This window comes from uncultured Alsobacter sp., from assembly GCF_945952055.1.
In the GTDB taxonomy this organism is placed as follows: domain Bacteria; phylum Pseudomonadota; class Alphaproteobacteria; order Rhizobiales; family Beijerinckiaceae; genus Alsobacter.
On sequence record NZ_CAMFHB010000009.1, the window covers coordinates 56,615 to 114,050 of the forward strand.

The 57,436-nt window shown below is 69.6% G+C and carries 46 protein-coding genes and 1 pseudogene (2 of these 47 cut by a window edge); 27 read left to right on the forward strand and 20 right to left on the reverse strand.

Annotated elements, in window-relative coordinates; genetic code table 11:
- From Q0Q47_RS09235 to Q0Q47_RS09255, 5 genes are all read right to left on the reverse strand, one after another.
- Positions 1–278: the beginning of a lactonase family protein gene (locus Q0Q47_RS09235; RefSeq protein WP_293857802.1), read on the reverse strand. It extends 829 nt beyond the left edge of the window; 278 of the gene's 1,107 nt are visible here — the first part of the coding sequence; its start codon is at positions 276–278; its stop codon lies off the left edge, out of view.
- A gap of 64 nt (positions 279–342) precedes the next feature.
- Positions 343–1,296, reverse strand: coding sequence for a sugar phosphate isomerase/epimerase (locus tag Q0Q47_RS09240; protein ID WP_293857805.1), 954 nt, complete (start codon positions 1,294–1,296; stop codon positions 343–345).
- Positions 1,297–1,358: 62 nt separating this feature from the next.
- Positions 1,359–2,222 (reverse strand): carbohydrate ABC transporter permease, encoded by an 864-nt coding sequence (locus Q0Q47_RS09245; protein WP_293857808.1) that lies wholly within the window; start codon positions 2,220–2,222, stop codon positions 1,359–1,361.
- An 11-nt stretch (positions 2,223–2,233) separates the two neighbouring features.
- A complete protein-coding gene (locus Q0Q47_RS09250; RefSeq protein ID WP_293857811.1) occupies positions 2,234–3,127 on the reverse strand; it encodes a carbohydrate ABC transporter permease in 894 nt (297 codons plus the stop codon).
- Positions 3,128–3,239: 112 nt separating this feature from the next.
- A complete protein-coding gene (locus Q0Q47_RS09255; RefSeq protein ID WP_293857814.1) occupies positions 3,240–4,568 on the reverse strand; it encodes an ABC transporter substrate-binding protein in 1,329 nt (442 codons plus the stop codon).
- Positions 4,569–4,852: 284 nt separating this feature from the next.
- On the opposite strand from Q0Q47_RS09255, the gene Q0Q47_RS09260 reads away from it, so the two are divergent.
- The 8 genes from Q0Q47_RS09260 (at position 4,853) to trxA (ending at position 20,251) form a co-directional block, all read left to right on the forward strand.
- Positions 4,853–6,040: an MFS transporter gene (locus tag Q0Q47_RS09260; protein WP_293857817.1), complete on the forward strand. Its 1,188-nt coding sequence runs from the start codon at positions 4,853–4,855 to the stop codon at positions 6,038–6,040.
- The gene (locus tag Q0Q47_RS09265) at positions 6,037–8,094 is read left to right on the forward strand and encodes a GMC family oxidoreductase (protein ID WP_293857820.1); all 2,058 of its coding nucleotides are present in this window, start codon (positions 6,037–6,039) and stop codon (positions 8,092–8,094) included. The genes Q0Q47_RS09260 and Q0Q47_RS09265 overlap by 4 nt, the downstream gene beginning before the upstream one ends.
- 278 nt (positions 8,095–8,372) lie before the next feature.
- A complete protein-coding gene (locus Q0Q47_RS09270; RefSeq protein WP_293857823.1) occupies positions 8,373–10,862 on the forward strand; it encodes a PAS domain-containing sensor histidine kinase in 2,490 nt (829 codons plus the stop codon).
- A 14-nt stretch (positions 10,863–10,876) separates the two neighbouring features.
- Positions 10,877–12,433, forward strand: a complete 1,557-nt coding sequence (tsaE, locus tag Q0Q47_RS09275; protein ID WP_293857826.1) for a tRNA (adenosine(37)-N6)-threonylcarbamoyltransferase complex ATPase subunit type 1 TsaE — start codon at positions 10,877–10,879, stop codon at positions 12,431–12,433.
- 42 nt (positions 12,434–12,475) lie between these two features.
- Entirely contained in the window at positions 12,476–13,228 is a 753-nt protein-coding gene (locus Q0Q47_RS09280; RefSeq protein WP_293857829.1) for a nucleotidyltransferase family protein, read from the forward strand.
- Positions 13,218–16,397, forward strand: coding sequence for a double-strand break repair protein AddB (addB, locus tag Q0Q47_RS09285; protein WP_293857832.1), 3,180 nt, complete (start codon positions 13,218–13,220; stop codon positions 16,395–16,397). The genes Q0Q47_RS09280 and addB overlap by 11 nt, the downstream gene beginning before the upstream one ends.
- Positions 16,394–19,849 (forward strand): double-strand break repair helicase AddA, encoded by a 3,456-nt coding sequence (gene addA / locus Q0Q47_RS09290; RefSeq protein WP_293857835.1) that lies wholly within the window; start codon positions 16,394–16,396, stop codon positions 19,847–19,849. Before addB ends, addA begins: the two co-directional genes overlap by 4 nt.
- An 84-nt stretch (positions 19,850–19,933) precedes the next feature.
- A complete protein-coding gene (trxA, locus tag Q0Q47_RS09295) occupies positions 19,934–20,251 on the forward strand; it encodes a thioredoxin (protein ID WP_293857838.1) in 318 nt (105 codons plus the stop codon).
- Between the two features lie 164 nt (positions 20,252–20,415).
- Here trxA and Q0Q47_RS09300 read toward each other — a convergent pair whose 3' ends face one another.
- Positions 20,416–21,738 (reverse strand): folylpolyglutamate synthase/dihydrofolate synthase family protein, encoded by a 1,323-nt coding sequence (locus Q0Q47_RS09300; protein WP_293857841.1) that lies wholly within the window; start codon positions 21,736–21,738, stop codon positions 20,416–20,418.
- 209 nt (positions 21,739–21,947) lie between these two features.
- Here Q0Q47_RS09300 and sppA point away from each other — a divergent pair, with 209 nt between their 5' ends.
- The 6 genes from sppA (at position 21,948) to trpB (ending at position 26,673) form a co-directional block, all read left to right on the forward strand.
- Complete coding sequence (sppA, locus tag Q0Q47_RS09305; protein WP_293857844.1) at positions 21,948–22,898, forward strand: signal peptide peptidase SppA; 951 nt, start codon at positions 21,948–21,950, stop codon at positions 22,896–22,898.
- Positions 22,899–22,953: 55 nt separating this feature from the next.
- Positions 22,954–23,250, forward strand: coding sequence for an integration host factor subunit beta (locus Q0Q47_RS09310; RefSeq protein WP_293857847.1), 297 nt, complete (start codon positions 22,954–22,956; stop codon positions 23,248–23,250).
- A 21-nt stretch (positions 23,251–23,271) separates the two neighbouring features.
- The gene (locus Q0Q47_RS09315) at positions 23,272–23,625 is read left to right on the forward strand and encodes a lipopolysaccharide assembly protein LapA domain-containing protein (RefSeq protein ID WP_293857850.1); all 354 of its coding nucleotides are present in this window, start codon (positions 23,272–23,274) and stop codon (positions 23,623–23,625) included.
- 22 nt (positions 23,626–23,647) lie between these two features.
- Positions 23,648–24,607 carry an ornithine cyclodeaminase family protein gene (locus Q0Q47_RS09320; RefSeq protein ID WP_293857853.1) on the forward strand — a complete coding sequence of 320 codons (960 nt, stop codon included), beginning with the start codon at positions 23,648–23,650 and terminating at the stop codon, positions 24,605–24,607.
- A 92-nt stretch (positions 24,608–24,699) separates the two neighbouring features.
- Positions 24,700–25,401, forward strand: coding sequence for a phosphoribosylanthranilate isomerase (locus Q0Q47_RS09325; RefSeq protein ID WP_293857856.1), 702 nt, complete (start codon positions 24,700–24,702; stop codon positions 25,399–25,401).
- A 24-nt stretch (positions 25,402–25,425) separates the two neighbouring features.
- Positions 25,426–26,673: a tryptophan synthase subunit beta gene (trpB, locus tag Q0Q47_RS09330; protein WP_293857859.1), complete on the forward strand. Its 1,248-nt coding sequence runs from the start codon at positions 25,426–25,428 to the stop codon at positions 26,671–26,673.
- 141 nt (positions 26,674–26,814) lie between these two features.
- On the opposite strand, the gene Q0Q47_RS09335 is transcribed toward trpB, so the two are convergent.
- Positions 26,815–27,135, reverse strand: a complete 321-nt coding sequence (locus Q0Q47_RS09335) for a HigA family addiction module antitoxin (RefSeq protein WP_293857862.1) — start codon at positions 27,133–27,135, stop codon at positions 26,815–26,817.
- An 11-nt stretch (positions 27,136–27,146) separates the two neighbouring features.
- Positions 27,147–27,425, reverse strand: coding sequence for a type II toxin-antitoxin system RelE/ParE family toxin (locus Q0Q47_RS09340; protein ID WP_293857865.1), 279 nt, complete (start codon positions 27,423–27,425; stop codon positions 27,147–27,149).
- A 101-nt stretch (positions 27,426–27,526) separates the two neighbouring features.
- Here Q0Q47_RS09340 and trpA point away from each other — a divergent pair, with 101 nt between their 5' ends.
- The 3 genes and pseudogenes from trpA (at position 27,527) to Q0Q47_RS09355 (ending at position 31,901) form a co-directional block, all read left to right on the forward strand.
- Positions 27,527–28,363 carry a tryptophan synthase subunit alpha gene (gene trpA / locus Q0Q47_RS09345; RefSeq protein WP_293857868.1) on the forward strand — a complete coding sequence of 279 codons (837 nt, stop codon included), beginning with the start codon at positions 27,527–27,529 and terminating at the stop codon, positions 28,361–28,363.
- A gap of 35 nt (positions 28,364–28,398) precedes the next feature.
- Positions 28,399–29,238 (forward strand): annotated as a pseudogene (gene accD, locus Q0Q47_RS09350) (acetyl-CoA carboxylase, carboxyltransferase subunit beta); the annotation flags it as partial.
- A 431-nt stretch (positions 29,239–29,669) separates the two neighbouring features.
- A complete protein-coding gene (locus tag Q0Q47_RS09355) occupies positions 29,670–31,901 on the forward strand; it encodes a transglycosylase domain-containing protein (protein WP_293858113.1) in 2,232 nt (743 codons plus the stop codon).
- 4 nt (positions 31,902–31,905) lie between these two features.
- On the opposite strand, the gene Q0Q47_RS09360 is transcribed toward Q0Q47_RS09355, so the two are convergent.
- The 5 genes from Q0Q47_RS09360 to Q0Q47_RS09380 form a co-directional block, all read right to left on the reverse strand.
- Positions 31,906–32,373 (reverse strand): YbhB/YbcL family Raf kinase inhibitor-like protein, encoded by a 468-nt coding sequence (locus tag Q0Q47_RS09360; RefSeq protein ID WP_293857871.1) that lies wholly within the window; start codon positions 32,371–32,373, stop codon positions 31,906–31,908.
- A 69-nt stretch (positions 32,374–32,442) separates the two neighbouring features.
- Positions 32,443–32,832, reverse strand: coding sequence for a hypothetical protein (locus tag Q0Q47_RS09365; protein WP_293857874.1), 390 nt, complete (start codon positions 32,830–32,832; stop codon positions 32,443–32,445).
- 138 nt (positions 32,833–32,970) lie between these two features.
- Positions 32,971–33,315, reverse strand: a complete 345-nt coding sequence (locus tag Q0Q47_RS09370) for a hypothetical protein (protein ID WP_293857876.1) — start codon at positions 33,313–33,315, stop codon at positions 32,971–32,973.
- 132 nt (positions 33,316–33,447) lie between these two features.
- Positions 33,448–34,896: an aldehyde dehydrogenase family protein gene (locus Q0Q47_RS09375; protein WP_293857879.1), complete on the reverse strand. Its 1,449-nt coding sequence runs from the start codon at positions 34,894–34,896 to the stop codon at positions 33,448–33,450.
- Between the two features lie 38 nt (positions 34,897–34,934).
- Positions 34,935–36,125, reverse strand: coding sequence for a fumarylacetoacetate hydrolase family protein (locus Q0Q47_RS09380; RefSeq protein ID WP_293857882.1), 1,191 nt, complete (start codon positions 36,123–36,125; stop codon positions 34,935–34,937).
- Positions 36,126–36,406: 281 nt separating this feature from the next.
- Between Q0Q47_RS09380 and Q0Q47_RS09385 the strand changes: the two genes are divergently transcribed.
- The 4 genes from Q0Q47_RS09385 to Q0Q47_RS09400 all read left to right on the forward strand — a co-directional run bounded on the left by Q0Q47_RS09385 (position 36,407) and on the right by Q0Q47_RS09400 (position 41,882).
- The gene (locus tag Q0Q47_RS09385) at positions 36,407–37,369 is read left to right on the forward strand and encodes an ABC transporter substrate-binding protein (protein WP_293857885.1); all 963 of its coding nucleotides are present in this window, start codon (positions 36,407–36,409) and stop codon (positions 37,367–37,369) included.
- Between the two features lie 105 nt (positions 37,370–37,474).
- Complete coding sequence (locus tag Q0Q47_RS09390) at positions 37,475–38,998, forward strand: sugar ABC transporter ATP-binding protein (RefSeq protein ID WP_293857888.1); 1,524 nt, start codon at positions 37,475–37,477, stop codon at positions 38,996–38,998.
- 40 nt (positions 38,999–39,038) lie between these two features.
- Positions 39,039–40,073, forward strand: coding sequence for an ABC transporter permease (locus Q0Q47_RS09395; RefSeq protein WP_293857891.1), 1,035 nt, complete (start codon positions 39,039–39,041; stop codon positions 40,071–40,073).
- A gap of 276 nt (positions 40,074–40,349) precedes the next feature.
- Positions 40,350–41,882, forward strand: coding sequence for a UxaA family hydrolase (locus Q0Q47_RS09400; RefSeq protein WP_293857894.1), 1,533 nt, complete (start codon positions 40,350–40,352; stop codon positions 41,880–41,882).
- A gap of 176 nt (positions 41,883–42,058) precedes the next feature.
- On the opposite strand, the gene Q0Q47_RS09405 is transcribed toward Q0Q47_RS09400, so the two are convergent.
- On the reverse strand, positions 42,059–43,897 hold the full coding sequence (locus Q0Q47_RS09405; protein WP_293857897.1) for an ABC transporter ATP-binding protein: 1,839 nt from the start codon (positions 43,895–43,897) through the stop codon (positions 42,059–42,061).
- Between the two features lie 176 nt (positions 43,898–44,073).
- Between Q0Q47_RS09405 and Q0Q47_RS09410 the strand changes: the two genes are divergently transcribed.
- A complete protein-coding gene (locus Q0Q47_RS09410) occupies positions 44,074–44,298 on the forward strand; it encodes a hypothetical protein (protein ID WP_293857900.1) in 225 nt (74 codons plus the stop codon).
- A gap of 190 nt (positions 44,299–44,488) precedes the next feature.
- On the opposite strand, the gene Q0Q47_RS09415 is transcribed toward Q0Q47_RS09410, so the two are convergent.
- Genes Q0Q47_RS09415 through Q0Q47_RS09440 form a run of 6 tightly spaced genes read right to left on the reverse strand, consistent with a single transcriptional unit; the run spans position 44,489 to position 51,756 of the window.
- A complete protein-coding gene (locus tag Q0Q47_RS09415; protein WP_293857903.1) occupies positions 44,489–44,926 on the reverse strand; it encodes a RidA family protein in 438 nt (145 codons plus the stop codon).
- The gene (locus Q0Q47_RS09420; protein WP_293857906.1) at positions 44,923–46,113 is read right to left on the reverse strand and encodes an acyl-CoA dehydrogenase family protein; all 1,191 of its coding nucleotides are present in this window, start codon (positions 46,111–46,113) and stop codon (positions 44,923–44,925) included. The genes Q0Q47_RS09415 and Q0Q47_RS09420 overlap by 4 nt, the downstream gene beginning before the upstream one ends.
- Positions 46,114–46,131: 18 nt before the next feature.
- The gene (locus Q0Q47_RS09425; RefSeq protein ID WP_293857909.1) at positions 46,132–46,971 is read right to left on the reverse strand and encodes an enoyl-CoA hydratase family protein; all 840 of its coding nucleotides are present in this window, start codon (positions 46,969–46,971) and stop codon (positions 46,132–46,134) included.
- A 38-nt stretch (positions 46,972–47,009) separates the two neighbouring features.
- Positions 47,010–47,798, reverse strand: a complete 789-nt coding sequence (locus Q0Q47_RS09430) for an SDR family NAD(P)-dependent oxidoreductase (RefSeq protein ID WP_293857912.1) — start codon at positions 47,796–47,798, stop codon at positions 47,010–47,012.
- Positions 47,795–50,110, reverse strand: a complete 2,316-nt coding sequence (locus Q0Q47_RS09435; protein ID WP_293857915.1) for a bifunctional salicylyl-CoA 5-hydroxylase/oxidoreductase — start codon at positions 50,108–50,110, stop codon at positions 47,795–47,797. The genes Q0Q47_RS09430 and Q0Q47_RS09435 overlap by 4 nt, the downstream gene beginning before the upstream one ends.
- A gap of 11 nt (positions 50,111–50,121) precedes the next feature.
- The gene (locus Q0Q47_RS09440) at positions 50,122–51,756 is read right to left on the reverse strand and encodes an AMP-binding protein (RefSeq protein WP_293857918.1); all 1,635 of its coding nucleotides are present in this window, start codon (positions 51,754–51,756) and stop codon (positions 50,122–50,124) included.
- 258 nt (positions 51,757–52,014) lie between these two features.
- Here Q0Q47_RS09440 and Q0Q47_RS09445 point away from each other — a divergent pair, with 258 nt between their 5' ends.
- The 5 genes from Q0Q47_RS09445 to Q0Q47_RS09465 form a co-directional block, all read left to right on the forward strand.
- Positions 52,015–53,208 carry a pyridoxal phosphate-dependent aminotransferase gene (locus tag Q0Q47_RS09445; RefSeq protein WP_367278228.1) on the forward strand — a complete coding sequence of 398 codons (1,194 nt, stop codon included), beginning with the start codon at positions 52,015–52,017 and terminating at the stop codon, positions 53,206–53,208.
- Positions 53,209–53,272: 64 nt separating this feature from the next.
- Positions 53,273–54,073, forward strand: coding sequence for an ABC transporter substrate-binding protein (locus tag Q0Q47_RS09450; protein WP_293857924.1), 801 nt, complete (start codon positions 53,273–53,275; stop codon positions 54,071–54,073).
- Positions 54,074–54,308: 235 nt separating this feature from the next.
- The gene (locus tag Q0Q47_RS09455; protein WP_293857927.1) at positions 54,309–54,983 is read left to right on the forward strand and encodes an amino acid ABC transporter permease; all 675 of its coding nucleotides are present in this window, start codon (positions 54,309–54,311) and stop codon (positions 54,981–54,983) included.
- A 201-nt stretch (positions 54,984–55,184) separates the two neighbouring features.
- Complete coding sequence (locus Q0Q47_RS09460) at positions 55,185–55,640, forward strand: (2Fe-2S)-binding protein (RefSeq protein WP_293857930.1); 456 nt, start codon at positions 55,185–55,187, stop codon at positions 55,638–55,640.
- A gap of 3 nt (positions 55,641–55,643) precedes the next feature.
- Positions 55,644–57,436, forward strand: partial view of a molybdopterin cofactor-binding domain-containing protein gene (locus Q0Q47_RS09465; RefSeq protein WP_293857933.1) — the 5' portion only. Its footprint extends 454 nt past the window's final position; only the first 1,793 of its 2,247 coding nucleotides appear in the window; its start codon is at positions 55,644–55,646; the stop codon falls past the right edge of the window.

Sequence of the window (57,436 nt, forward strand, 5' to 3'; positions counted from 1 at the left end):
CCGCTCTCGCGGTCGATCCGGAACGCGCTCACGGCGCCGCTCGCCTGGCCCTCGTATTCCTTGAACTCGTTGACGCAGTAGAGATGCGTCCGCGCCGGATTGAAGGCGAGGTAGGACGAGTTGCGGACGCCTTCCGTGATGCCGACGGGCTTCAGGTCGCCCGTGCCGGGATTCTGCTCGAAGCAGTAGATGCCCTTGCCCTGCCCCTGCAGGATCTGGCCGGTGCCGAAGAGGATCGGCTCGCTGTAGGTGCCGACATAGACGAGTTGGCGCTGCATGGTGTCCTTCCGGGCGCGTGCGTGATGGAATGAGGGGGCGGCCGAGCCGCCCCCGCCGGTGCCGTCAGTCGACGGGGATGCCGAGGTCCTTGCAGATGCCCTTGAGGTAGTTCATGCCCGCCACGGTCTCGGCCACGAACTCGTCCGTCGCGGTGGGGTGGCGATAGACGCCAGGCGCCGTCGAGTTGGGCCCGCGCGACACGCCGGGTACGTCCTCGAGCTCGATGGAGATGACGCCGTCGTAGCCGACGTCCTTCAGCGCCTGGAACATTGCCGTCCAGTCGATCTTGCCCATGCCCGGGCGCCAGTGGACGTTGGTGACGCCGTCGTTGTCGGACACGTGGCAGTGGATGATCTTCTTGCCGAGGCGGTACACCGAGATGTTCGGGAAGTCGCCCACCGGGAAGGTGTGGCTCGGGTCGAAGTTGATGCCGACGGCCTTGGAGTCGATGTGCTCCAGCAGGCGCAGCGCGCCGTCGGTGTTGGCGACGTAGCGGGCCGGGTGGGGCTCGATCGACATCATGACGCCGGCGCTCTCGCAGGCGGCGGCGCACTGCTTCAGGGCATCGACGTAGTCGCGGAAGTTCTGGTCCCAGTCCACGCCGCGCGGCACCTTGGCGGCATAGACCTGGACGAGCGGCTTGGTCGTGATGCGCGGGATTTCCTGCGCGTCGCGCATCGCGAAGGCGTGCGAGCTCACCATGTTGATGATGGGCGAGCCGAGCTGGGCGCCGACCTCCACCGTTCTTTTCCAGTGCTCCACCGCGGCGGCGCGCTTGGCCGGATCGGCGCTCGACAGGTCGTGCGGCGTCGAGACGAACTGCGACAGCTTCATCCCCTCGCCCGCCAGCGTCGCCTTGAGGTTCGCGATGGTCGCGGGGGTGTAGTAGTCCGTCAGGTAGTCCTTGTTCCAGGCGATGAGCTCGATGGCCTTGAAGCCGAGGCTCGCGACCCGCTTGATGCAGGTCTCGTAGGGCGGGTCCCACTGGAAGGGCCAGGACGAGGCGCCGAATCGCATGTGCGTGCTCCTTGTGTACGACGTGATGTGTGGAGGGGAGCCGCGACCGGCCCCCCGTTCGCTCAGCCCTTGACCGCGCCTCCCAGGAGCCCCTGGACGATGAAGCGCTGCATGACGAGGAAGAAGAACAGGACGGGCAGCGTGATGATGCTGGCCCCCGCCAGGATCAGGTCCCAGCGGAAGGTGTATTCCTCCTGGAAGCTCGCGAGCCCGATCGGCAGCGTGAACAGGTCATGGTTCTGCAGCAGCACCAGCGCGAAGAGGAACTCGTTCCAGCCGCGGATGAAGCCGAACATGGTCACCGCCGCGATACCGGGTCCCGCCAGGGGCAGGATGATGCGGTGGAAGGTGCCCATCATCGAGGCTCCGTCGATCACGGCGGCCTCCTCCAGCTCCGCCGGGATCGCCTCGAAGAAGCCGCGCAGCATCCACACCGTGAAGGGGATCGAGAACGACGTGTAGGCGATCACCAGCGCCGTGTGCGTGTTGAACAGCCCGAGCTTCTGGATGATCACGAAGAGCGGGATCACCAGCAGGATGTGCGGGAACATCTGGGTGATGAGCAGCAGCAGGGAGAAGGCGTAGCTGCCCGCGAACTTGATGCGCGCGATCGCGTAGGCGGCGTACATCGAGATGATGACGGAGCAGGCCGTCGACAGCGCCGAGACCTTGAAGCTGTTCCAGAAATAGGTCGGGAAGGCGGTGCCTTCCCAGACGTTCCTGAAGTTCTCCAGCGTCCAGCGCACGGGCAGCATCGTCATGTTGCGCGCGAAGAGCTCGGACTGCGGCTTCAGCGACGAGGACGCCATCCAGAACACGGGGAACAGGATGACCGTCACGGCGACGGCGAGCAGGGCGTAGACCACGACGAGCACGATCACGGCCCGACGGCTCATGGTGGGGTTGTCCCGCTTCGGGGTGGCCATGGATCCGTCCATCACACGGCCTCCGCCTGGGTCTTCGTGCGGTAGACGAGAAGGTAGGCGATGCTGAACACCAGGAGACCGGCGAGCATCAGCATGGCGATGGCCGCCGCATAGCCCATTTCCAGGCCCCAGAAGGCCTTGTCGTAGATGAGCGTGGGCAGCGTCTTGGTGGCGTTGGCGGGCCCGCCGCCGGTCAGCAGGTAGATGATGTCGAAGGCCTGGAAGGTCCAGATGCAGCCGAGCAGCGTGATGATGACGCTGGTCTTCTTGAGGAACGGCATCGTGATGTAGACGAAGCGCTGGCGGACGTTGGCGCCGTCGATCGTGGCCGCTTCGTGCAGCTCCTTGGGCACGTTCTGCAGGGCGGCGAGGAGCACGATGAACATCACCGGATAGAGCTTCCAGATCTGGACGAAGATCACGGCAGGCATCGCGAGGTTGGGATCGGAGAGCCACAGCACGGGCTTGGAGACGATCCCGCTCTTCACGAGCAGGAAGTTGATTACGCCGAACTCGTCGCCGTAGAGCCACTTCCACAGGAGTGCCGTGCAGACGTCGGGGATGACCCAGGGAATGAGGAACAGGGCGCGGAAGATGCCGCGTCCCCAGATCTCCATGTTGAGCAGGAGCGCCAGCGCGAGCGCCACGACATAGCCGCCCGCCACGGCGAAGACGGTCCAGACCAGGGATCGCCCGAGGCTGTACCAGAAGATCTGCTCGTCGAAGAGCGCGCGGGAATAGTGCTTGAGACCGACGAAGGCCTCCGGGTTGGCCCGCATCTGGTTCTGGTTCTGCAGGCTGACGATGACCCCCTCGATGATCGGGTAGACGTCGAGCAGCGCGATGACGATGACGGCGGGCAGGATGAGGAAGTAGGCGAAGCGCGCTCGCCGCTGGAGATACATCCACCACTCTCCCGGTGAGGGGCGACCCGAGGAAACGCAGCCGGCCCGTGCCAGGCCGGCGCGCGGTCGGAGGAAGGGGAGGGCGGGCCGCGGCGGGCCCGCCCGGTGTCGCTCAGGAGGTGAAGAGTTTCTTCATCTCCTCGTGCGCGTCCATGACCGCCTTTTCCGGGGTCTTGGCGCCCACGACGACCTGGTTGACCGGGCCGGCGAACATCTTCTCGCCGTCGATCACACCCATCTCCGGCCGACCGTAGCCGGGATAGGCGAAGTCCGTGGAGTACGGCACCACCTTGGTGAGCGCTTCCGAGAGTAGCCGGTTGTTCTGGACGCGCGGCGTGTTGATGTCCGACTTGAAGATCGGCCAGTGCTGTCCGGGCGCCGCTTCATAGAGGCGCTCCAGCCGTCCAGGCTGGATGAACCACTTGATGAAGGTCTTGGCCTGCTCCTTGGCCGGGCTCTTGTTCCACACGAACATCGGATTGTAGAAGGCGGCCGTCAGCTTGCCCGAGGGGCCGGCGGGTCCTTCGAGCACCTCGAGGATCCCGACCTTGTCGAACAGGCTCGGGTTCTCCTTCATGATGCGGCTGATGACGCCGCCCGTGCCGAAACCGAAGGCCGCGCGGCCCTGCACGAAGATCGTGTGCGCGTCGTCCGTGTTGTAGGAGGCGATGCCGGGCGGCGTGACCTTGTGCTTCGTGGCGAGGTCCGTGAGGAAGGTCAGCGCCTTGACGTTGGCGTCCTTGGCGGTGGTGCCGAACACCAGGTTGCCGTCCTTGTCCAGGATGCTGCCGCCGGCCTGGAACATGAACGACATGTAGAAATGCTGCGCGATGTGGAAGTCGCCGGCCGGGAACACCGCGCCGAAGGTGCCGCTCGCCGGGTCGTTGCAGGCGATGCAGGCGGCCTGGAACTCGGCCCAGGTCTTGGGCGGCTTGATGCCCTTCGCCTCGAGCAGGTCCTTGCGATAGTAGATCGGCCGGATGTCGAGGTTGTAGGGGACGCCCCAGTACTTCCCCTTCCAGAAGAATTTCTTGTAGGCGTAGTCGTTGAAGATGTTCGCCAGCTGGCCGTTCTTCTGCCAGAGGTCGATGATGTCGTCCATCGGCTCCATCTGGTCGACGGCCGCGAACTGCAGGGGATGGTAGGAATAGGCCTCGGCCACGTCCGGCATCGACTGGCCGCGGATGGCGGTGAGGAACTTCGGGTACACGAGGTTGCCCGAGACCGGCTCGTGCTTGACCTTGATCCCCGGGTTGTCCTTCTCGAAGTCGGCCAGGATCGCCTTCAGGGCGGCCGAAAGCTCCGGAGTGTTCAGCCGGACCGTCCAGAACGTCATGTTGGTCGTGGCCTGCGCGCTCGCCTCGTCGGCCGTGAGCATGAACAGCCCGCCCATGGCCGCCGCGAGGGTTTCGCGCCGGTTTAGTCCCTTGTCGCGTATCATCGGTTTCCTCCTTCGACGTTTCCGTACGGCTCTGGTGGCCGTCGCTTGCCGGAAGCAGGCTGTGCGGATGAGGGCGGACCCTCGTCGTGACCGAGGCTCCGAGACCCTGCCCGCCGCTCCGCCCGAGCAGCGATCAATGGCTGGAATCTAGCAGCGCTCCCGCGCAAATTCCGTATCGTGCGATACGTTATCGGTATCGAAGCGGGCGCTAGACTCACCCGTCGCGGCGGATCCGCCCGCTGCGGCGATGGTGCGGCCGACGGGTCGCGGACAGGGATGGAAACGTGGATTCCAGAGGCCAGTCGGACCGCTCGGGGATCGTGCGCGTCGGGTGCGCCTATCTCGCCTTGCTCTCCGTCTCCGGGTTCAACCAGCCGTTCTTTCCGATCTGGCTCGAGGTGCGCGGACTGAGCGAGTGGCAGATCTCGCTCGTGATGAGCGCGCCGCTCCTGCTGCGCCTCTTCGTGACGCCCGCGATCGGAAGCTTCGCGGACCGCTCCGGCCGCCGCAACACCGTGATCCGCATCCTGTCGGTGCTGGTGCTGGCGACGGCGCTCATCCTGTCGACCGCGACGTCGTTCTGGCCGATCATCGTGCTCTTCAGCATCACGCTGGTGATGTACCAGGCCATCGGGCCGATCGTCGATGCCGCCGCCGTGAGCCTGGTGCGCCAGGGCCGCGCCACGAACTTCGGGCGCATGCGGCTGTGGGGATCGCTCGGCTATGCCTCGGCCGCCCTGCTGGGCGGCCAGATCCTCGCCTTCGGTGGGTCGGACGCCGTGTACATGGCCTTCTGCGCCGCGATCCTCGCCACCGTCGTGGCGGTGTTCGCCCTGCCCGAGGCGCAGCTCCAGCCCCTTCCCGAGAAGGAGAAGGACGTCCGCCTCACCCGCCAGCCCCTGCTGGTCACCGTGTTCGTGGTCACCGCGCTCGTGCTGTCCAGCCAGACGGCCTTCAACATCTTCGGATCGATCTACCTCAAGAGCATCGGGTATTCGGACCGGGCGATCGGCCTGATGTGGGCCCTGGCGACGAGCTCCGAGATCGTCATGTTCTGGGCCGGGCCGCGCGTCTCCACCGTGCTGGGCCCCTTCGGCCTGCTGTCGCTGGCGGCGGGGGCGTCGGTCGTGCGCTGGTCGCTGATGGCCTTCGCGCCGAGCCTGCCGATGCTCGTGCTCCTGCAGATGTCGCACGCGGCGACCTTCAGCGGCAGCCACCTCGGGCTGCAGAAATTCATGCAGTTCAACGTGCACGACCGGCGTGGCGCCACGGCGCAGAGCGCCTTCGTGACCCTGCTCGGCCTGATCACCGCCGGGGCGACGCTGGCGGTGGGCCCGCTCTACCACCTCCTCGGCAGCGGCGTTTTCCTGTGTGCCGCGGCCATGCCGACGCTGGCCCTCGTTCTCCTCCTGGTCGTCCGCACGCCGCTGCGGGCGTCGGTCCCGCAACCGCAAGCGGACGCAGCGCGATGAGTGACGCCATCCTTTCCGACGCCCTGCTCGATGCCGTCGTGGACCGCATCGTTCCGGAGGACGACGGCCGTCCCGGCGCCAGGACGGCGGGGACCAGGGCCTATGTGACGACCCGGTTGCGCGAGGACCCCGGGGCGGCGGCCCAGGTGACCGAAGGCCTGCGGGCCCTCGCAGCGACCGCGGGCGACGGCGTCTTCGCCTCCCTGGCCGCGGCCGATCGCGACGCTCTCCTCGCCCGCCACGAGCAGCAGCCGTGGTTTCGCCTGCTGGCGGACTGGGTGGCCGAAGGCTTCTACGCGGATCCGGGAAACGGCGGAAACGCCGGAGCGGCCTCCTGGGGCCTCGTCGGCTACGATCCGCGCCTGCCGGCCACGACCGGCCCCGTGCGTCCGTTGCCCGCGAGCCGCCTCGCGCCGGACGACGACAGCTTCGACGTGATCGTGGTGGGAGCGGGCGCCGGCGGCGGCGTGGTCGCCTGCGTGCTGGCGGAGGCGGGCAAGCGGGTTCTCGTGCTGGAGCGCGGCCGCGACATCGGCCTGAGTTCGCTCGAGCGCGACCACCTGCGCAACCAGCGGCTGTCGGTCTATGGGCACAATGCGGGGCCGGACATCGACGGAGAGCCCCGGATCCTCGTGCACCCGGACGGGCGGGAGATCCCCGTGCGCCCCCACGAACCGGGCTACGGCAACAATGCCGCCGCCGTCGGCAGCGGAACCGTGGTCTATGGAGCGCAGGCCTGGCGCTTCCTGCCCGACGACTTCCGCATGGCGACGCGCTACGGGGTGCCCGAAGGGTCCTCCCTGGCCGACTGGCCGATCGCCTACGACGACCTCGAGCCCTACTACGAGCGCGCCGAATACGAGGTCGGGGTCGCCGGAACGGGCGAAGGCCACTGGTCGCCGCGACGGCGCCCCCATCCCATGCCGCCGGTGCCGGGCTATGCCAGCCGCCGCTTCCTGACGCGCGGCGCGAACGCGCTCGGTTGGTCGACCACCGTTCCCCCGCTGCTCATCAACACCGTGCCGCGGGACGGGCGCCCGGCCTGCCCCGAATGCGGGTCCTGCGTGGGCTTCGGTTGCCCGAGCGACGCCAAGAACGGCACCCAGAACACGGTGCTGGTGCGCGCGATCGCCACCGGGAACTGCACGCTGGCGACGCGGACCATGGTCACGCGCGTCGACGTCGACGGCAGGGGGCGGGTCGCCGGGGTCACCTGCGTCGGCGCCGATGAGCCGCAGGCCGCGCCACGGTCGCTGCGGGCCAAGGCGGTGGTGCTGTGCGGCGGCGCCGTCGAGACGGCCCGCCTGATGCTGAACTCGGCCTGCGGCACGGCGCCCGATGGCCTCGGCAACGGCCACGATCTCGTCGGCCGCAACTACCAGGGCCACTACTCGCCCATGGTCTACGGCCAGTTCGCCGAGCCGGTCTACGATCCGCGCGGGCCGGGCGTCACCACCGCGACCACGCAGTTCAGCCATGGCAATCCTGGGGTGATCGGCGGCTCGATGATCGCCGACGACTTCATCATGCTGCCGGTCATCTTCTGGAAGCGGGCGATGCCGCCGGGCAGCCCGTGGTGGGGCCTGGCGGGCAAGGACGCCATGCGGGCGGCCTATCCCACGGTCTCGCGGCTCTACGGTCCGGTCCAGGAGATCACGACCGCCGCCTCGCGGGTCGGCGTCGACCGGTCGCTGCGCGACCGCTTCGGCCTGCCCGTCGCCCGCATCGAGGGCGTGGTCCATCCCGAGACGATGCGCACCGCCGCCTTCATCCGCGACCGGGCGGCGGAGTGGCTCGAGGCCTCCGGCGCCGTCCGCGTCTGGAGCGGGCCGTTGCTGCCGGTCCTTGCGCCCGGCCAGCACCAGGCGGGCACCTGCCGGATGGGTACGGACCCCTCCAACTCGGTCACCGACGCCTTCGGGCGGGTCTGGGGCCATGACAACCTCTTCGTCGCCGACGGGTCGCTGCATCCGACCAACGGCGGCTTCAACCCGGTCCTGACCATCATGGCGCTGGCGTTCCGGACCGCCGAGGAGGTGACGCGGCACGTCTAGGGCCCGGACTTGGGATCAATGCCTATGGCCCTGCGGCAACATGGCTCGGCCATTCGACGTCGGTCGCCGCTTCGGCCGTCGCAACGATTGGTTAACCACTTCCGGGCGGAGTCGGGGCGAGTTTAGAGTGCAGGTGATTCGGCTTGCCTGAGGGCCGGCCGGATCTGTCGGCGGCGCGACAGCAAGAGGGACTGCACGGGATGCCCGTTGAGGCAGCGGACGCGGATGCGTGCCGGCTCGCACAGGCTTTTGCCTTGCGGGTGGCGTCCGGCCGTGGCGTGGACGGTTTGAACCGCGGTCCCGGGCTCGCCTCGCGATGGCTGTCCGGAACGGTGCTGGGCGCTGGATTGGCCGCCGGATGGGCCGGCGAAGCCTCCGCGTCATGGTTCGATTCGATCACCCAGCTGCCGGCCCGCGTCGATCCGCATGGCGCCGTCGGCCTGGCGGTCTTCCTCGGCCTGGTCAGCTTCTCGACGGTGACCGCCCTCATCCACATCAACCAGCGGCGCAAGTGGAGCGAGCGGGAAGCCCGCCTGATCGCCGAGAACCACGAGCTGCGCATCCGCAACGACCGCTGCGACATCCTGCTCGGGGCCGAGCCCCAGATCGTCGTGGCCTGGGGCGGGCGGAGCGGCGAACCCGACATCGAGGGCGACCTGTCGATCGTGTCCGACGGCATGGCCCCGCGCCGAGTCCTCGGCTTCGGCAGCTGGCTGCCGCCGGCCGAGGCGCAGGCGCTCGAGCTCGCGGTCGAGAAGCTGAAGGACCGCGGCGAGCCGTTCCGCATGAGCCTGCGGACCGCGGGCGGGCGTGTCGTCGAGGCCGAGGGCCGTCCCGTGCTCGGCCGTGCCGTCCTGCGGCTGCGGGAGATTTCGGGCGACCGGCTGGAGCTCCTGCATCTCAAGGAGCGGATGGCGGCCACGGCCGACGAGAACGCGGCCTACCGGACCATGCTCGACGCCATGGCCATGCCGATGTGGCTGCGCGACGCGGAGGGCCGGCTCACCTGGGTCAACGCGGCCTATGCCCGCGCCGTCGAGGCGCAGGACGGCGCCGACGCCGTGTCCCACGCCCTCGAATTGCTCGACCGCCCGGTGCGCGACGAGGCCCAGCGCCAGCGCACCCGCGTTGGCAGCTACAAGGGTCGCGTCCCGGTGGTGGTGGCCGGCGAACGCCGCATCTTCGACGTGTTCGACGTCAACACGACCAGCGGCTCGATCGGCATCGCCTGCGACATGTCCGAGGTCGAGGACGTCAGGAGCGAGCTCAAGCGCCTGCGCGACAGTCACGCGGCGACGCTCGACCAGCTTCCGACGGCGGTCGCCATCTTCGACGGCAGCAAGCGCCTGCGCTTCTGCAACAGCGCCTACCGCGAACTCTGGCAGCTCGACGTCGCCTTCCTCGACCAGCATCCGACGGACGGCGAGATCCTGGACCGGCTGCGCAGCCAGCGCCGCCTGCCCGAGCCCGCCGACTACCGGGCCTGGAAGACCTCCGTGCTCGAGGCCTATCTCGCGCTCGAGCCCAAGACGAGCTCCTGGTACCTGCCGACCGGGCGTTCGCTGCGCGTCGTCACCAATCCCAATCCGGGTGGTGGCGTGACCTACCTGTTCGACGACGTGACGGAGCGCTTCAACAAGGAGAGCCGCTTCAACGCCGAGCTGAAGGTCCGCGGCGAGACGATCGCCGCGCTCAAGGAAGGCGTCGCGGTGTTCGGCTCCGACGGCCGCCTGCAGCTCCACAACAAGTCGTTCGCCCGCATGTGGGGCGTCTCGGACGCGTCGCTCAACGGCAATCCCCACATCGAGCAGATCATCGCCGTCGCCCGGCAGCAGCACCCCGACGACGCCACGTGGAACCGGATCCGCGGGGCCGTCGGCGGCCTCGACTACGAGCGCCGCGCCATGGCCGTGCGCATGCAGCGCCCCGACGGCTCGGTGGTCGACTGCACGGCCGCGCCGCTGCCCGAGGGCGCCACGCTGCTCACCTTCGTCGACGTCACCGCCTCGGTGAACGTGCAGCAGGCCCTGGCCGAGAAGAACGAGGCGCTCGAGCGGGCCGGCGAGATCCGCGAGACCTTCGTCCACAGCGTCTCCTTCGAGCTGCGCTCGCCGCTGACCAACGTCATCGGCTTCACGGAGCTGCTCGCCGACGGCACCGTCGGTCCGCTCACCGAGAAGCAGAAGGACTACGCCTTGCACATCCTGCGGTCCTCGCAGGTGCTGATGGCGCTGATCGACGACATCCTCGACCTCGCGACCATCGACAAGGGCGAGATCGAGCTGAAGCTGGGCCCCGTCAACGTCGAGGAGACGGTGAACGCGGCCCTGGCCGGCATCAAGGACCGCATCGCGGAGATGCGCCTCGACCTGGTGGTCGACGTCCCCGGCGACGTCGGCATCATGGTCGCGGACGGCAAGCGGGTCCGCCAGGTCCTGTTCAACCTCCTGTCCAACGCGGTCGGCTTCTCGCGGGACGGCCAGACCATCACGGTGACCGCGCGCCGCCACGACGACGAGATCGTCATCTGCGTGCGCGACCAGGGGCGCGGGATCCCCGCCGACGTCATCGCCAAGGTCTTCGACCGCTTCGAAAGCTTCACCAAGGGATCGAGCCACCGCGGGGTCGGATTGGGGCTCAGCATCGTCCGCTCGTTCGTCGAGCTGCATGGCGGCCGCGTGTCGATCGAGTCGACCCCTGGCAAAGGGACGCTGGTGACCTGTACATTCCCTGCCGACGGCCTGAAGACGAGGGATGCCGCCGAATGAGGGGAGCCGCCGCCATGACGCAGGACAACGGCCCCACGCCCGCCCGCCTGCCCGCCGCGAGCTGGACCGTGGAGCTGCCCGACGAGGATGCCACCATCCGCCTCGCCCGGACGATGTCCTACGCCTTGCAGGCCGGGGATCTCGTCACGCTGTCGGGCGATCTGGGGGCGGGCAAGACGACCTTCGCACGCGCCCTGATCCGCATCCTCACGGACGACCCCGCGCTCGAGGTGCCGAGCCCCACCTTCACGCTGGTGCAGACCTACGAGACCCCGCGCTTCCCGGTGGTCCATGCCGACCTCTACCGCGTCTCCGGCATCGACGAGCTCGCCGAGCTGGGCTGGGAGGAAGCGGCCGAAGGCTCCCTCGTGCTGGTCGAGTGGCCCGAGCGCGTGGGCTTCCTCACCGAGGCCGAGCGGCTCGACGTGACCATCGGGCTCGTGTCGCAAGGCTCGTCGTCGGCCCGTGTCGCCGTCTTGACCGGCACCGGGAGCTGGGCTCCGCGGCTGGCGCGGGCACAGGCCATATCCGGCCTGATGGAGGCGTCGGGCTGGGGCGAGGCGACCCGCGAATACATGCTGGGCGACGCGTCGACCCGCGCCTATGAGCGGCTGCGGCTCGGCGACCGCTCCTCGATCCTGATGATCATGCCGCGGCGGCCCGAGGGTCCGCCGGTGCGCATGGGCAAGCCCTACAGCGCCATCGCGAAACTGGCCGAAAGCGTCCACCCCTTCGTGGCGATGAACGAGGCCCTGCGCGCGCAAGGCCTCAGCGCGCCGGCCATCTACGGCATGGATCTGGACACCGGGCTGCTCATCAGCGAGGACCTTGGAAACGTCGCCTGCCACGACGAGAACGGCCCCTTCCCGGAGCGCTGGAGCGAGGCGGCGAACCTTCTCGCCCTCCTGCACGGGCGGGACCTGCCCACGGTGGTGCCGGTCACCGAGGCGCTCGACCACGCCATCCCGCCCTACGATCTCGACGCGCTGCTGATCGAGGTCGAGCTGCTGATCGACTGGTATCTCGCCTCGATCCAGGGCGTGACCGTGTCGGGCTCGGCCCGGCAGACTTTCGTCAACCTGTGGAAGGCCGTTCTCGAGCCCATCGTGGCCTCCCCCGCCACCTGGGTGCTGCGCGACTTCCATTCGCCCAACCTGATCTGGCTGGCCGAACGCGAGGGGCTGCAGCGCATCGGCCTCATCGACTTCCAGGACGCCGTGCTGGGCCATCCGGCCTATGATCTCGTGTCGCTCCTCCAGGACGCGCGGATCGACGTGCCGGAGGACCTGGAGCTGCGCCTGCTCGGGCAGTACGCCCGACAGCGCAAGGCGGCCGATGCCGGCTTCGACATGGGCGAGTTCGCGCGCGCCTACGCGCTCATGGGGGCGCAGCGCGCGACCAAGATCCTCGGCATCTTCGCCCGCCTGGACCGGCGCGACGGCAAGCCGCAATACCTGCGCCACCTGCCGCGGCTCGAGCGCTATCTGCGGCGCAACCTTGCCCATCCGGTTCTGTCGGACCTGAAGGTCTGGTATGAAACGACCATGCCGTCGCTTTTCGCGGCGGAGTGAGTCGCACCCGTACCCGTCTTCGTTCCGACCTCGACACCGCGCATGACCGCGAGCCCATCCGTCATCGTCGCCGACAAGCCCGTGCCCCGGACGGCCATGGTCCTCGCCGCCGGGCTCGGGCTGCGCATGCGCCCGCTGACGCTCGACAAGCCCAAGCCGCTGATCGTGGTGGCCGGCAAGACGCTCGTCGACCACATCCTCGATCCGCTGGCCGAGGCCGGCGTCACGACGGCGGTGGTCAACGTCCATCACCATGCCGACCAGATGGAGCGCCACGTGGCCGCGCGCCGCGCGCCGCGCGTCATCGTGTCGGACGAGCGGGCCAAGCTGCTCGACAGCGGCGGCGGCGTGAAGAAGGCGCTCCCCCATCTGGGCACGCAGCCCTTCTTCGTGCTCAACGCCGACAGCTTCTGGATCGACGGCCCGCGCTCCAACCTGCTCCGGCTGGCGGAGGCCTTCGATCCCGCCGCCATGGACATCCTGATGCTGATCGCCGCGACGGCCACGTCGACCGGCTATGACGGCACGGGCGACTACCTGATGGGTCCCGACGGACGCCTGACGCGCAAGGTCGAACGGCAGGTCGTGCCCTTCGCCTATGCCGGCGTCTTCATCGTCCGGCCCGAGCTCTTCTCCGACACGCCGGACGGGCCGTTCTCGCTGAACCTGCTGTTCGACCGCGCGCAGGGGGCCGGGCGTCTCTACGGCCTGCGGCTGGACGGGCTGTGGCTGCACGTGGGCACGCCCGACGCCATCGGCCTGGCCGAAGCGAAGATCGACCAGAGTGTGCGCTGACCGGCCCCGCGTCCTGACCATCCCGTCGGGGGCCTCCTTCCTCGACACGCTGACGCGAGAGCTTCTGGCCGGGCGGATCGTCCCGGGCTGGCCCGACCCGGCGGATCCGCTTTCGCTGTCGACCGGCATCGTCTACCTGCCGACGCGCAGGGCGGCTCGCGCCCTCGTCCGCGCCCTGGCCGAGCAGGCCGGCGGCGACGCGGTCCTTCTGCCGCGGATCGTGCCGCTCGGCGACATCGAGGACGTCGAGGACACCCGCATCCTCGACGGCAACGGCTTCGGCGATCCGGACCTCGATCGGCCGGAGGCGAGCCCGACGCGGCGGCGGCTGGTCCTCGCCCGCATGATCCTGGACTGGTCGCGGACCGTCGACCGCAGCCTCATGCGGCTCGACCCGGACGAACAGCTTCTGGTCTCCGCCAGCCCCGCCGACGCCCTGGCGCTCGCCGGCGAACTGGGAATGCTCATCGACACGCTCGCGATCCACGGCAAGTCGGTCGACGACATCGCGCGGCTGATCCCGGAGAACGTCTCCCAGTACTGGGAGATCTCCCACCGCTTCCTGCAGATCGCCGCCGAGAGCTGGCCCGCCTGGTGCGAGGAGCACGGTGTGCTCGATCCCGCCGTCCGGCGCCATCGTCTCCTGATGGCGGAGGCCGAGCGGCTCCTGGCCGTCCGTCCGGACACTCCGATGATCGCCGCCGGTTCGACGGGCTCCATGCCGGCCACGGCCGCCCTGCTCGCCGCCATCGCGCGCCTGCCCCGCGGGGCGGTGGTGCTGCCGGGCCTGGACACCCTGCTCGACGAGGGGTCCTTCTCCGAAATCCTGCCGAAGCCCGGCACGCGTGACGCGGGCCATCCCGGACATCCCCAGGCGATGCTGGCGCGGCTCCTGGAGGTGATCGGCATCCTGCGCCGCGACGTCGAGCGGCTCGCCGAACCCGTGCCGGCGCTCGCCGCGCGCGAGAGATACCTGTCGGAGGCGCTGCGCCCGGCCGAGACCACGGCGCTGTGGAGCCGCCGATCGCAGGCGCTCGACGAAGCCGGCGTCGCGCAGGCGCTCGCCGACATCGCCGTGGTCGAGGCCGCCAACGACCGCGAGGAGGCGACCACCGTGGCCGTGGCCCTGCGCGCGGCCATCGAGGACCCTGCCGCAACCGCCATGCTGGTGACCCCGGATCGCGGGCTGGCGGAGCGCGTCGTGGCCGAACTCGGCCGCTGGGGCATCGCGGTGGACGACAGCGCGGGCCAGGCACTCGACCGGTCGAGCGCCGGCGGCCTGGCCCGCCTCGCGGCACAGGCCGTGGTGGAGGGCTTTGCCGCCGGCCCGCTCCTGGCCCTCGTCTCGCACCCCCTGTGCCGCCTGGGCCTCTCCGGGGCGACGCTCGCCCGGGCGCGCGCCGCGCTCGACATCGGCGTGCTGCGCGCACCGGCGCTGCCGGGCGGTCTTCCCGCCTTGCGGCAGGCTGCCCGGGAGGCGCCGGAGCGCTGCAAGGGCCGCCATGCCAAGCGCCCGCAGCGCCGCCTCGGCGAGCGGGACTGGGAGGCGCTGGAGCGCCTGTTGCAGAGCCTCGAGGACGCCTTCGCGGCCTTCCCCTCGATCCGCGGCGCGGATCTCGACCTCGTCGAGCTCGTGTTGGCGCTGGAGCCCGTGATCGCGGCGCTCGGCCGCGGGCCCGACGAGGACGACGACGTCTTCGCCACGCCCTCGGGCCAGAGCCTCGCGAGCCTGTTCGACGACCTGCGCGAAGGCGCCGGGGCGGGGCTGACCGGGCGCCTCTCCGACGTGCCCGCCTTCCTGCACCGGCTGATGGCGGGCCGGGTGGCGCCCCGCTACGGCGCCATCCATCCCCGCATCGCCGTGCTGGGCCTGCTCGAGGCCCGCCTGCTGCGCGCCGACCTCGTCATTCTCGCCGGCCTCGACGAGAAGACCTGGCCGCCGGAGGCGCGCACCGACGCCTTCATGAACCGGCCGATGCGCCTCGCCCTCGGCCTGCCGGCTCCCGAACGTCGCCTCGGGCAGACCGCCCACGACCTCGCCCAGGCCATGGGGGCGCCGCGCGTGATCCTGTCGCGGGCGCTGAAGCGGGGCGGCGATCCGACCGTCGCCTCGCGCTTCGTCCAGCGCATGCAGGCGGTGGCGGGACGGCCGGCGTGGGAGGCCGCGCTGGCGCGCGGAGCCTGTTGGCTGGACCTGGCCCGCGCCCTCGACCGGACGGGGGCACCACGGCCCGCCGCCCGGCCCGCGCCCAAGCCGCCGGTCGCGTTGTTTCCGCGCTCGCTGTCGATCACGGAGGTCGAGACGCTCGTCCGCGACCCCTACTCGATCTATGCGCGCCACGTGCTGGGCCTCGACGCGCTGGAGCCCGTGGCCGCCTCGCCCGATGCGGCGCTGCGCGGGACCATCATCCACGACGTGCTCGGCACCTTCGCCAAAGAGGCGAGCGAGGCCTGGCCGGCCGATCCCTACCGCCGGCTGCGCGATCTGGGCCGCGACGCCTTCGCCAGGGCCCCCGAGCTCGCCGGCCGGGCCGACGTGGCGGCGTTCTGGTGGCCCCGCTTCGAGCGCATCGCCCGCTTCATCGCGCGCTGGGAAGAGCTGCGCCGGCAGCCGGGCGTGAGCGTGCAGGCGGAAATCGACGGCCGGCTCGAGATCGACCTGCCGGGGCTCGGCGAGCCTTTCGTGCTGCGCGGACGGGCCGACCGCATCGAGGTGTCGGCTGCGGGCGGCCTTCGGATCGTCGACTTCAAGACCGGCAAGCCGCCTGGCCTGCAGGAGGTGCGCGTCGGCTTCTCGCCCCAGCTGACGATCGAGGCCGCCATGGCCAAGGCCGGCGCCTTCGCCGGCATTCCGGCGGGGACGTCCATCGAAGAGCTGCTCTACGTGCACGTCTCGGGCGGCACCACGCCCGCCGCCGAGCGGTTCATCCGCGGCAAGGTGAAGAAACAGGACATCCCGCCGCCCGACGACCTCGCGGCCGAGCACATGGAGAGTTTCGTCACGATGCTGCGCGAACTCGCCTCCGGCGAGCGCGCCTTCCTGTCGCGGCCGCACCCGAAATTCGCCAAGAGCTACGCGGACTACGACCATCTCGCCCGGGTGCGGGAATGGTCGCTCGCCGGCGACGGCGAGGACGAGGCGGGCGAGGACGGCGGGGATCCGGCATGAGCGAGAAGCTCGTCGTTCCCACCGCCACGCGCGAAGCCCAGAAGCGGGCCGCCGATCCGCGGGCCTCGGCCTGGGTGTCGGCCAATGCCGGCGCCGGGAAGACCTACGTGCTCTCCCGGCGCGTGGTGCGCCTGCTGCTCGACGACGTCCAGCCTTCGCGCATCCTGGCGCTGACCTTCACCAAGGCGGCCGCCGCCAACATGGCCACCCGCGTCTTCGACATCCTGGGCAAGTGGGTGACGCTGGACGACGCCGCGCTCGCTTCGGAGATCGCCGAGATCGAGGGCGCCCCGCCCGACGCCAAGCGCCTCGAACTCGCCCGCAAGCTCTTCGCCCGTGCCGTCGAGACGCCGGGCGGCCTGAAGATCCAGACGATCCACGCCTTCTGCGAACGGCTCCTGCACCTCTTTCCCTTCGAGGCCAACGTCTCGGCCTCCTTCGAGGTGCTCGACGACGCCGGTTGCGACGAACTGCTCGGCGAGGCCCGGCACGCCCTGCTCCAGGAGGCCATGCTGCATCCCGGCACCCGGGAAGCGGCGGCCCTCCAGGCGGTGGAGCAGGCGGCAGGCGAGGCCGGGTTCGCGACCGTCCTCAGGGCCGCGCTGGCGCACCGGCGGGCCCTGCTCGCCATCGGCTCGGGCGACGAAGGCCTCGCGCGATACCGCGGCGACCTCGCCGCCGCGCTCGGCGTCGGCCCCGGCGAGACGGTCGGCGAGATCGCCACCGCCATCGCAACCGGCGGCATCCCGCCCGCCGAGTGGGCTCGCCTCGCCGAGATCCTGCAGTCCGACGGCAAGACCACCGAGCAGAAGCACGCGACGGCCCTGCGCGAGGCGCTGGCCGCGCTGACCGACGAGGACAGGGCCGCCGCCTACACCCGCGTCTTCCGCACGGGCGACGACGAGCCGCGGGCCGACAGCTACCTCACCAAGGGCTTCCGCACGGCCCATCCGGACCTGTCGGCGCGGATGGACGGCGAGCGATCGCGGATCGGCGACCTCATCGAGCGGCGCAAGGCGATCGAGGCCGTCGACCGCAGCACGGCGCTCATGACCCTCGCCGCTTCGGTCGTGGTCCGGTACGAGACGGCCAAGGGTACGCGCGGGGCCCTCGACTTCGACGATCTCGTGGCGCGGACCGCCCGCCTGCTCGCCCGGTCGGATGCGGCCTGGGTGCTCTACAAGCTCGACCAGGGCATCGACCACATCCTCGTCGACGAAGCGCAGGACACCAGCGAGGCGCAGTGGGACATCCTGCGTCGCCTGACGGGCGAGTTCGTCTCGGGCCGGCGGACGGACAAGCAGCGCACGATCTTCGCCGTGGGCGACTCCAAGCAGTCGATCTTCTCGTTCCAGGGTGCAGATCCGAAAGCCTTCGAGGACGCCCGCCGGTTCTTCGCCGACGCCTATGCGACGCTCAAGCGCGCGGAGCCGGACGCCGACTGGGCCTTCAACGACGAGAAGCTGACGCTCTCGTTCCGGTCCGCCGGTGCCGTGCTCGACGGCGTCGACAAGGTCTTCGCCCTGGAGCCGCACTATCGCGGACTGTCCTTCGGCGACACGGCGGTGGGCACCGTGCACGAGACGGCCCGCCCCGAGGCGCCCGGTCTCGTGGAACTGTGGCCGCCCGCCGAGCCGGCGCCGGCCCGGGACGACGATGCCTGGGCCCGTCCTCTCGACGAGCCGGACGAGGCCTCCCCGCCCGTGCGCCTCGCCCGCCGCATCGCCGAAACCATCGACCGCTGGCGCACGACCGGCGACTCCTTCGGCCATCGGATCCCGCCCGGCGACGTGCTGATCCTGGTGCGCAGCCGCAACGCCTTCTTCGAGGCGATGATCCGCGCGCTGAAGCAGCGGCGCGTGCCGGTCGCGGGCGCGGATCGCCTGACGCTCACCGCCCACATCGCCGTCATGGACCTGCTGGCGCTCGGGCGCTCGTGCCTGCTGCCGGACGACGACCTGACGCTCGCCACCGTGCTGCGATCGCCGCTCGTCGGCCTCGACGAGGAGGCGCTGTTCGAACTCGCCGCCGGGCGATCGGGCAGCCTGTCCCGGGCATTGGCGCGAAAGGCCCCGGAGAGCCCCCGCTGGCAGCAGGTCCAGGACCAGGTGGAGCGCTGGAGGGCGACGGCCCGGGCGACCGGTCCCTTCACCTTCTATGCCCGCGTGCTGGGGCCGGACGGCGGTCGCAAGGCGCTGCTGGGCCGTCTGGGCGCGGAGGCCGGCGACGCGGTGGACGAGTTCCTGCGCATCGCGCTGGACCACGAGCAGCACAACGCCCCCTCGCTCTCGACCTTCCTCGACACCATGCAGGACGCCGACCTGATGGTGAAGCGGGACATGGAGGGCGCGCGCGACGAGGTCCGGGTCATGACCGTGCACGGCGCAAAGGGCCTCGAGGCCCCGGTCGTGTTCCTCGCGGACACCTGCTCGGTGCCACGCAACGACGCGCCCCTCCTGCTGATGCCCGACACGGGTCTCCCGGTCTGGCTGCGCGGCAAGGCGCGCGATCCCGAGCGCCTGCGCGCCTTGCGCACCGCCGAGGAGGCACGCATCCGCGCCGAGTACCACCGCCTCCTCTACGTGGCGATGACCCGGGCCAAGGACCGCCTCATCATCGGCGGGTTCTACGGCAGCAAGGGGCGGGGACAGTCGTGCTGGTACGACATGGTCGAGACGGCGCTCGCCGACCATCTCGACGTGGTGCCGGATGAGCGCGGCGACGGCACGGTGCGCCGGCTGCTTCCCAAGCCCTTCCCGACCCTGGCGCCGATGCCGGCGCCGGCACCGGCGCCGGAGCCGGACCTGCCGGCCTGGCTCACGCAGCCGGCCGCCGCGGAAGCGGTGCGCCCCTCGCCGTTGCGCCCCTCGAGTGCGCTCGCCGCGGCGGACGCTCCCGACCGGACCGGCGACACCCCCTTCGTGCGCGATGCCCGGGCGGCGGGCACGCTGGCCCATCTCCTGCTGGAGGTGCTGCCCGGATGCGACCGCGGCCGGCGCGAGGCGGTGGCCACGGCCCTCGCGGAGGCCCGCGGCGGTGCGCTCGTTCCGGAGCGTCGCGCCGCGGTGATCGCGGCCGTCCTGTCCCTGCTCGACGATCCGCAGCTCGCGCCGCTGTTCGGGGCGGGAAGCCGGGCGGAGGCGCCGGTGGCCGGCCGCCTGCGCCGCGGCGACGGCGCCGTCCTGCCGGTGTCCGGCCAGATCGACCGACTGGCGGTGACGCCCGACACCGTCTTCATCGCCGACTACAAGACCAGCGCCCGTCCGGCCAAGGCGCCGGACGCCATCCCCGAAAGCCACGTGGCCCAGCTCGCCGTGTACAGGGCTCTGGTCGGCCCGCTCTATCCCGGGCGCGCGGTGCGCTGCCTCATCGTCTGGACCGCGAGCGCGACGGTGATGGAGGTTCCCCCGGCCCGGCTCGACACGGCATTGGCGCGCATCACCGCTGCGTGACTCGCCCTTGACGCCTCCGGGGCCGGTTCATAGCTTCGCCCCGACCCGCCGGACTGAGTCCGGCCACCCAACAACGAGGTTGCCATGACCGCGCCTGTCACCGACTCCAGCTTCAAGGCGGATGTGCTCGACAGCTCCACCCCCGTCGTCGTGGACTTCTGGGCCGAGTGGTGCGGTCCCTGTCGCATGATCGCCCCGGCCCTTGAGGAAATCTCCAAGGAGATGGAGGGCAAGGTGAAGATCGTGAAGCTGAACGTGGACGAGAACCCCGGCACCTCCGCCCAGTTCGGCATCCGCTCGATCCCGACCCTGATGATCTTCAAGGACGGCAAGCTCGCCTCCCAGATGGTCGGCGCCAAGCCGAAGGGCGAACTGTCGCGCTGGATCTCGTCGGCGGTCTGATCCGCCGATCGGCACCGGGCAGCCGAGACATCCTGCGTCCTTCGACACGGCCGCTCCGCGGCCTGCTCAGGATGAGGAAGATTGTTGTTTTACAACGCTCCGCATCCTGAGCAGCCGCCAAAGGCGGCGTGTCGAAGGACGCACCGTCTTCATGCCAGCCACACTCAGGACGGCGGCGTGCCGTTGGCGGCGAGAACTTCGCCCGCCAGATAGAGCGAACCGCAGATCAGCACGCGGGGCGGCGCGCCCCAGTCATTGGCCGCGATGGCCGAGAGCGCGGCCTCGAGGCTGGCGCAGGGCGTGGCCTGCAGGCCCGCCGCCGTGGCGAACGCGGCGACCTCCGCGGCCGAGCGGGCCGCGGTCTGGCTGGGCATCGGGATGGTGAAGACGTGCTGGGCGAGCCCCGCGAAGGGGGCGAGGAAGCCGGCGGAATCCTTCGTTCCCAGCATTCCGACCACCAGGATCAGGGGCCGCGGATTGCGGTCCTCGAAGTCGGCCATGGCGGCGGCGACAACGCGGCCACCGTCCGGATTGTGGCCGCCGTCGAGCCAGAGCTCGGTTCCATCGCGCAGGAGGCCCTGGAGCCGTCCGCGCGACAGGCGCTGCAGGCGGGCCGGCCAATCGGCCGAGGCGATGCCCTTCTCGAAGGCGGAGGCGGCCAGGCGGCCGAAACCCGAGGCTCGGAGCGCGGCGATCGCGGTCCCGGCGTTCACGTGCTGGTGGCGGCCGGGCAGGCGCGGCAGCGGCAAGTCGAGCAGGCCCTCCTCGTCCTGGTAGACGAGACGGCCGTTCTCCTCGTGCACGTGGAAGTGCTCGCCGCCCACCATGGCCGGGGCGCCGGCGCGGGCGGCCAGCCGGACGAGCGTGTCGAGGGCCTCCTGATGGTCCTGCAGTGCGATCACGGCCGGCGCTCCGCGCTTGAAGATGCCGGCCTTGGCCTTGGCGACCAGCGACAGGGTGTCTCCCAGATATTCCGAGTGGTCCATGCCGATGGGGGTGACCACCGTCGCCATCGGCTTCTCGATCACGTTCGTCGCGTCGAACTCGCCGCCGAGCCCCACCTCCAGCAGCAGCACGTGGGCGGGCTTCTCCGAGAACAGGAGCAGGGCCGCGGCCGTCGTGATCTCGAACACGGTGATCGGTGCGCTCGCATTGGCCTCCTCGCAGCGGCGGAAGGCATCGACCAGCGCATCCTCGTCGACGAGCCGCCCGCCGCCCGGCGCGCCGATGCGGATCCGCTCGTGGAAGCGCACGAGGTGCGGCGAGGTGTACACGTGGACCGCCAGCCCGGCGGCCTCCAGCACGGAGCGCATGAACGCCACCGTCGATCCCTTGCCGTTGGTCCCGGCCACGTGGATCACCGGCGGCAGCCGTCGGTGGGGATCGCCCAGCGCGCCGAGCAGCCGCTGGAGGCGTCCCAGCGACAGGTCGATCAACTTGGGGTGCAGCGCGAGGAACCGCGCCAGGATCGCGTCGGAGTTCTCCATGGTCTCCTGTCCCGGCCGCCGTCCAGGGCGACCTCGGCCATCGAGGGCCGGACGACTAGACCCTTCGCGGTGTCTGCGCAACCGGCAGCACGACGCTGCCTTTTCCGTTTGCGCGCCGGCAACCGCGTTGCGGTGGCAAGGTTGCCCCCACGCCCGCAGGCGAGTAGGGAAGGACGGGTCCCATTGACCGGACGCAAGCGGAGACGCGGATGACCGCTGAGAGCGACTATCTCCTCGACCGGCGCCGTTTGACGCGCAGGGTCACGTTCTGGCGCGTTGCGGCGTTCCTGGTCGCCCTCGTGGCGATCGTCGGCACCGCTCTGGCCGTCGCCGGGCCCCGCCTGGGCACGGCGCAGAGCCACATCGCGCGGGTCGACATCAGCGGCTTCATCAGCGGCGACGAAAAGACGCTGGATCTGCTCAAGTCCGTCGGCAAGAGCAACGCCAAGGCGGTCATCGTGCAGATCGACAGCCCCGGCGGCACCGTGACCGGCGCGGAACTCCTGTTCCACGCGCTCCGAGAGCTGTCGGCCGAAAAGCCGACCGTGGCCGTGGTCCGCAGCCTGGCCGCATCCGGCGGCTACATCGCCGCCATGGGCACCGACCGCATCGTCGCCCAGGAGACCTCGCTCGTGGGCTCCATCGGCGTGCTCTTCCAGTTTCCCAACTTCACCCGCCTGCTCGACACGGTGGGCGTGAAGATGGAGACGACCAAGTCCTCGCCCCTCAAGGCGTCGCCGAACCCGTTCGAGGTCACGACACCCGAGCAGCAGGCGGCCGTGCAGGCCCTCATCGCCGACAGCTTCGCCTGGTTCAAGCGCATCGTCGCCGAGCGGCGCGGCCTGGCCGGGACCGAACTCGCCACGGTGTCCGACGGCCGCGTGTTTAGCGGAAGCCAGGCCGTTGGGCTCAAGCTTATCGACGAGGTCGGCACGCAGAAGCAGGCGATCGCCTGGCTGGAGAAGGAAAAGGGCGTTCCGAAGGACCTTCCGGTGCGCGAATGGAAGCGCAGCGGGGCGGAAAGGTTCGGTTTCTGGAGCGCTTCGGCCGGAATCGCGGATGTTCTGGGCTTCGATCAGGTGGCCACGCTCCTAGCCGGGGCGTCGCAGGGCATGGATCGCGGCGCCCTGGAAGGGCTCTTAGCTCTTTGGCGCCCTTGACCGCCTTGCTTTACGTTGGTTAATCAGAATTCGTGTTTCGCGACGGGCAGGGCCAATGATCAAGTCCGAACTGGTTCAAAAGATCGCGGAGCATTATCCGGAGCTGTATCTCCGTGATGCGGAAAACGTGGTCAACGCCATCCTCGAGGAAATCACCCAGGCGCTCGCGCGGGGTGACCGGGTCGAGATCCGCGGCTTCGGCGCGTTCTCCATCAAGAAGCGGGACGCACGCATCGGCCGCAACCCCCGGACCGGTGAGCACGTTCCCGTCTCCGAGAAGGTCGTGCCGGTGTTCAAGGCCGGCAAGGAAATGCGGGTTCGCCTCAACAAGGCGCCGGTCGCCGCCCGCTGAGGGGCGACCCGGAGCGAGGTCATGAAGAGCTTCCTGAAGTCCCTGATCCTCGTGCCGCTCGTGGCACTGGTGACGCTTTTCGCGGTCCTGAACCGCCAGTTCGTGGCCGTGAACATCGACCCGCTGGACTGGACGGGCCTGGGGCAGACGATGTCCGTCCCGATGTTCGTGGTCATTTTCGTCAGCGTGGCCATCGGCGTGGTCGCCGGCGGCGTGTCGGTGTGGGTGGCGCAGGGCCGGCATCGGCGTGCCGCGCGTGCCGCCTCCCGCGAGGCGGCCCGGCATCGGGCCGAGGTCGAGCGCCTGCGGGCGGAGTCGACCCCGGTGTCCGCCGGGGGCGACACGGGGCGCGCGCTCGTCTCCACCATTCGCTGACCGCCCACCGGAGGCTTCGCCCATGAAGGTCGTCGATGCCGCAGCGGTCGATGCGCTGCTCGACCCCCGTGGCCTGGCCGACGCGCTGGCGACGGCTTTCCGGGGCGACATCGTGGTCCCGCCACGCCACCATCACGACATGGAGCGGCCGGGCGACGAGGCGACCCTGCTGCTGATGCCGGCCTGGACCGGGCCGACGGTCGAGCCGGCCTATTTCGGCACCAAGATCGTCAGCATCTTCCGAAACAACGCCAGCCGCGGCCTTCCCAGCGTGCTGGGCACCTACATGCTCAACGACGGCGCGTCGGGCCTGCCGCTGGCCGCGATCGACGGAACGCGCATCACGACCTGGCGCACCGCCGCGGCGTCCGCGTTGGCGGCACGGTCGCTGGCGCGGCCCGATGCGCGGCGGATGGTGATGGTGGGTGCCGGAGCCCTCGCGCCCTTTCTCATCCGGGCCCATGCCGCCGAGCGACCGCTCGCCGACATCGCGCTGTGGAACCACCGGCCGGACCGGGCCATGGCCGTGGCGGCGGACCTCGCGGCCGCCGGCCTGCCCGTGCGCGCCGTGACGGACCTGGAGGCCGCGGTGCGCGAGGCCGACATCGTGTCCTGCGCCACCTTGAGCGTCGAGCCGCTGGTGCGCGGTGACTGGCTGCGGCCGGGAACACACCTGGACCTCGTGGGCGCCTACAAGCCCACCATGCGGGAGACGGACGACGCCTGCGTCCGCCGGGCCAGCCTGTTCTGCGACACGCGGGCGGGTGCCCTCAAGGAGGGCGGCGACCTGGCCATCCCGATCGCGGCCGGCATCGTGCAGGCCGCCGACGTGAAGGGCGACCTCTTCGACCTGGCCCGCGGCACCCATCCCGGGCGCGGCTCGCCCGACGAGATCACCCTCTTCAAGTCGGTGGGCACTGCCATCGAGGACCTGGCGGCTGCCATCCTGGTCTGGAACCGCCTGGACCGCGCGCCGCGCTGAGCGCCTGCCGCCGCGGACCGCCGGGCTTCGGCCGGGAGAGCCGCGGCAAGAGACCCGTGGACAGACAGGCGGCAAAGGTGCAAATCACCGGCATGTCTCTGGTCGTCAAAATCTGTGGGCTGCGGACCCCCGAAACGATCGACGCCGCCGTCGAGGCCGGCGCGGACCTGCTCGGCTTCGTCTTCTTCGGCAAGTCGCCCCGCAACGTCGGCTATTCGGACGCTTCGCTCCTGAACAGGCACGTCGCCGGCCGCGCCAAGAAGGTCGCGCTCGTCGTGGACGCCTCGGACGGCGAGCTGGAGGCGATCGTGGCGGCGCTGGAGCCCGACATGCTCCAGTTTCACGGCAAGGAAGATCCGGACCGCGTCGCCGAACTGCGCGACCGGTACCGCCTCCCGGTGATCAAGGCGGTCGGCGTCTCCACGGCCGCCGACGTGCGCCGCCACGAGGCCTACCGCTCCGTGTCCGACCAGGTGCTGTTCGACGCCAAGGCGCCGGCCGATGCGGCTCACCCGGGTGGCAACGGCCTGAGCTTCGACTGGTCCCTGCTGGCGGGACTGGACCTCGGCAAGCCAATGATGCTGTCCGGCGGGCTCGACGCGGGCAACGTCGCGCGGGCGATCGCCATCACGGGCACGCCCGGCGTCGATGTGTCCTCTGGCGTCGAGAGCGCGCCCGGTGAAAAGGATCCGCGGCGCATCGCCGCTTTCGTCGCGGCGGCGCGTGCCGCCGACAAGGCTCGACATCCGGCCCCGCCTCCGGGATCGGCCCCAACCCCTCTGCGGCCCGCGTGAGGCCGTGATCGTGAAGGTGTTCGCGTGACCGTCCAGACCCCCAACTCCTTCCGCACCGGCCCGGACGAGACCGGCCATTTCGGCCTGTTCGGCGGTCGCTTCGTCGCCGAAACGCTGATGCCCCTCATCCTATCGCTGGAGAAGGCCTATGGCGAGGCGAAGGCGGATCCCGACTTCGCGCGGGAGATGGGCGAGTACCTCACCCACTATGTCGGCCGCCCGAGCCCGCTCTACTACGCCGAGCGGCTCACCGAGCATGTCCGTGAGCTGGCGACGGCCTCCGGGCGGTCGGGCGGCGCGAAGATCTACCTGAAGCGCGACGAGCTGAACCACACGGGCGCCCACAAGGTGAACAACGTGTTGGGCCAGATCCTGCTGGCGCGGCGCATGGGCAAGAAGCGCATCATCGCGGAGACCGGCGCCGGCCAGCACGGTGTCGCGACGGCGACGCTGTGCGCGCGCTTCGGCCTGCAGTGCATCGTCTACATGGGCGCGGTCGACGTGGAGCGGCAGAAGCCGAACGTCTTCCGCATGAAGATGCTGGGAGCCGAGGTGGTGCCCGTCCAGTCGGGGTCCAAGACCCTCAAGGACGCCATGAACGAGGCGCTGCGCGACTGGGTGACCAACGTCGAGAACACCTTCTATTGCATCGGCACCGCTGCCGGGCCGCACCCCTATCCGGCCATGGTGCGTGACTTCCAGTCGGTCATCGGCCGCGAGGCCCGCGAGCAGATGCTCGAGCGAGAGGGCCGCCTGCCGGATTCGCTGGTCGCGTGCATCGGCGGCGGGTCCAACGCCATCGGCCTGTTCCACCCCTTCCTCGACGACAAGGAGGTGGAGATCTTCGGCGTCGAGGCGGCCGGCCACGGCATCGCGACGGGCGAGCACGCGGCATCCCTCACGGGCGGACGGCCCGGCGTGCTGCACGGCAACCGGACCTACCTGCTGATGAACGAGGATGGCCAGATCACCGAAGGTCATTCGATCTCCGCCGGCCTGGACTATCCCGGCATCGGGCCCGAGCACTCGTGGCTGCACGACATCGGCCGCGTGAAGTACATCTCAGCGACCGACAAGGAGGCGCTGGCCGCCTTCCAGCTCATGTCGCAGCTCGAGGGCATCATTCCCGCGCTGGAGCCCGCGCACGCCATCGCCAAGGCGGTCGAGATCGCGGCCGAGAAGCCCAGGGACCACCTCATGGTGATCAACCTCTGCGGCCGCGGCGACAAGGACATCTTCACGGTCGCCGATCACCTCGGCGGCATGGGGTGAGGAAGCCTCCGGTCAGGCCTGCAGCCTTCGCTCGAGCATCGGCGAGACGCTTGTCTTGCAGGATCTCTCGGGCGCGGGCCTCGCGAAGCGGGAGAACCGCTCGGAGCCGAGCGGTGCCGGACACGGACTGATCGGTCCCTTTCAGGCCTCGGCAACCTCCCGGTCAATGCGGTCGCCATGCCGCTCGCGCGCGATGGCCAGGTCGTGCGCCGACTGGAGGCTCATCCACAGCTGCGGGCCCGTTCCGAAATAGCGGCCCAGTCGCAGCGCCGTTTCCGCCGAAATGCGCCGCCGTCCCGCGACGATCTCCGTCACGCGATTGGCCGGAACCCGGATGGCCAGGGCCAAGGCCTGAGCGGAAAGTCTTCGCGCAGCCAGTTCTTCGGCCAGGACTTCGCCCGGGTGGACGGCTGGGAGGTCGAACCCGCCCGGACCTGCCATCACGATGTCGTCCGTGTGCATCGCCCTCTCCCTCAATGATAGTCGACGATCTCGACGTCCCAGGCGTGGCCTTCATCGAAACGGAAAACCAGCCGCCAGGGCCCGTTGATCGTCACGGCCCAGAACTCCTTCCGGTCGCCGGTCAGCCGATGAAGGCCAATGCTCCTCAGGGGACCGAACTCCTGGGGTGACGACGCGCTGTTCAGAACGGCGAGCCTTCGTCGCGCGATGACGACGTCCATCCCGGAAAACTTCGATTTGCCGGTCTCGACGAATTGTCGCGTGGCGGTACCCCTGATGCTTCGGATCAAGCGGCGGCCCTCGGTCGACGCGAAGCGTACTACGCAGCGCGTATGATGGGAAGACTCAGATCCTCTCCCCATGACGGGCCGTCCGTGCTAACACGCCCGCCATGACGACCCGTATCGACCGCCGCTTTGCCGCGGTGCAGGCTGAGCGCCGCGCCGCACTCGTGACCTTCGTGATGGCCGGGGATCCCGATCCCGCGGCCTCGCTCGCCATCGTGAAGGGGCTGCCGGCCGCCGGCGCCGACCTGATCGAGCTCGGCATGCCCTTCACGGACCCGATGGCCGATGGCCCGGCGATCCAGGCCGCGGGACTGCGCGCCCTGAACGGCGGCATGACGCTGCGCAAGACCCTGCAGCTCGTGCGCGACTTCCGCACGGGCGATGCCGACACCCCGATCATCCTGATGGGCTACTACAACCCCATCTACGTCTACGGCGTCGACGCCTTCCTGAAGGATGCGCTGGAGGCGGGAGTCGACGGGCTCATCGTCGTCGACCTGCCGCCGGAGGAGGACGAGGAGCTCTGCAAGCCGGCGCTCTCCGCCGGGCTGAACTTCATCCGGCTGGCGACGCCCACGACCGACGACGCACGGCTTCCCGCCGTTCTCGCGAACACCTCGGGCTTCGTCTACTACGTGTCGATCACCGGCATCACCGGTGCCGCGACCCCGAATTTCGACAAGGTCGCCGGCGCCGTGGCGCGGATCAAGCGCCACACCAGCCTGCCCGTCGCGGTCGGCTTCGGCGTGAAGAACGCCGAGACGGCCGAGGCGATCGCGCGGGGCGCCGACGGTGTCGTCGTCGGCACGGCGCTGGTCGAGGCGGTCCGCACGTCGCTGGACGCCGACGGCAAGGCCACCGACAAGACCCCCGGCGCGGTCGCCGCGCTGGTCTCCGACATCGCGGCGGGCGTCCGCCGCGTCTCCAAGGCTGCGGCCTGAGCCATTCGGGAGCGATCATGGACACCACGAGCCCGATGAACTGGATCTCGAACGTCGTTCGGCCGAAGATCCGCTCGTTCCTGAAGCGCGAGACGCCCGAGAACCTCTGGATCAAGTGTCCGGACTCGGGCCAGCTCGTGTTCCACAAGGACGTCGAGGCGAACCAGTTCGTCATCCCCGGCTCGAACTTCCACATGCGCATGGGCGCGGTGGCGCGCCTGAAGTCGATGTTCGACGACGGCCAGTACGAGGACGTTCCGCTACCGGAGGTCCCCCTCGATCCGCTGAAGTTCCGTGACGAGAAGCGCTACGTCGATCGCCTCAAGGATGCCCGCACCAAGACCGGCAACCCCGATGCGGTGAAGGTCGGCTTCGGCGAGTGCGAGGGCGCCCCCCTGACGGTCGGCGTGCAGGACTTCGACTTCATGGGTGGTTCGCTCGGCATGGCGGCGGGCGAGGGCGTGATCAAGGGCCTGGAGATCGCCGCGGACCGCAAGACCCCCTTCGTGATGTTCGCGGCCTCCGGCGGCGCGCGCATGCAGGAAGGCATGTTCTCGCTAATGCAGATGCCGCGCACGACGGTCGCCGTGCAGCGCCTGCGGGCGGCCCGGCTGCCCTACATCGTCGTCCTGACCAACCCGACCACGGGCGGGGTGACGGCGTCCTACGCCATGCTGGGCGACATCCACATCGCCGAACCGGGCGCGCTGATCGGCTTCGCCGGGCCCCGCGTCATCGAGCAGACGATTCGCGAGAAACTGCCCGACGGCTTCCAGCGGGCCGAGTATCTGCGCGACCACGGCATGGTCGACATGGTGGTCCATCGCCTCGAGATGAAGGCGACGATCGCGCGGCTCTGCCGCCTGCTGACCAAGCCGGAACCCGTGGCCGCCTGAGGCCCGGGGGGTCGCGCGACCCCGATGCTTAACTGCCCCTTAATCCGCCGCAATTAGCCTGATCCTGCGAGATCTTGCAGGCCCGCGCAGAAGCGTGGCCGGACGGGTTCTGGCAGGAGTCGGGGCGGGGTATGGGACGGCAGCAGGATCCGCGCGAGAACCGCGTGGGACGGCAGGAGCCGCGAGTCGATTCCGGCCGACGACCACAGGGGCCGGACCTGCGCCTGACGGCGGACGACAGGCCGGCGGGCCAGGCGCCCAGGGGACGCCCGGCACCGGGAACCGGCACCCGCCGGGAACCCTCCTTCGCGCCGGTCGTGACGCCGGCGGAGGATCCGATCGCCCTGGTCCGCAGGCGGCCGAGGGCCGAGCCGACGCCCGAGCCGCAGGACCAGGAAGAGGATACGTCGATGCCCGCCAGGGCCCGCCACAGCGCCGAGCAAGGAGCCTCAGGCCGCGGCCGGAGCCGAAAGGCTGGCAAGCGCCGCACCATCCTCGGGCATCTCGTCTACTGGAGCGCCGTCGCGGGGCTCTGGATGCTCATCGGCGTCGTCGGCCTCATCGTCTACCACGCGTCGAAGCTGCCCCCGATCGACCAGCTCGCCGTGCCCAAGAGGCCGCCCAACATCGCCATCCTCGCCGCCGACGGCTCCCTGCTCGCCAACCGCGGTGAGACGGGCGGGCGCACGGTGACGTTGAAGGAGCTGCCGCCCTATCTGCCGAAGGCGTTCGTCGCCATCGAGGACCGCCGCTTCTACGATCACATCGGCATCGACCCCGTCGGCATCGCCCGCGCCCTGTTCCGCAACGTCACCCGCACCGGCGGGGTCATGCAGGGCGGGTCGACGCTGACGCAGCAGCTCGCCAAGAACCTGTTCCTGACCCAGGAGCGCACGGCCTCCCGCAAGATCCAGGAGGCCATCCTCTCCGCCTGGCTGGAGCGCAACTACAGCAAGGACCAGATCCTCGAGCTGTACCTCAACCGGGTCTATTTCGGCTCGGGCGCCTATGGCGTCGAGGCCGCCGCGCAACGCTACTTCGGCAAGACGGCGCGCTCGGTGACGCTGTCCGAGGCGGCCGTCCTCGCGGGCCTCGTCCAGGCTCCCTCGCGGCTCGCTCCCAACCGCAATCCCGAGGCGGCGCAGGCCCGCGCGATGCTGGTGCTCAGCGCCATGGCCCGCGAGGGCTTCATCTCCGACCAGATGGCCAAGATCGCCATGATGAACCCCGCCGCGCCGGTGAAGGCCGGTGGCGCCGGCTCGGTCAACTATGCGGCCGACTACGTCATGGACGTCCTCGACGATTTCATCGGCAGCATCGACAAGGACATCGTCGTCTCGACCACCATCGATCCCCAGATGCAGGCGGCGGCCGAGCGGGCGCTCGTCGACGAACTCGCGCAGAAGGGCGACAAGTTCGGTGTCTCGCAGGGAGCGCTGGTGTCGATGCAGCCGGACGGGGCGGTGCGCGCGCTGGTCGGCGGCCGCAGCTACACCGAGAGCCAGTTCAACCGCGCCACCGCCGCGAAACGCCAGCCGGGCTCCGCCTTCAAGCCGTTCGTCTACCTGACCGCGGTCGAGAAGGGGCTCACGCCCGATACGGTGCGCGACGACTCGCCGGTCAACATCAAGGGCTGGCAGCCGGAAAACTCGTCGCGCGACTATCGCGGCCCGGTGACGCTGCGCCAGGCCCTGGCGCTGTCCATCAACACCGTCGCGGTGAAGCTGGCGGTCGAGGTCGGACCGAAGCAGATCGTGAAGACCGCGCAGCGCCTCGGCATCCAGTCGAAGCTCGAGCCCAACGCCTCGATCGCGCTCGGCACCAGCGAGGTGACGCCGCTCGAACTGGTGGCCGCCTATGCGCCGTTCGCCAATGGCGGCATCGGCGTGATGCCCTACGTCATCCGCCAGGTGAAGACGAGCGGCGGCGAGCTGGTCTATGCCCGCACCGGCACGGGTCTCGGCCGGGTCGTCGACCCGGCCAGCGTCGCCATGATGGACGCGATGCTGCGCGAGACGCTGGTGACGGGCACCGCCCGCAAGGCCGAGTTGCCCGGCTGGGAAGCCGCCGGCAAGACGGGGACCAGCCAGGACTACCGCGACGCCTGGTTCGTGGGCTTCACCGGCTCGCTCGTGACGGGCGTATGGATGGGCAACGACGACGGGTCGTCCACGAAGAAGGTCTCGGGGTCGAACCTGCCGACCGAGGTGTGGAGCCGGTTCATGAGATCGGCCCTGGCGGGGCAGCCTGCCATTCCGCTGCCGGGCGCCGGCAGCAACTGGCGCGCCGTTCCGCCCGCCGACGTGGCCCCGTCGCCGCAGGGGCCCTTGCCGGATGCCGGCGGGGGAGTGCCCGTGGCGGCCGCTCCCTCGAGCGGCTGGTTCGGAACGCCCGCGCCGCAGCCTCCGCCGCGCGCCGTCGGCAGCGGCCCGCTCGTGCTGGGCCCGGCCCAGCAGCAGCAACAGGCCGCACAGCCGATGCCTCCCGCGCCCGTGCCCGCGCCCCGGCGCGCGGCCGCCAACGACGACATTCCGCGCCCGCCGGGCTCGATCCCAGGGGCGGGCCCCGCACCTCAGCGCCAGGCGCCGGCGGCGCAGCAGCAACAGCAGCGCAACCTCTTCGACAGGATGTTCGGGGGCTGAGGCTTCAGCGCACCTGGGCGGTCGGATCCAGCCTGGAATAAAGGCCGATCAGGTCGCACTCGCCGAGCATGTGCGGCTCGGCCGCCGCCCAGAGCTCGAAGGCGGGGATCGCGTCTGGGACGTCGAGCCTCTCGCTGCGCAGCGCGCCGAGGCGGAAACGGTAGGGGTGGAAGACCTCGTCCGGCGGAGGCTCCGGCCCGTCATAACAGGCGTTGCCGTAGCGGTTCACGCCATGCCGGAGAGGGCCCGACGCGGCGCCCGCGTTCTCGGGCAGGCGCTCGCCGGTGATGCCGTGGGCGGCCCAATAGGGCCAAGGCCCCATGGCGTCTTCCATGAGCAGCACGAAGCTGCGTGTTCCGGGAGGCGCGCCCGACCAGACCAGCGGGGGCGAGACGTTCTCGCCGCCGCGGGCGAAGCGCTGCGGGATCGCCTGTCCGTTCGTGAACAGGGGGCTCGTGATGTAGAAGGCCATGGCGGGCTCCCGCGGTGGACGAGACAACCGTCGTCCACCGCAACGCCCGCGCCGAATGCGGGTTCCCGATCAGTAGCAGGCCTGCACCTGCTGCCAGTGCGGATAGCCCCAGGCGTCGTAGACCTTCCGGGTCTCGACGCGGCACGGGGCGCCGTAGCCGTAGGCCGGCGCGGCGTGCGACTGGGACGCGATGGCGCCCAGGGCCAGGGCGCCGATCACGCCGGCGGCGATGGCCAGGCCCGCATTGTTGTTGCGGTGCCGCTTGTACCCGTAGCCATAGGCGGGGTAGGCGCTCTGGCGATAGCCGTAGCCTCCGCCATAGGCAGGGTAGCCGCCATACCCGCCGTAGCCACCATAACCGTGGCGCCAGCCGGCCTCGGCCGGCAGGGTGGTGGCGACCAGCGACGCGCCGACCACGAGGGCGGCAGCGGCGCGACCAAGCTTCGAAACGCGGATCATGTTTGCTCTCCCGATTGCTTCCGGCAGGAGCGTCGCGGCGGTGCCCGGCGCTTTCTCTGTCTGGTCAGCGTTCTAACGGAGGCTGGCTGAACGGCGTCCGACGCGATCGTTCATCCATTATTCACGATTGCGGGGCGCTCAGCGCAGGAAGAACGTTCCCCGGCAGCGCTGCCCCTTGCCGCCGCACTTGATGTCGACACCGTCGGGCAGGCCCGGATTGACGCGCTGGACGGTGGCCCGCCTGCCGCCGGCCCCGCCTGCGCCGGACCCCGACGGGACGACCTGCTCGACCGGCTCGGAGGTGTCGGCCGGACCGTCGCTGCAGTAGCGGCCGGTGACGTTGCCCTTGCGGTCGTAGGTCTGGATGCAGTTCTGGGCAGCGGCCGCGGGAGCCGACGGTGCTGCGGCCAGCAACGCTGCAGCCAGGAGGCCCGTGGCCACAACCCCTGGCAGCGAGATCGGGAGCGTTGGTCGTCTAGGCATGGTGCGTCCTTCGACACGGCCGCTGCGCGGCCAGCTCAGGATGAGGAAAATCATGGTGTTTCAAGAACAACAAAGGTCCTCATCCTGGGCAGCCGCCACAGGCGGCTGGCCGAAGGACGCAGCAGTCAGGCCTTACCCGGCGAAGGTGTAGGCGGTCTTCACCGTCGTGTAGAACTCGCGGGCATAGGCACCCTGCTCGCGCGGGCCGTAGCTGGAGCCCTTACGGCCGCCGAACGGGACGTGGTAGTCGACGCCCGCCGTCGGCAGGTTGACCATCACCATGCCCGCCTCGCTGTTGCGCTTGAAGTGCGTGGCATACTTCAGGCTCGTGGTGCAGATGCCGGACGACAGGCCGAACTCGGTGTCGTTGGCCACGGCCAGCGCCTCGTCGTAGTCCTTGACGCGGATCACGTTGGCGACCGGGCCGAACACCTCCTCGCGGGAGATGCGCATGCTGTTGGTGGTCTCGGTGATCAGCGCCGGCTGCATGTAGAAGCCGGGCGTCTCGCGGTTCAGGAGCTCGCCGCCCCAGAAGAGCTTGCCGCCCTCGTCCTTGGCGATGGCGACGTATTTCAGGTCCTGGTCGAGCTGGCTCTGGTCGACGACCGGGCCGATATGCGTGCCGGCCTTCAGCGCATCGTCGATGACGAGGCCCTTGAGCCGCTCGGCGACGGCCTCGACGAACTTGTCGTGGATGCCGGCCGTGACGATCAGGCGCGAGGAGGCCGTGCAGCGCTGGCCGGTGGAGAAGTAGGCGCCGTTGACCGCGGTCTCGACCGCGACCTTGAGGTCGGCGTCGTCCAGCACCACGAGCGGGTTCTTGCCGCCCATCTCGAGCTGGATCTTCTTCATCGGCATGGAGGCCACGGCCGTCGCCGCCACCTTGCGGCCGGTCGAGACCGAGCCCGTGAAGGTGATCGCCGTGACGTCCTTGTGCTCCAGGATCGTCTGGCCCACGTCGGCGCCGCGGCCCATGACGAGGTTCAGCACGCCCTTCGGGCAGCCGGCGCGGTGGATGATGTCGACGAGCGCCCAGGCCGAGCCGGGCACCAGGTCGGCCGGCTTGAACACCACCGTGTTGCCGTAGGCGAGCGCCGGGGCGATCTTCCAGGCCGGAATGGCGATCGGGAAGTTCCAGGGCGTGATCATGCCCACGACGCCGACCGGCTCGCGGGTCATGTCGACCTCGACGCCCGGACGCACCGAGGCGAGCTTCTCACCTGCCAGCCGCAGGCACTCGCCGGCGAAGAAGGCGAAGATCTGGCCGGCGCGGGTCGCCTCGCCGATGCCTTCCGGCAGCGTCTTGCCCTCTTCGCGCGACAGCAGGCGGCCGAGTTCCTCCTTGCGGGCCAGGATCTCGTCCGAGGCCTTCTTCAGGATCTCGTAGCGCTCCTGCGGCGTGGTGCGCGACCAGGCCGGGAAGGCGGCCTTGGCGGCGGCGATCGCCTGCTCGGCCTGCGCCTTGGAGGCGCGCGCATAGGTGCCGACCACGTCGCCCGTGTTGGACGGGTTGATGTTGGCGTTGGTCGAGGCGCCCTCGACCCACTCGCCGGCGATCAGGTTCTTGAACAGTTCGGACATGGCGGACTTTCCGGTTTCGGTGACGTGGCGCGGCTTTATCAGATGAGGCCGCGGCGGGCGAGGTTGCGCATCAGGTGCGACGTTCCGAACGTCCAGGGCGGGCATTCGGTCGAGAGCCTGATGCGGTTGACGAGGCTGCCGAGCGCGGGCGCGGCGATGGTGACGATGTCGCCGACCTTGTGCGTGAAGCCCTTGCCGGGCGCGTCGCGATCGTCGATGGGGGCGAACAGCGTGCCCGTGTAGAGGACGGCGCCGTCCGGATACTGGTGATGGCGGCCCAGCATCTGGCTCGCGAGGTCGGTGAAGTCGCGGCTGATCTTGGACAGGCTGGAGGAGCCCTTCAGCACGTAGCCTTCCGGCCCCTGCACCGTCAGGGTCAACTCGGCCCGGCGCAGCGCGTCGAGCGTGAAGGTCGCGTCGAAAAAGCGCAGGAACGGCCCCAGCGTCGCCGACGCATTGTTGTCCTTGGCCTTGCCCAGCAGGAGCGCCGAGCGGCCCTCCACGTCGCGCAGGTTGACGTCGTTGCCGAGCGTCGCGCCGACGATGGTGCCGGTGGAGGCCACGACCAGGACCACCTCGGGCTCGGGATTGTTCCACGTCGAGACGGGATGGATCCCGGCATCCGCGCCGGTGCCGACGCTGGCCATCGCGGGAGCCTTGGTGAAGATCTCGGCGTCGGGGCCGATGCCCACCTCGAGATACTGGCTCCACGCCCCCTGCGAGATCAGGACCTCCTTCAGCTTCATCGCCTCGGGCGAACCGGGCTTCAGCTTGGACAGGTCGTCGCCCACGAGCGCCGTGATCTCCTGGCGGATCGCGGCGGCAGCGGTGTAGTCGCCCCGGGCGCGCTCCTCGATGACGCGCTCCAGCATCGAGATCGCGAAGGTGACGCCGGCCGCCTTCACCGCCTGGAGGTCGACGGGCGAGAGCAGCCAGGGCTTGCCCTCGTCGCGGCTGTCGGGAGGCGTGTTGGACAGGATGTCGGCGAGCGAGCCGATGTCCTCGCCGTCCGCCTCCGCCAGGGCCTTCGCCGGATCCGGGCATTCGCACAAGTCGCGCATCGTCGCGAAGTGCCGGGAGACGTCGAGGACCCTGACGCCACCGGCGGAGCCGCGGATCGCCACCACGGACGGTCCGGAGGCATCCGGGCGCCAGACGCGTCCGGCCAAGGCACCGGCGGCGCCGTCCTGCGGCAAGGTCGTTGCGGGATCGAGCGAAATACGGGTCACGGCGGCCCTCCCATGGGCATTCTTCGACCGGCGCCTCGCAGGCGCGGCCGCGCTTCTTCTAGCACCGCCAATCCCCTGCGGCGAGGGCGGATGAGGTGCGCACGTCAGAAAGCGAAACGTCCGTCGTCGCAGGGTTGGCAAAGCTTCAGCTGATATATTTCATCCGAGCATTGCCTCGGGCGAAACCGTCGTTCTATCGTGCACACGACGCAGGGCTGCCATGCCTCGGCGTGATTTCAATCAATTCAGATGGCGCGGACACCGCGCCGCCGGAGGAAACCATGAAGAAGACCTGGCTCATTGCCGGACTCCTTGCCGCGTCCGCGATCTTCGCCCAGCCTGCCGCTGCCCAGCAGCCGACCATCCCCCTCATCGTCAAGGACACGACGTCGTTCTACTGGCAGATCGTTCTCGCCGGCGCCCGCAAGGCCGGCCAGGACCTCGGCGTGAAGGTGCCCGAGCTCGGCGCCCAGTCCGAGGCCGACATCAACGGCCAGATCGCCATCCTCGAGAACGCCGTGTCCTCCAAGCCCGCGGCCATCGTGATCTCGCCGACGCAGCGCGCCGCTCTCGGCAAGCCCATCGACGAGGCCGCCAAGTCGGTCAAGATCGTCGGCATCGACTCGGCCGCTGATTCCAAGGCCTTCACCTCGTTCCTCACCACCGACAACGTCCAGGGCGGCCGCATTGCCGCCGACGGTCTCGCCGCCGCGATCACCGCCAAGTACGGCAAGGCCGAGGGCGAAGTCGCGCTGGTCACGCATCTGCCGGGCGTCGGCTCGCTCGACGAGCGCGCCAAGGGCTTCAAGGAGCAGCTCGCGGCCAAGTATCCGGGCATCAAGCTCGTGGCCGACAAGGTCTCCGACGGCACGGCCAACGGCGGCCTCAACATCACCACCGACCTGTTGACCGCCTTCCCGAACCTGCGCGGCATCTTCGCCTCGAACCTCATCCAGGCCCAGGGCGCGATCCAGGCGATCGCCGAGTCCAAGGCCCAGGACAAGGTGAAGCTCGTCGGCTTCGACAGCGACGACAAGCTCGTGAAGGCGATCAAGGACGGCGTGATGGCCGCCACCGTCGTGCAGGACCCCTTCCGTATGGGTTATGACGGCGTGAAGACCGCGCTCGCCGCCTCGAAGGGCGAGAAGGTCGAGGCCTTCGTCGACACGGGCGCCAACCTGATCACGCAGGCCAACATGAACGAGCCCCGCGCTCAGGAACTCCTGAACCCGAAGGTGAAGTAAGGCGTCGCGGGCCAGGCGCCCGCGAGCTCCTGCGACGCATTGCCGGAAGCGGGCCAGCGGCCTGCTTCCGGTCCTCCCGCTTCAGCGTCTTCGCCCGGATCGTCCATGACCGTGACCGCGACCCATGCCCCCGTCGCCCGGCCGGCTGCCGCCGTGCCGATCCTGGAGCTGCGCGGGCTGGAGAAGCGCTACACGGGCACCCATGCCCTGAAGCCCGCCGATCTCGCCTTCGAGACCGGCGAGGTCCACGCCATCGTGGGCGAGAACGGCGCCGGCAAGTCCACGCTCATCAAGCTGCTGACCGGGGTCACGCCGCGCACCTCCGGCGAGATGATCTGGAAGGGTCAGGCGACCGACCTCTCGACCCCCAACGAGGCCATCGCGCTCGGCATCAACGCGGTCCACCAGGAGGTCGTGCTCTGCCCGCACCTCACGGTCGCCGCCAACATCTTCCTCGGCGACGAGCACACCTCGCGCGGGCTCCTGAAGGACCGCGCCATGGTGCGCGAGGCCCAGAAGATCATCGACGACCTGGGCTTCAACCTGCCGGCCGGCGTCCCGCTGTCGAGCCTCACCATCGGCCAGCAGCAGCTCATCGCCACCGCCCGCGCCGCGAGCCGCGGCACGCAGTTCCTGATCTTCGACGAGCCGACTGCCTATCTCACCCGCCAGGAGGCGGCGCAGCTTTTCGCGCTGATCCGGCGGCTGAAGAGCGAGGGCGTCACCATCGTCTACATCTCCCACCGCATGGAGGAGATCTTCGAGCTCGCCGACCGCGTGTCGGTGCTGCGCGACGGCACGCTGGTGGGCACCCGCAAGGTGTCGGAGACCACCGACGCCGAGCTCGTCGCGCTGATGATCAACCGGTCGATCGACCAGATCTACCACAAGGAGACCTTCGCGATCGGCGCGCCGATCCTGGATGCGCGCCATCTGAGCGGGCCCGGCTTCGACGACGTGTCGCTGACCATCCGCGAGGGCGAGATCGTCGGCCTCTACGGGCTCATCGGTGCGGGGCGCAGCGAGTTCGTGATGGGGGTCTACGGCCGCCAGCCGCGCACGGCGGGCGAGGTGTTGTGGCAGGGGCGCCCCGTCGACATCCGCAGCGAGCGCCAGGCCATCGATCTCGGCATGGCGCTGGCGCCCGAGAGCCGACGCGACCAGGGCCTCTGCCTCAACCTCGGCGTCGGCCTCAACATCAACCTTCCGGTCTTCGATCGCCTGACGCGCGGTCTCACCATCTCGGCCGCGCAGGAGCGCCAGGCCGCCGACAAGCAGATCGCCGACCTGCGCATCAAGACCGCGAGCCGCAACGCGCTGGCGCTGAGCCTCTCGGGCGGCAACCAGCAGAAGATCGTCATCGGCAAGTGGCTGAACCACGGCGCCAAGCTCTTCATCTTCGACGAGCCGACGGTGGGCGTGGACGTGGGCACCAAGGCCGAGATCTACCGGCTGTTCGGCCGTCTGCTGTCGCAGGGCGCCGGCATCCTGCTGATCTCGTCCTACCTGCCCGAGGTCTACGAACTCGCCGACCAGCTCCACGTCTTCCGCGGCGGCCGCCAGGTCGCCACCCACGGCTTCAAGGCCGTGAGCCACGAGCAGATCCTCACAGAGGCGATCGGCATCTGACCGCCGAGCGACCGTCCCGCCCCAGAAGGAACCCCCGACCATGACCGACAACGCCAGCGCGATGGCCGGAGCACCCAAGGCCCGCTTCGAATTCTCGCGGCTTCTCGGGTTGACGCTGATCGGCGTGCTCCTGGCGATGTTCCTGTTCCTGTCGTGGAAGACGACGACCTTCGCGACGCCGGGCAACCTGTCCAACCTGGCCCGCCAGGGCGCGATCTTCGCCATTCTGGCGCTGGGCCAGACCTTCGTGATCATCACCGCCGGCATCGACCTGTCGGTGGGCGCGGTGGCGAGCTTCATCACCGTGGTCGTGGCCATGCTCATCCAGAGCGTCGCGCCGGGCATCGTGGTGAGCCTCGCCGGAGTCGGCTTCTCCGACTACGCCGCCAACATCGTCGCGCTGTGGGTCTGCATCTTCGCCGCTTTGGCGCTCGGCATGGCGATCGGCGCCTTCCACGCCTTCGGCGTCGTCAAGATGGGCCTGCCGCCCTTCATCATCACGCTCGCCACCTTCACCGCGCTGCGCGGCGTCGGCCTGTTGATGACCAACGGCTCGACCATCAACGTCACCAACGACGTGTTCACGGGCTTCTCGCGCGGCGAATTCCTCGGGATCCCGAACCTGTTCATGGTCGTGATCATCGTTGCGGTGCCGGCCTTCGTGTACCTGCACCTGAGCCGCTGGGGCCGTTACCTCTACGCGGTGGGCTCCAACGCCGAGGCCGCGCGCCTGTCGGGCGTAAACGTGCAGGCGGTGACGGCCACGGCCTACATCCTCTCGGCGCTGTGCGCCGCCATCGTCGGCGTGATGCTGGCCTCGCGCACCGGCACGGGCAACGCGACCCAGGCCATCGGCTTCGAGCTCGAGGCCATCGCCGCCTCGGTGATCGGCGGCACCAGCCTCTTCGGCGCCATCGGCAGCGTCTGGGGCCCCCTGCTCGGCGCCTTCATCCTGGCCACCATCCGCAACGGCGCCAACCTGATGAACGTGAACTCCTTCTGGCAGTTCATCATCACCGGCGGGCTGATCATCCTGATCGTCTACTTCGACGGCCTGAGGCGGCAGCGGCGCTGAGGGGCGCAGGGCCAAGTCCATTCGGTGTCCAGCCGCCGCCAACCTCTCGCCCGTCATGGCCGGGCTTGGCCCGGCCACCCACGACTTCGGCGCGGGCCCGGCAAAGTCGTGGATGCCCGGGCCAAGCCCGGGCAGGACGCACGGTGGGATTGGGTGCCGATTTGTTGGCCTGAGCGGCCCTCCACCCCGAAATAACTTCCACGACCCCGCGCGCGCTCCTAGGATGCGCGCCGCGTGCCGCTAAGCGGCCAGAATGATGTTTCCGGGAGAAACCCCATGAATGCGCCCGTCCGTCCTGCTCCGCGCACCGTGCGCCTCGCCGCCGCCGACAACGTGGTGGTGTCGGTCGATCCCATCGAGCAGGGGGCGGTCGTAGAGGGCGTGACGGCGCGGGCCCGCGTGCCGCGCGGTCACAAGATGGCGACGCAGCCGATCGCCAAGGGACAGCCGATCCTCAAGTTCGGCCAGATCATCGGCTTCGCATCCTCCGACATCGCGCCCGGTGACTGGGTGCACGAGCACAATGTCGAGATGCATGCCTTCGCCCGCGACTACCGCTTCGCGGAGGATGCGAAGCAGGAGGACATCCTGCCGGTCGCACTGCAGGCGACGTTCGAGGGCTTCCGCCGCGCCAATGGCAAGGTCGGCACGCGCAACTACATCGCCATCCTGACCTCGGTGAACTGCTCGGCGACGGTCGCCCGCTTCATGGCCGAGGAGATCAACCGCTCCGGTATCCTGAGGGACTATCCGAACATCGACGGCGTCATCCCGCTCGTGCAGGGCGGCGGCTGCGCCCTCGACGTGAAGGGCGAGGGCTACGAGGTTCTCAAGCGGACCCAGTGGGGCTATGCGACGAACCCGAACGTCGGCGGCGTGGTGATGGTGGGGCTGGGCTGCGAGGGCTTCCAGATCCCGCGCTGGAAGGAGGCCTACGGCGTCGGTGAGAGCGACACCTTCCGCACCATGACCATCCAGGAGACGGGCGGCACGAAGAAGACGGTGGCGGCCGGGGTCGAGGCGATCAAGCACATGCTGCCGATCGCCAACGCCGTGAAGCGCGAGACCTGCCCGGCGTCCGAACTCATGCTGGCCCTGCAGTGCGGCGGCTCGGACGGCTATTCGGGCATCACTGCCAACCCGGCGCTGGGCGCCGCGGTCGATGAGCTCGTCCGTCACGGCGGCACGGCGATCCTGTCCGAGACGCCCGAGATCTACGGCGCCGAGCACCTGCTCACCCGCCGCGCCGCGACGCGCGAAGTCGGCGAGAAGCTCGTCTCCATGATCGAGTGGTGGGAGGATTACACCGCCCGCAACAAGATGGAGATGAACAACAACCCGTCTCCCGGCAACAAGCTCGGTGGCCTGACCACGATCCTCGAGAAGTCGCTCGGCGCGGCCGCCAAGGGCGGCACGCGCACGCTGTCAGGGGTCTTCCACTACGCCGAGCCGGTCGACGCCAAGGGCTTCGTCTACATGGACACGCCCGGCTACGACCCCGTGGCGGCGACGGGCCAGGTGGCCGGCGGGGCCAATGTGCTCGCCTTCACGACGGGCCGCGGTTCGGCCTATGGCTGCAAGCCGACGCCCTCGATCAAGCTCGCCACCAACAGCGAGATCTACCGCCGCATGATCGACGACATGGACATCAACTGCGGCGACATCCTCGACGGCGTGTCGATCGAGGAGAAGGGCAAGGAGATCTTCGCCAAGGTGTTGGCGGTGGCCTCCGGCGAGCGCTCCAAGTCCGAGGACCTGGGCTACGGCGACGCCGAGTTCGTGCCCTGGCAGATCGGCGCGACGATGTGATGTGATGGATTGAGCTGAGACCTTTCAGCTCATTCCATCTCGCAACTCTCCGGTCGTCCTGCCCGGGCTTGGCCCGGGCATCCACGACTTTGCCGGGGCCGTCCTCAAGTCGTGGGTGGCCGGGCCGAGCCCGGCCATGACGGCTGAGAGATTGATGCGAGCTGAACAGGTGCCCGTTAGACCTCGTCGTCGTCGGTCATGAACCCGCCCGACTGGCGCCGCCACAGGGTGGCGTAGTGGCCGCCGAGCGCGAGCAGTTCGGCGTGGGTGCCCTGCTCGACGATGCGGCCGCGGTCCATGATGACGAGCCGGTCCATGCGGGCGATGGTGGAGAGGCGGTGGGCGATGCCGATCACCGTCTTGCCCTCCATGAGGTTCTCCAGCTGCTCCTGGATCGCGGCCTCGACCTCGCTGTCGAGGGCCGAGGTGGCCTCGTCCAGGATCAGGATCGGCGCGTTCTTCAGGATCACGCGGGCGATGGCGATGCGCTGGCGCTGGCCGCCGGAGAGCTTCACGCCGCGCTCGCCGACATGGGCGTCGTAGCCGCGCCGGCCGGCCCAGTCCTCGAGCTCCAGGATGAACTCGTGCGCGTGGGCCTTGCGTGCGGCGGCCTCGACCTCCTCGGGCGTGGCGTCCGGCCGGCCGTAGCGGATGTTCTCCAGGATCGAGCGGTGCAGGAGCGAGGTATCCTGCGTCACGACGGCGATCTGCGCGCGGATGCTCTCCTGCGTGGCGAACTGCACGTCGTGGCCGTCGATCAGGATCTTGCCCTTCTCGAGGTCGTGGAAGCGCAGCAGCAGGTTCACCAGCGTCGACTTGCCGGCGCCCGAGCGCCCGACGAGGCCCACCTTCTCGCCCGGCTTGATGTCGAGGGTCAGGTCCTCGATCACGCCGCTGTCGCGGCCGTAGTGGAAGCTGATGTGGTCGAACGTGACCGCACCCTTGCTGATCGGCAGCGCCACCGCGTCCGGCCGGTCCGTGACGCGGATGGGCTTGGCCACCGTGTCCATGCCCTCGTGCACGGTGCCGAACTGCTCGAACACGGACGTGATTTCCATCGCGACGCGGCCGGCGGTCGAGGAGAGCTGCAGGGTGAGCGGCAGGGCGGTCGCCACCATCTCGATGCCGATCTCGCCGCGCTGCCAGAGCGTCAGCGCGATCGCGCCCGTCGCGACCAGGAGCCCGCCCGACAGGCAGGCCAGTCCCATGGTGAGGCTCGTGAATCCGCGCATCTGCACGCGCATCATGCGCGTGTGCCGGTCCAGCGACTTGCGGACATAGTCGTCCTCGAGCTCGCCATTGGCGAAGAGCTTCACCGTGAGGATGTTGGTGTAGCTGTCGACGATGCGGCCCGTCAGGGTGGAGCGCGCATAGGCGATGTCGGTCGACGCCTTGCGGATCTGCGGCACCAGCCAGCGCAGCAGCAGCACGTAGCCGACGGCCCAGCCGAGGATCGGAATCATCAGCCGGACGTCCGCCCGCCCCAGGACGATGAGGCTCGTCAGCGCCAGGGCCGCCATGTAGAGCACGACGGAGATGATCGACACGACGCTGGCGCGCAGCGCGTAGCCCGTCTCCATCACGCGGCTCGCGATGCGTCCCGCGAAATCGCTCTGGAAATAGCCGATGCTCTGGCGCACCACGTGGATGTGGCTTTGCCAGCGCGTGAGGTTGGTGAGCCCCGGCATGACCGACTGGAACTGCACCATGGCGTGGATGCTGACCACGGCCGGGCGCACCACCAGGACCGTGGCGGCCATCAGCGCCAGGACCGGCCAGGCCTTCTCGAAGAACGCCGCGCGCTCCTCGTGCGCCACGAGATCCACGAGCTTTCCGATGAAGGCCGGCACCGCGGCGTCCAGCAGGGCGAGGCAGATGCCGAGCACGAGCAGGGCGACCAGAGATCCGCGGACCTGGCCCGCGAAGTGCCAGATGAAGCGGCCGAGCCCCTGCGGCGGCGCACCGGGAGCCGGAATCGCCGTGGGCAGGATCAGGCTTTCGAAATAGCGGAACATGGGGGGCTCGAAGCGCACTGGCCGGCGCGAGCCCGGGAGACTAGGCGAGCCGTCCCGCCACGGAAAGATGGGCGCGTGCATTCGCGGAGCACTGTTGCATGGCGAGCATGCATGCCTCCCGCTCGGGCACTTCCCGGCGACCCGCGCGTTCAAGCTCCCCAGGAAGGAGAACGATCATGGCCAATGCGAGCAAGAAATCGATGGGCGTGGGCGGGCATGGCAAGGGCGCGGGCGTCGGCGCCATGACGGATGTGCCCAAGGATCTCGTCGAGGAGAACATGGTTCTCTCCAACCGGGACAAGAAGTCACACGGGCCGGAGCGAGGGCTCGACGGCAAGGGCACGCAGATCGAGCAGCTGCAGGACACGGCGACGAACCGCGAGGACGACGGGAAGCTTTGAGCTTCAAAGACCTCGTTCCACCTGCATCTGCAGGCTCACTCACCACGTCCTGGCCGGGCTCGGCCCGGCCATCCACGACTTCGCGACGGCCCCGGCAAAGTTGTGGGTGCCCGGAGCAAGCCCGGGCATGACGCTCGGAGGGTCGGCGGCCTTTGTCGGAAGGCGTCGAAAGGCACCCGGCGCAGTAACGTCAGTCCGGCAGGACCGCCGTGGCCTGGATTTCCACCAGCGCCTCGTCCTCGACGAGCGCCACGACCTGCACGGCGGCCATGGCCGGGAAGTGCCGGCCGATGACCTCCTTGTAGGCGCGGCCGAGTTCGCGGCGCTTGGCGATGTAGTCCTTCTTGTCGACCAGGTACCAGGTCATCGACGTGATGTGCTCGGGCCCGGCACCGGCTTCCGCCAGCACGGCGACGATGTTCTCGAGCGTCTGGCGCGTCTGGCCGACGAGGTCCTTGTGCTCGAACTGGCACTGCGCGTTCCAGCCGATCTGGCCGCCGACGAAGATGGTGCGTCCGCGCGCGGCGACGCCGTTGGCGTAGCCGATGGGCTTGGCCCAGCCTTCCGGCTGCAGGATGGTGTGGACGGGCTCGACGGCGCCGTGGCCGTTGGACGTCTTGTCGGTCATCGCGTTCCCCCGTCGCGCAGCAGTTCGCGCGCGATGATGAGCTTCTGGACTTCGGTGGCACCCTCGTAGATCCGCAGCGCGCGGATCTCGCGGTAGAGCCGTTCGACGATTTCGCCGCTGCGCACGCCGCGTCCGCCGAAGAGCTGGACGGCACGGTCGATCACCTGCTGGGCGGTCTCGGTGGCGGTCATCTTCGCCATGGCCGCCTCCTTGGTGGTGGGCAGGCCCTGGACGTCGCGCCGCCATGCGGCCCTGACGATGAGCAGCGCGGCGGAATCGATGCCGGCCGCCATGTCGCCGAGCGCCGCCTGCGTCAGCTGCAGGTCGGCGAGCCGGCCGCCGAACATCGGCCGCGTGCGGACATGGCCCAGCGCCTCGTCGAGCGCCCGCCGGGCGAAGCCGAGCGAGGCGGCGGCGACCGAGGCGCGGAAGATGTCCAGCGTGCGCATGGCGATCTTGAAGCCTTCGCCGGGCGCCCCGATGAGGTGGCTCGCCGGGATCCGGCAGTTCTCGAAGCGGATGCGGGCCAGCGGATGCGGCGCGATGACGTCGATCCGCTCGGCGATCGAGAAGCCGGGGGTGTCCGCGAAGACGACGAAGGCCGAGATGCCGCGGGTGCCCGGGGCCTCGCCGGTGCGCGCGAACACGGTGTAGACGTCGGCGATGCCGCCGTTGGAGATCCAGGTCTTCTCGCCGTCGAGGACGTAGTGGTCCCCCTCGCGCCGGGCCGCGCAGGCCATGGCGGCGACGTCGGAGCCTGCCTCGGGCTCGGAGAGTGCGAAGGCCGAGATCATCGCCCCCTCGCCGACGGCCGGCAGGACGCGCTTCTGCAGGTCGGGATGGGCGGCGAGGCTGATGGCGCCGGTGCCGAGGCCCTGCATGGCGAAGGCGAAGTCGGCGAGCCCGTCGGCATAGGCGAGCCGCTCACGCGCCAGGCACAGCAGCCGCGAGTCGAGCACCGGCCGGGCGCCGCCGAAGGCCTCCGGCACGCAGGGCGCCAGGAAGCCGGCTTCGCCGAGCCGCGTCACCAGCGACTTGCAGGCCCCGTCCGTGTCGCCGTGATCGACGCCGGCCAGCCCGCCCTCGGCGATCCAGTCATCGAGGCGCTTGGCGAAGGCGCGGTGCTCCGGGCCGAAGAAGGGCCAATCGAGATGGGAGGCGTCCGGGCGGCCCGTCGTGTCGATCATGGCTGCAGACCTTGCACGTCAGTTGCCCTCGAAGGCGGGCTTCGCCTTGGCGGCGAAGGCTTCGAAGGCGCGGCGGAAATCCTTGGTCATCATGCAGACGGCCTGGGCCTGGGCCTCGGACTCGATCATCTCCTCGATGCCCATGGCCCATTCCTGGTTCATCATGGTCTTGGTGATGCCGTGGGCGAACCAGGGGCCGTCGGCGAGCGAGCCGGCGAGCTTCTGGGCGGCGGGCAGCAGGTCGGCCGGCTCGTGCATCGTGTTGTAGAAGCCCCAGGCGTGCCCTTCCTGGGCGCTCATGGCGCGGCCCGTGAACAGCAGTTCGGCCGCCCGGCCCTGGCCGATGATGCGCGGCAGGATCCCGCAGGCCCCCATGTCGGCGCCGGCGAGACCGACGCGGGTGAACAGGAAGGCCGTCTTGGCGGCTGGCGTCGCCAGCCGCATGTCGGACGCCATGGCCAGGATGGCGCCGGCGCCGGCGCAGATGCCGTCCACCGCCGCGATCACCGGCTGCGGGCAACGGCGCATGGCCTTGACCACGTCGCCGGTCATGCGCGTGAAGGCGAGCAGGTCCGGCATGCTCATGCGGGTCAGCGGCTCGATGATCTCGAACACGTCGCCGCCCGAGCAGAAGTTCCCGCCCTCGCCGGTGAGCACGATGGCGCGGACGTCTGACGCGTAGGCGAGGTCGCGGAACAGGTCGCGCAGTTCGGCATAGGACTCGAAGGTCAGCGGGTTCTTCTTGTCCGGCCGGTTCAGCGTGAGGGTCGCCACCCGTCCGCTCGCATCCGACTCCCAGCGGAAATGCCGGGCGGCATAGTCGCGGAAGGGGCGCAGGTGGTCGCGCATCGTGTCCATGTCAGTCGTCCTTCATTCCGTCCGGTCGGTCACGACCGTTAACCTGCCATGACTTCGCCGCCGGCCACCACGATGGCCTGCCCGGTGATCGATGCGGCGCCGTCGCCGACGAGCCAGAGGACGGCGTCGGCCACCTCCTCGGGCTTCACGAGACGGCCCTGCGGATTGCTCCTGGCCAGCGCCGCGCGGGCCTCCTCGGCACTGCGGCCGGTCTTCGACACGATGGTGTCGACGGCGCCGTCGAGCAGCGGCGTCTCGGTGAAACCCGGGCAGACGGCGTTCACCGTGACCGGACTGCCCGCGACCTCGGCGGCCAGCGCCCGCACGGTGCCGATGACGGCGTGCTTGGCGGCCACGTAATGGGCCACGTAGCCGTAGCCCTTGAGACCGGCGGTGCTCGCTACGGCCACGACGCGCCCGCGGCCGCGCTTCACCATGCCCGGCAGCGCGGCCTGCATGCACAGGAAGGCGCCGGTCGCGTTCACCGCGAGAGCCTGGTCCCAGGCCGCGCGGTCGATGCGGGTGTAGGGCGCGCTCGGCGCGGCGCCCGCATTGGCGATCAGGATGTCGATCGGCCCGCGCTCGGCCTCCGCCGCGGCGAAGCCGGCCCGCACGGATTCGCCGTCCGTGACGTCGATCGGCACGCAGCCGTGCGGGGCGGGCCCCGGGAGGCCCGCAAGGGTCCCCTCGAGGCGGGCGATGGTCCGGCCGGCGAGCGTCACCGTGGCGCCGGCCTCGGCCAGCGCCCTGGCGATGGCCGCGCCGATGCCGCTGCCACCACCCGTGACGAGCGCGTGCCGGCCCGCGAGCTTGCCGCCCTCGCTCATTTGGGCGCCGTCGCGGCGCGGGCGAGGTTGGACTCGTACTGACCGCGCGCCGAGCGGTACTGCTTCGGCCAGGCGACGCCGCCGAAGCCGATCTTGGCCGCCTCGTGCAGCGTCCAGGCGGGATCGGCGAGATGCGGCCGGGCGATGGCGCACAGATCGGCGCGCCCGGCGGCGATGACCGAGTTGGCGTGGTCAGCCTCGGAGATGGCGCCCACGGCGACGGTCGCGATGCCCACCTCGTTGCGGATGCGGTCGGAGAACGGCGTCTGGAAGAGGCGCCCGTAGACCGGCTTCTCCTCCTTCACCGTCTGGCCCGACGAGCAGTCGATGAGGTCGGCGCCCGCGTCCTTGAACATGCGGGCGAAGACCACGGCGTCGTCCGGCGTGTTCCCGCCCGGGGTCCAGTCGTGGCAGGACAGGCGCACGCTGATCGGCTTGTCGGCCGGCCAGACGGCGCGAATCGCCTTGAACACCTCGAGCGGGTAGCGCGCCCGGTTCTCGTGCGAGCCGCCGTACTCGTCGGTCCGCGTGTTGGTGAGCGGCGAGAGGAAGCTCGCCATCAGGTAGCCGTGGGCGGCGTGGAACTCGAGGATGTCCACGCCGATGGCGGCGGCGCGCTTCGCGGCGTTCACGAAGTCGTCCTTCACCCGGTCCATGTCCTGGCGGGTCATGGCGCGCGGCACCTGGCCGTGCGGCAGGTAGGGCAGGGCGGAGGCGGCGATCAGCGGCCAGTTGCCCTCGGGCAGAGCCTCGTCGATGCCGTCCCAGGCCGCGCGGGTCGAGCCCTTCCGGCCGGCGTGGCCGAGCTGCAGGCCGATCTTGGCCTCGCTGTTGGCGTGGACGAAATCCACGATCCGCTTCCCGGCCGCCTGCTGCTCGTCGTTCCACAGGCCGAGGCACCCGGGCGTGATGCGCGCGTCGGCGGAAACGCAGGTCATCTCGCCGAAGACGAGCCCGGCCCCGCCCATGGCGCGGCTGCCCAGATGCACCATGTGGAAGTCGTTCGGCACGCCGTCCTTGGCCGAATAGACCGCCATCGGCGACACCACGATGCGGTTCTTGAGGGCGAGGCCGCGGATGGAGAAGGGCGTGAACATCGGCGGGGGAGGCGAGGCTCCGGCCGCTACAGGGACGCCGGAATGGCCGGCGAACCAGCGCTCGTAGCCTTCCAGCCACGCCTTGTCGCGCAGGCGCAGGTTCTCGTGGCTGATGCGCTGCGAGCGGGTGAGCAGCGAGTACATGAACTGCTCGGGCTCGAGCCGGTCGCAGTAGCGGTCGCCCGCCACCTCGAACCACTCCATGGCGTTGCGCGCGGCGTTCTGGATGCGCGCCACGTCGACCCGGCGCACGTCCTCATAGGCCTCAAGCACGGCCGGGATCTTGTCCGTCGTGTCGCCCAGCGTCTTGAACTGGCGCACGAGCTCGATGGCGTCCTCGAAGGCGAGCTTGGTGCCCGAGCCGATGGCGAAGTGGGCGGTGTGGGCGGCGTCGCCCATCAGCACCACGTGGCTGCGGCCGTTGAAGTGGGACCAGCGGTCGCAGATCAGGCGGTTGAAGTTCAGCCAGGCCGACCCGCGCAGGTGGCGCGTGTTGGTCATCAGCTTGGCGCCGCCGAGCACGTCGGAGAACAGCTTCTCGCAGAAGGCGATCGACTGCTCCTGGTCGGCCGTGTCCAGGCCGTGCGCCAGGAACGTCTCCTCCGTGGTCTCGACGATGAAAGTCGAGGTCTCCTCGTCGAACTTGTAGATGTGCGACTGGAACCAGCCGTGCTCGGTCTTCTGGAAATCGAAGGTGAAGCTGTCGTAGATCTTGTTGGTGCCGAGCCAGATGTAGCGGTTCGGGCGGACCAGGATGTCCGGCTTGAAGACGTCGGCGTACTTGATGCGGACCTTCGAGTTGACGCCGTCCGAGGCGATGACCAGGTCCGCGTCGGGGAAGTCGAGGTCGCTGTCGACCTCGGTCTCGAACAGGAGCTCGACGCCCAGTTCCTCGCAGCGCGCCTGCAGGATGTTGAGCATGTGCTTGCGGCCGATGCCGACGAAGCCGTGCCCGGTGGTGCGCATGGCCTTGCCCTTGATGATGACCTCGATGTCATCCCAGTGGTTGAAGGCCTGCTCGATGTCCGCGGCGGACTTCGGGTCCCACTGCCGCATGTTCTCCATGGTGGCGTCGGAGAACACCACGCCCCAGCCGAACGTGTCGTAGGGGCGGTTGCGCTCCACCACCGTGATCCGGTGGTCCGGGTTCAGGAGCTTCATCAACAGGGCGAAATACAGGCCGGCGGGGCCGCCGCCGATACAGACGATGCGCATGGGTAGTCTCCTCAACCCGGGATGTGGCCGCTCGCGCGCTCGCGCAGAACCGACCGGCGTAGCTTGCCGGTATCGGTCCGGGGCAACTCAGCCACGAACTCCACCGACCGGGGGTATTTGTAGGGAGCGATTTCTCGCTTCACATGGTCCTGGAGCTCGGTCGCCAGCGACGCATCGCCGCTGAAGCCGTCGGCCAGGATGACGTAGGCCTTCACGATCATGCCGCGCTCGGGATCGGGCTGGCCGACCACGCCGCATTCCTTCACGGCGGGATGGGTGAGCAGGGCCGCCTCGACCTCCGGCCCGGCGATGTTGTAGCCGGCCGAGATGATCATGTCGTCGTTGCGCGCCTGGTACCAGTAGTAGCCGTCGGCGTCGCGGACATAGGTGTCGCCGGTGATGTTCCAGCCGTCGCGCACATAGACCGTCTGGCGCTCGTCGGCGAGGTAGCGGCAGCCGGTAGGGCCGCGCACGGCGAGGCGGCCGGGTTGCCCGTCCGGCACGTCGTTCATGGCGTCGTCCACCACCCGGGCCTCGTAGCCCGGGACGAGCCGGCCCGTGGCGCCGGGCCGCACGTCCTCCTGGGTGGAGCCGATGAAGATGTGGAGCATCTCGGTCGCGCCGATGCCCTCGGTGATCTTCAGGCCCGTCGCTTCCAGCCACGCCTCGTAGATGGGCTTGGGCAGCGTCTCGCCCGCCGAGACGCAGATGCGCAGGCTGGAGATGTCCCGGCCCTGCAGCATCGGGATCATGGCGCGGTAGGCCGTGGGCGCGGTGAAGGAGATCGTGGCGCGGAACGTCTCGATCCCGGTCAGGAGGTCGGGCGGCGACGCCTTCTCCAGCAGCACGGTCGAGGCGAAGGCGCGCAAGGGGAACAGCACCAGCCCGCCGAGCCCGAAGGTGAAGGCGATCGGCGGCGACCCGATGAAGCGGTCGTCGGGACGGGCACGCAGGAGGTGTCGCGCATAGCCGTCGCAGATCGCCAGCATGTCGCGGTGGAAATGCATCGTGCCCTTGGGCACGCCGGTCGTGCCCGAGGTGAAGCCGATGAGGCAGACGTCGTCGGCCGCCGTGTCGCAGGCGTCGAAGTGGTCGGAGGCCGCGGCGGCCAGCGTCTCGAGGCTGTCCGCCCCGCCGTCGCCGAAGGGGACGATGCGGGCGATCACCGGGGCCATCTCCTGGCCCTTGCGCATGTCGTCCATGAGGCGGTGGTCGCACACCGCGAGCCCGATCTCGGCCTTGTCCGCGATGGCCGCGAGCTCGCGGCCCCGCAGCAGCGGCATGGTCGCCACGACGATCCCGCCGGCCTTGATGACCGCCAGATAGGTCGCGACCATGATGGGGTTGTTGGGCGCCCGCAGCATCACCCGGTGGCCGGAGACGAGGCCGAAGCGGTCGACCAGGACGTTGGCGATGCGGTTCACCTGCCCGAGCAGCTCGGCATAGGTCCACTGCGTGTCGGGCGAGAGGATGCACGGCCTGTCCCCGTGGCCCGCCGCGACGGCGTCGTCGAGAAAGGCCACGGCGCAGTTGAGGCGCTCGGGATAGCGGTATTCGGGCCGATCGAGCAGGAAGACGGGCCATTGCTCCCGCGGCGGGAGACGGTCCCGCGCGAAGCTGTCCCGATGCCCGGATGCCGTCGTCATCGATCCTCTCCGCCTCACCGGCAGCCTTCGAAGCGCGGCCGGAACCGATCCGAGATATTTAACATGTAAAATAATTCCCGGGCCGCGTGTCAAGGCCCGCGACCGCCCGTTGACAGGTCTGGAATTATTTCATTCCCTAACTGGATACGATATGCGGTTTCGCCGCACGGGGTGATTTGGCAAGGCGCCGCAAGGTGCGGCGAGGTGTCCGGGGGACGCCGGCCAGGCGCCCCGCAACAGGACCCGAGGATGGCCGCCATGGACCGCCGCAACGCGCGCAACGACGAAGCCCTGCGGCATGCCCGCCCGCAAATCCAGGACCTTTCGACCGAGAACATCGCGGAGCTCGCCGTGCGCGCCCGCCAGCTCGGCGACGTGATTCCCCTCTGGTACGGCGAGGGCGACCTGGTCACGCCGCCGTTCGTCCGTGACGCGGCGAAGGCCGCGCTCGACGCGGGCATGACCTTCTACATTCCGGACATGCACGGCTACCAGCCGCTCAACGAGGCCATCGCCGACTACCAGTCGCGCGCCCATGGCCGGCCGATGGAGCGCAAGCGCTCGACCGTGACGCCGGGCGGCATGCAGGCGCTGCTCATGGCCATGGAGCTCATCGCCGACATGGGCACCAACGTGGTCTATGTCGAGCCGCAGTGGCCCAACATCCGCAACCTGATCCACCTGGTCGGCGCCGAGGCCCGGCCGGTGTCGCTCGACTATGTCGACGACGACTGGAAGCTGGATCTCGACAAGCTGTTCGCCGCCTGCGACGCCCGCACCCGCGCCATCGTCTTCTCGACGCCGGCCAACCCGACGGGCTGGGTGGCGTCGCGCGAGGAGCTGCAGGCCATCCTCGACTTCGGCCGCCAGCGCGGCATCTGGATCGTCTCCGACGAGGTCTACAACCCGCTGTGGTTCGGCGAGGGCGAGACGGCGCCGTCGATCCTGTCGATCGCCGACGACGAGGATCTCGCGATCTCGGTGAACAGCTTCTCGAAGGGCTGGGCCATGACGGGCCTGCGCTGCGGCTGGCTCACCCATCCCCTCAGCGTCGCCCCGCAGGTGGCGCAGATGACCCAGCTGATGAACAGCGGCACCTCCGGCCCCATCCAGGCGGCGGCGCACGCGGCCATCACGCAGGGGCACGAGCTCGTCGCGACCATGCGCGAGCGCTGCCGCAAGGGCATCGATCACGGCTACGAGGCGATGGGCGGTTTGTCGCGGGTCAGGCTGCCGAAGAAGGCCAAGGGGGGCATGTACATCTTCTTCTCCCTGCCCGACACTCCGAACGCGCGCGAGGCTTGCATGCAGGTGCTCGAATCGTCGCGCGTCGGCCTGGCTCCGGGCTCCATGTTCGGCCAGCCGTCGTCCAGTTTCCTGCGCATCTGCATCGCTCGCGATCCGGCCCAGCTCGAAGTGGCGTTCGATCGGCTCGCGAAGGCACTGGCGTAGGGAAGTCGGTCCGGCGCATGCTGCGCCGGTCATGCAAACCGGTCCAACCGGGAGGGAGAGGGGAATGAAACTTCTGGCACGTCGCGCGGTCCTGTGGGCCGCCACCCTGGCTTTCGGCGCCGCGCTCGCCGGTCCCGCGCTGGCGCAGGACAAGATCGTCGTGGGCGCCTACCCGGCCAACCCGCCGTGGCAGTTCAAGAACGAGAAGGGCGAGTTCGAGGGCTTCGAGATCGAGATGGCGAAGGAGATCGCAAAGCGTCTCAACATCGGCATCGAGTTCCAGGATTCGGGCTTCCAGGCGCTCTTCGCCGCCACGAGCTCGGGCCGCATCGACATGGCGATGGCCTCGATCACCATCACGCCGGAGCGCCTGAAGAGCCAGTCCTTCACGCAGGCCCACTATGACAGCGACCTCGGCATCGCTTCGCAGAAGGCCAAGCCCATCAACAGCGCGGAAGAGCTGAAGGGCAAGACCATCGGCGTGCTGTCGACCTCGACCGGCGACAAGTGGACCAAGGAGAACCAGGCCAAGTACGGCGTGGCCACCATCCGCGGCTACAACCAGCAGACCGAGATGCTCCTCGACCTCGCCGCCGGCCGCGTCGACGGCGTGGTGAGCGACATCCCGGGCATGGAGTTTTCCTTCGTCAAGATGAAGGACCTCGCGGTCACCGCCCGCATCAAGACGGGCGAGCAGTACGGCCTGATGATGAAGAAGGGCCATCCGCTCCTCGAGAAGGTCAACACGACCATCACCGCGATGAAGAAGGACGGCACGCTGGGCGCGATCCACAAGAAGTGGTTCGGCACCGACGCCCCGGCCGACAGCTCGACCATGCAGGAGCGCCCGCTCCCCAAGGAGTGAGTGCCTCCGCCGCGCTCTGAGTTTGGGCGTCCTTCGACACGGCCGCGTTGCGGCCTGCTCAGGATGAGGAAACTGGTTGTTGTGCTTCAACAACGGGCCTCATCCTGAGCAGCCGCCTGCGGCGTGTCGAAGGACGCAGGCTCATGGTTCAGCTCGGCTTCCCTGACGTGTGCAGGAGTCCCGCCAGGCGGCTCCATCCTTGCATGGTCCGCGGTGCTTGCCGCCGGAGCCCTCCATGACGCTGCTCGAGACCTTCTTCAATCCCGAGGTGCTGCTCAGCAGCTTCCCGGCGCTCCTGCGCGGCCTCGTGACCACGCTGACGCTCGGCATCCTGTCGATCATCTGCGGGACGATCGTCGGGCTCCTCGTCACCCTGTTCCGGCTCTACGGGCCGCGCCCCCTGCGGCTTGCCTGCGTCGTCTACGTCGACGTGTTTCGCGCCCTGCCCATGCTGGTGGTGCTGATCGTCATCTACTACGCGCTGCCGTTCGTCGGCATCCGCCTGTCGGCCTGGACCTCGGCGATCATGGGCCTCTCGGTGGTGCTGTCGGCCTATTCGTCCGAGGTGTTCCGCGCCGGCATCGAGGCGGTGCCGAAGGGGCAGTTCGAGGCCGCCGAGGCGCTGGGGATGCACTTCCCGCTGGTGCTCTACAAGGTCGTGCTGCCGCAGGCGATGAAGATCGTCATCCCGCCGCAGACCAGCAACTTCGTCTCCATCTTCAAAGACACCTCGCTCGCCTCGGTCGTCGCCCTGCCCGAACTCCTCAAGGAAGCGCAGGACGCGCAGGCGCTCAACGCCAACCCCACGCCGCTGATCGGCGCCGCGCTGGTGTATCTCGTCCTGCTCTGGCCGCTGGTGCGGCTGGTGGGGTGGCTGGAGACCCGGGCCCAGCAGCAGAAGTCGCGCTGACGATCCTCCCCCTGTGCCATGCATTGCGCCGGTTCAGATCTGCGTGACCGGTATGGCCGTTTCATTGATGCGGCCGGCAGCGCTCACTAGTCTGGGCTCACGTGAGCCGGCGCACGCCCATGGGGACGCGCGGGTCGGTCCGCACGGCAATGAACCAGAAGGCCGCCGGCCTGAACGGCGGTCATGGGCGAGGAAACGGCAATGGCCAGGCTCAAGGTCAATGGGCGCGTTCACGACGTGGACGTGCCGGAATCGACGACCCTCCTCTACGTGCTGCGCAACGACATCGGGCTGAACGGTCCGAAGTTCGGCTGCGGGCTCGACCAGTGCGGCGCCTGCACCGTGACGGTGGGCGGCTCGGCCGCACGCTCCTGCCAGATCACGCTGGCCGACGTGGGCGAGAAGGAGGTCCTCACCGTCGAGGGGCTCGGCACCATCGACAAGCCGAGCAAGCTGCAGCAGGCCTTCATCGACGAGCAGGCGGCCCAGTGCGGCTACTGCGTGCCCGGCATGATCATGAAGGCGAAGGCACTGCTCGACTTCGATCCCAAGCCCACCGAGGCCAAGGTCCGCAGCGCCCTGAACGAGAACCTCTGCCGTTGCGGCGCCCACAACCGCATCGTTCGCGCCGTGCTGCGCGCCTCCAGGGAGGCCTGAGCCATGAACGACATCACGCTGACCGACGCCGTCTTCGGCGCGCCGTCCCGCCGTTCCATGCTGAAGGCCGGCGGCTTCATCGCGCTGGGCTTCAGCCTGCTGGGGCCCGAGGCCTTCGCCCAGCAGCAAGGCAATGCCAACCTCCAGGGCGATCTCAAGCAGTGGCCGAAGATCAGCTCCTGGCTGCGCATCAACGCCGACCAGACGGTGACGCTGCTCGTCGGCAAGGTCGAACTCGGCCAGGGCATCCTGACCGCGGTGAGCCAGCTCTGCGCCGACGAACTCGACATCGACATCAAGCGGTTGAAGCTCATCTCCGGCGACACCGCGCTCGTGCCTGATGAGGGCGTGACGGCAGGGTCCTTCTCCATGCCCAACTGCGGCACCGCGGTGCGGCAGGTCTCGGCCGAAGCCCGCGCGCTCCTGCTGTCGCTGGCCGCCAAGAGCCTCGGGACCGAGGCCGCGACGCTGAAGGTGGCCGACGGCAAGGTGACCGCGCCCGACGGCAAGTCCGTGACCTACTGGGACCTGGTGAAGGGCCAGGAACTCGAGGTGCAGGCCTCCGGCACGGCGGCCATGAAGCCCGCCTCCGAGCGCCGCTACATCGGCAAGCCGTTTGGCCGTGTCGACATCCCGGCCAAGGTCACCGGCACGGCGATCTACGTCCATGACTACCGGCCGGCCGGCATGGTGCACGGCCGGGTGGTGCGTCCGCCGGCAGCCCGGGCGAAGCTCGCAGCGATCGATGCCGCGGCCGTCGAGTCGATGCCCGGCGTGATCAAGGTCGTGCGCGACGGCAGCTTCCTCGGCGTCGTGGCCAGGCGCGAGGAGCAGGCGCTGGCCGCCGCCTCGAAGCTCAGCCAAGTGGTGAAGTGGGACGTGGAGACCGGCGGCCCGACCAGCGAGACGATCTACGACTGGCTGCTGGCCACGCCCAGCAAGGACACGGTCATCAAGGACCAGAAGCGCAGCGGCGGCCCCGCGCCGGCGGCGACGGTCGAGCAGACCTACAAGCGCCCCTACCAGATGCACGGCACCATCGGGCCGTCGACGGCCGTCGCCACCTACGATGCCGCGGGGAGCCTGCTCATCCAGACGCACAGCCAGTCGGTGTTCGAGACCGGCACGGCCATCGCCAAGATGTTGGGCCTGGAGCCCTCGAAGGTCCGCTGCCAGCACATGCAGGGCTCGGGCTGCTACGGCCACAACGGTGCCGACGACGTGGCGGCCGACGCCGCGCTGCTGGCGCGCGCCGTGCCCGGCACGCCGGTGCGCGTGCAGTGGTCGCGCCGGGACGAGCACAAGTGGGAGCCCTACGGCTCGGCCATGCTGCTCAAGGTGAAGGCCGACGTGGACGCGGACGGCAACATCCTCGACTGGACCTACGACCTGTGGTCGACCTCGCACGGCGTGCGCCCGTCCGGCCAGGCGGGCAACATGCTGGCGGCGGGCTACCTCGAGAAGCCCTTCGAGCGCCCGGTGCCGGTCAACGGTGGCCCGCCCAACTACGCGGCGGACCGCAACGCCATCGCCCTCTACGAATTCCCCGGGCAGAAGGTGACGACGCACTTCATCACGCAGATGCCGGTGCGCGCCTCCTCGACGCGCGGGCTGGGCGCCTACGCCAACGTCTTCGCCATCGAGAGCTCCATCGACGAGCTCGCGGCGCGGGCCAAGGCCGACCCAGTCGAGTACCGCCTGCGCTACCTGAAGGACCAACGCGGCCGGGACGTGCTGACCAAGGCGGCCGAGGCTTTCGGCTGGTCGAAGTGGGAGAAGAAGGCCGGCCATGGGCG

What these genes read in the sequence shown, in the direction of transcription:
- Q0Q47_RS09240 (WP_293857805.1), bottom strand. Translation starts at nt 1,296, where the DNA reads ATGCGATTCGGCGCCTCGTCCTGGCCCTTCCAGTGGGACCCGCCCTAC.
- Q0Q47_RS09245 (WP_293857808.1), bottom strand. Translation starts at nt 2,222, where the DNA reads ATGGCCACCCCGAAGCGGGACAACCCCACCATGAGCCGTCGGGCCGTG.
- Q0Q47_RS09250 (WP_293857811.1), bottom strand. Translation starts at nt 3,127, where the DNA reads ATGTATCTCCAGCGGCGAGCGCGCTTCGCCTACTTCCTCATCCTGCCC.
- Q0Q47_RS09255 (WP_293857814.1), bottom strand. Translation starts at nt 4,568, where the DNA reads ATGATACGCGACAAGGGACTAAACCGGCGCGAAACCCTCGCGGCGGCC.
- Q0Q47_RS09265 (WP_293857820.1), top strand. Translation starts at nt 6,037, where the DNA reads ATGAGTGACGCCATCCTTTCCGACGCCCTGCTCGATGCCGTCGTGGAC.
- tsaE (WP_293857826.1), top strand. Translation starts at nt 10,877, where the DNA reads ATGACGCAGGACAACGGCCCCACGCCCGCCCGCCTGCCCGCCGCGAGC.
- Q0Q47_RS09280 (WP_293857829.1), top strand. Translation starts at nt 12,476, where the DNA reads ATGACCGCGAGCCCATCCGTCATCGTCGCCGACAAGCCCGTGCCCCGG.
- addA (WP_293857835.1), top strand. Translation starts at nt 16,394, where the DNA reads ATGAGCGAGAAGCTCGTCGTTCCCACCGCCACGCGCGAAGCCCAGAAG.
- trxA (WP_293857838.1), top strand. Translation starts at nt 19,934, where the DNA reads ATGACCGCGCCTGTCACCGACTCCAGCTTCAAGGCGGATGTGCTCGAC.
- Q0Q47_RS09300 (WP_293857841.1), bottom strand. Translation starts at nt 21,738, where the DNA reads ATGGAGAACTCCGACGCGATCCTGGCGCGGTTCCTCGCGCTGCACCCC.
- sppA (WP_293857844.1), top strand. Translation starts at nt 21,948, where the DNA reads ATGACCGCTGAGAGCGACTATCTCCTCGACCGGCGCCGTTTGACGCGC.
- Q0Q47_RS09310 (WP_293857847.1), top strand. Translation starts at nt 22,954, where the DNA reads ATGATCAAGTCCGAACTGGTTCAAAAGATCGCGGAGCATTATCCGGAG.
- Q0Q47_RS09315 (WP_293857850.1), top strand. Translation starts at nt 23,272, where the DNA reads ATGAAGAGCTTCCTGAAGTCCCTGATCCTCGTGCCGCTCGTGGCACTG.
- Q0Q47_RS09320 (WP_293857853.1), top strand. Translation starts at nt 23,648, where the DNA reads ATGAAGGTCGTCGATGCCGCAGCGGTCGATGCGCTGCTCGACCCCCGT.
- Q0Q47_RS09325 (WP_293857856.1), top strand. Translation starts at nt 24,700, where the DNA reads ATGTCTCTGGTCGTCAAAATCTGTGGGCTGCGGACCCCCGAAACGATC.
- Q0Q47_RS09335 (WP_293857862.1), bottom strand. Translation starts at nt 27,135, where the DNA reads ATGCACACGGACGACATCGTGATGGCAGGTCCGGGCGGGTTCGACCTC.
- trpA (WP_293857868.1), top strand. Translation starts at nt 27,527, where the DNA reads ATGACGACCCGTATCGACCGCCGCTTTGCCGCGGTGCAGGCTGAGCGC.
- Q0Q47_RS09355 (WP_293858113.1), top strand. Translation starts at nt 29,670, where the DNA reads ATGCCCGCCAGGGCCCGCCACAGCGCCGAGCAAGGAGCCTCAGGCCGC.
- Q0Q47_RS09360 (WP_293857871.1), bottom strand. Translation starts at nt 32,373, where the DNA reads ATGGCCTTCTACATCACGAGCCCCCTGTTCACGAACGGACAGGCGATC.
- Q0Q47_RS09365 (WP_293857874.1), bottom strand. Translation starts at nt 32,832, where the DNA reads ATGATCCGCGTTTCGAAGCTTGGTCGCGCCGCTGCCGCCCTCGTGGTC.
- Q0Q47_RS09370 (WP_293857876.1), bottom strand. Translation starts at nt 33,315, where the DNA reads ATGCCTAGACGACCAACGCTCCCGATCTCGCTGCCAGGGGTTGTGGCC.
- Q0Q47_RS09375 (WP_293857879.1), bottom strand. Translation starts at nt 34,896, where the DNA reads ATGTCCGAACTGTTCAAGAACCTGATCGCCGGCGAGTGGGTCGAGGGC.
- Q0Q47_RS09385 (WP_293857885.1), top strand. Translation starts at nt 36,407, where the DNA reads ATGAAGAAGACCTGGCTCATTGCCGGACTCCTTGCCGCGTCCGCGATC.
- Q0Q47_RS09390 (WP_293857888.1), top strand. Translation starts at nt 37,475, where the DNA reads ATGACCGTGACCGCGACCCATGCCCCCGTCGCCCGGCCGGCTGCCGCC.
- Q0Q47_RS09395 (WP_293857891.1), top strand. Translation starts at nt 39,039, where the DNA reads ATGACCGACAACGCCAGCGCGATGGCCGGAGCACCCAAGGCCCGCTTC.
- Q0Q47_RS09400 (WP_293857894.1), top strand. Translation starts at nt 40,350, where the DNA reads ATGAATGCGCCCGTCCGTCCTGCTCCGCGCACCGTGCGCCTCGCCGCC.
- Q0Q47_RS09405 (WP_293857897.1), bottom strand. Translation starts at nt 43,897, where the DNA reads ATGTTCCGCTATTTCGAAAGCCTGATCCTGCCCACGGCGATTCCGGCT.
- Q0Q47_RS09410 (WP_293857900.1), top strand. Translation starts at nt 44,074, where the DNA reads ATGGCCAATGCGAGCAAGAAATCGATGGGCGTGGGCGGGCATGGCAAG.
- Q0Q47_RS09415 (WP_293857903.1), bottom strand. Translation starts at nt 44,926, where the DNA reads ATGACCGACAAGACGTCCAACGGCCACGGCGCCGTCGAGCCCGTCCAC.
- Q0Q47_RS09420 (WP_293857906.1), bottom strand. Translation starts at nt 46,113, where the DNA reads ATGATCGACACGACGGGCCGCCCGGACGCCTCCCATCTCGATTGGCCC.
- Q0Q47_RS09425 (WP_293857909.1), bottom strand. Translation starts at nt 46,971, where the DNA reads ATGGACACGATGCGCGACCACCTGCGCCCCTTCCGCGACTATGCCGCC.
- Q0Q47_RS09430 (WP_293857912.1), bottom strand. Translation starts at nt 47,798, where the DNA reads ATGAGCGAGGGCGGCAAGCTCGCGGGCCGGCACGCGCTCGTCACGGGT.
- Q0Q47_RS09435 (WP_293857915.1), bottom strand. Translation starts at nt 50,110, where the DNA reads ATGCGCATCGTCTGTATCGGCGGCGGCCCCGCCGGCCTGTATTTCGCC.
- Q0Q47_RS09440 (WP_293857918.1), bottom strand. Translation starts at nt 51,756, where the DNA reads ATGACGACGGCATCCGGGCATCGGGACAGCTTCGCGCGGGACCGTCTC.
- Q0Q47_RS09445 (WP_367278228.1), top strand. Translation starts at nt 52,015, where the DNA reads ATGGACCGCCGCAACGCGCGCAACGACGAAGCCCTGCGGCATGCCCGC.
- Q0Q47_RS09450 (WP_293857924.1), top strand. Translation starts at nt 53,273, where the DNA reads ATGAAACTTCTGGCACGTCGCGCGGTCCTGTGGGCCGCCACCCTGGCT.
- Q0Q47_RS09455 (WP_293857927.1), top strand. Translation starts at nt 54,309, where the DNA reads ATGACGCTGCTCGAGACCTTCTTCAATCCCGAGGTGCTGCTCAGCAGC.
- Q0Q47_RS09460 (WP_293857930.1), top strand. Translation starts at nt 55,185, where the DNA reads ATGGCCAGGCTCAAGGTCAATGGGCGCGTTCACGACGTGGACGTGCCG.